This window comes from Nocardia sp. NPDC055050 (assembly GCF_053608345.1).
Genome location: NZ_JBSGVG010000003.1, coordinates 112,641 through 167,675, shown reverse-complemented (window position 1 = coordinate 167,675; position 55,035 = coordinate 112,641). Strand labels below are relative to the sequence as shown.

The following is a 55,035-nucleotide window of genomic DNA, read 5'->3' as shown; positions in this document are numbered from 1 at the left end:
TTTTCGGCCGCGACACCGACGGCGATCTGATCGTCATCTACACCGCCCCACCCGGCACCACTGTCGACGATCCCGCCGTCCGCGGACCGGTGACGGCCGCCCTGGCCGACCTGCGCAAACAGCACGGTGAGCGCATCCACAAGATCGACAGCTACTGGGACAGCCCCTTCTCTGCCAATGCCTCCGACCCGACCAAACAGCACGCGTTCGCCAGCATCGGGCTGGCCGGGGGCGGCGGAACCGCGACGGTCAACAACTACCTCGCGCTGAAACCCCATCTGCACGCCGATGTCCCCGGCGCCGGGCCCGGCGGGACGACAGTGCAGCTGGCAGGGCTGCAGCCGGTGGTCGAGGGCATCAATATCGGGATGCAGCACGACATCAAGCGCGCCGAGATCATCGCCTTGCCGATCGTGGCGATCCTGCTGTATTTCGTGTTCGGCGGGGTGATCGGCGCACTGCTGCCGGTGCTGATCGGTGGGCTCACCATCCTCGGCACCTCCGGGATCTTGCGGGTGCTCACCGCCCATATCGAGGTCAACGTGTTCGCCAGCGCGGTGATGACGTTGGTCGCGCTCGGATTGGCGATCGACTACGGACTGTTCACGGTGACCCGGTTCCGGGAGGAACTCTCGGCCGGGCGATCGGTCGAGGACGCGACCGCGCGGACCGTCGCCACGGCGGGGCGCACGGTGCTGTTCTCCGCGGCGATCATCGCTTTGAGCCTCGGTGCGCTGTTCATCTTCCCGAACGGGGTGCTGCGCTCGGTGCCCTACGGTGGCATCTCCGCGGTGATGCTGGCGGCGCTGCTGTCGGTCACCGCGCTGCCCGCCGCCTTGAGTATCGCCGGCCACCGGATCGACTGGCTGGGCTGGAAACGTTTCTCGCGCAGCAAGACCGAAGCCGAGATCGATGCCGGGTTCTTCTCCCGGCTGGCGCAGTGGGCGATGCGACGGCCGTGGGCGGTGGTGATCCCGATCGTGCTCGGACTGCTCGCGCTGAGTATTCCGTTGCGCCACATCGAGTTCGGTGGGATCAGCGAGAAATACCTGGCGGCCGACAACCCCGCGCGGGTGGCCCAGGAAGACTTCGATCACCTGTTTCCCGGTTTTCGCACCGAACCGCTGAAACTGATCGTGGTCGGTGCCTCACCCCAGCAGTTGAGCGATATCCGGTTCGAGGCCAATCAGGTTCCCGGACTGACCGGGCGGTTCGAACCTGCGGCGGCGACCAAGGACAACGTCAACGTGCTCTCCGCCGGGCTCGGCGACAAACGCGACGCCGACCGCGTGATCGACGCACTGCGTGCGCTGCCCGCCCCACCGGGCGTGCAGGTGATGGTCGCCGGCATCCCCGCGCTCGAACGCGACAGCATCAACGGGTTGATCGACGGGTTGCCACTGCTGTTGGCGATCCTGATCGCGGCGGCGCTGGCATTGATGATCGTGGCGTTCCGGTCGGTGATCCTGGCGGTGAAGGCCGTCGCGATGAGCGCGCTCAGCCTGGTCTCGACCCTGGGTGTGCTGACCTGGATCTTCGTGGAAGGGCATGGGTCCGGGGCATTCCAGTTCACGCCGGGACCGCTGATGTTCGCGGTAGTGGCCTTGATCGTGACGGTGATCTTCGGATTGTCCACCGACTACGAGGTATTCCTGCTGTCCCGGATCGCCGAGAAACGGGCCGCGGGCGCCGATGCCGCCGAATCCATCCGCTACGGCGTGGCCCACACCGGCGGGGTGATCACTTCGGCGGCCGCGATCCTGATCGTGGTGACCGGCGCGTTCGGCTTCTCGGATCTGGTGCTGATGAAATACATCGCCTACGGGATGATCGTGGCCCTGATCATCGACGCCACGATCATCCGAATGGTGCTCACCCCGGCCCTGCTGAAGATCATCTGGAAATAGCCCGCTCAGAACTGCTGATTGCCGTAATCGCGGAACCAGGCCACGATCTGGTCGTGGTCGGCGGTTGTGGCCAGTGCCAGCAGGAGCAGCAGGCGTGCCTTCTTGGGTGCGAGGTCGCCGCCGCTGACGACGCCCATACTCGGGTCCACGGTGATCGCGCCCGAGCCGTAGCCGTTGGTGGCGACCAGGGCGATGCCCTTGGTCGTCATCGCGGCGCTCGCCTGGCTCGGAGACGGAGTGCCCGCGAACACGATGCCCTTGGCGCCCGCGGCGACGGCGGCGGTGATGGGCTCGGCGGGGGCGTCGAGGTAGCTGTGGGCGATGTCGACACGGGGGAGGGTGTCGCGGGGGATCGTGGTGAGGTCGAACGGGGTCGTCCAGCGGGCGGGGTCGTCGCAGCGTTGGACGCGGGCGGGGGCGCGTTGCACGCGGATGCCCGCCTGGTCGATGGTGCCGAGGTCGCCGTATTCGTGGGTGGTGAAGGTGTGTACGCGGGTCGAGTCGGTTTTGGTGGCGTCGCGGGCGGGCAGGATCTGCTCGTTGAGGGCGATGACCGTGCCGAAGCAGGTGGTGCGGTTGCTCGCCGCGAGACGGATCGCGTTGTACAGGTTGATCGGTCCGTCGCTGCCGATCGCGGTCCACGGTCGCATCGCCCCGGTCACGACCACCGGTTTCGTGCTGCGCACGGTGAGGTCGAGGAAGTAGCTCAGTTCTTCCATGGTGGCCGAACCGGTGCTGACCACGACCGAATCATGGTCGCGGAGGCGACGTTCGACCAGTTGCGCCAGGTCGTAGAGGTCGGCGACGGTGTATTCGCCGGATCCCTTCTGCCCGAAGTCCTCGGTGGTCACGGCGGCGACGTCACCGATTTCGGGGCGCAGCGAGTCGACGAGTTCGGCGATCGGGCGGGTGCCCGACCGATAGGTTTCGAGGTCGGTGCGCCGGTCGGAGGTGCCTGCGATGGTGCCGCCGAGACCGATCACCGCGACTCGTTGCGCGGCACCGGCCGGTGCGGAGTCGGCTGAGCTGACACCGATTCCGGCACCGGCGACGGTTCCGGCGAGAGCGATCGTGGCGGCGATTTTCGAGACTGTGGGCATGTCACTCACGCTAGGAACGCCACGTGCCCGACCACATCACTCCCGCGCGGTACCTCGATCTGATACCGAGGTACCGCGCGGGCCAGATCAGATCGTCTTGATGATGCCGCCGTCGATCACCACGTCGGCGCCGAGGATGTTGGCGGACTTGGCCGAGGCGAGGAAGGCGATCAGCGCGGCGACCTCGGCGGCTTCGGAGATCCGGCGCGAGGCGATGTCGAACTGTTCGGGCAGCGCCTCGAGCAGTTGCTCGTGGGAGATGCCTTGGGCGGCAGCCAGTTTGGCGCCGATGCGGTGTTCGTCGCGCCAGATCCTGGTGCCGACGGGGCCGGGGGAGACGGTGTTGACCCGCACGCCCTGCGGGCCGAACTCCTCGCTGAGCCGTTTGCCGAGGGAGGTGAGGGCGGCTTTGGCTTCGCTGTAGCCAGTGGGGCCCACCGCGGGCAGGTGCGCGTTGATGGACGAGACGTTGATGATGGTGCCGCGGCGATCGAGCAGGCTCGGCAGCGCCGCGCGGGTGGCCCGGATCGCGCTGAACAGATTGATGTCGAGGAAGTGGTGCCACTGGTCGTCGGTGGTGTCGAGGAACCCGGCCAGCGTGAGCCGATCCGGGTCGCCGCCGCCGACATTGTTGATCAGGATGTCGATGCCGCCGAGTTCCTCCAGCGCGGTGTCGATGACTGTGGCGACGCCCTGCGCGGTCCCCAGATCGGCGGCGACCGTCGCGGCCGCGACCTTGTCGAGCTCGGGAGTGATCGTGCGTGCGGCGCCGACGACACGCACGCCCTCCGCGGCGAGTGTTTCGGCGACGGCCAGACCGATGCCGCGTGAGGCTCCGGTGACGACGGCGGTCTTGCCGGTGAGTTCGAGATCCATGCTCGTACCTTTCTTGAACTACAGGTCAATAATTAGGGCATGCGGAAAGTGCTGGTGGGAAGGGGGTTTCAGAGGGTGGTCAGTGCTACGTCGACGAGGCGGTAGAGCTGGGCGGCATCGTTGGTCTTCGCCATGAGACGCAGACCCGCGCTGGTGGTGAACAACAGGGCCGCAATCGAATTCGGGTCCACCTCACGGTCGACGTCGCCGTCGCGGCGGCCCTGGTCGATACGGGCTGCCAGGGTGGCGACGATGCGTTGTTCGATGCCGCGCAACACCGCGGTGGCTGCCGCGTCGTGACCGCCGAGTTCTGCCGCGGTGTTGACGGCGAGGCAGCCGCGCCGGGTCGGCGAGGCCATGTCGAGATCGACCGCGGCGCGCAGGTATTCGCGCAGACACTCGCGGGTGGTTCCGGGCCGGGACATGTAGTCCTCGGCCATGGCCACGCCGAGTCGGCCGTAGCGGTCGAGAACGATGTCGAACAGGGCGCGTTTGCTGCCGAAGGTGTTGTACAGGCTGCCTTTCCCGATGCCGGTGGCATCGGCGAGCTGTGCGGGGGAGGTGTTGGCGTAGCCGTGGGTCCAGAACTGGTCCATCGCACGGTCGAGGACCGTGTCGGTGTCGAAGTTCTGGGGCCTGGCCATGTTTCGACGGTAGACGTTCTATACCTGTAGGTCAATAACTCGGGCGAAAGATCGTGGCCGTGCGTGCCACGATCTCGTGCGCTACTTGCCGATGATGCCGAAAGCATTGCCGTCGGTGTCTTCCAGGACGCAGATACGGGCGCCGGGGCTGACTTCGCGCGGGGCGGTCCGTTCGGTCGCGCCCGCGGCGATCGCCGCTGCTCTGGCCTTGTCCACATCGTCGACTCCGGCGAAGGCGACCGGACCCGCCGTGACGTCACCGCTGGGGTCGAGGCCGATCTGGACGTCTCCGACTGCCCAGCCGACGTAGTACGGCTCGTCGGTGTGGGGTTCGCCGTAGAGGGTGGTGTAGACGGCTTTCGTCGCGGCCAGATCGGATACGGGGATGACGACGCTGGCGATGGTGGGGCTCATCGGATCTCCTCTTACGATAGGAGCGAGCCACGTTCGCGAGCGACGAGTGGACCGATCGTCGTGTGCGATGGTGACCGCGGTGGACGAATGACCTCGGCGCCCAGCCTACTCAGCCCCGCTCAGCCCTCCGTCGCTGCTGCGGCCCGCGTGTCGACCCTTCCTCGACACGGTCGCGTTCGATCAGGACGAACCCGTTGCGTCAGTGGTGACCGCGTTCGGGCAAGACGAGTTGGGCGCCGGTGGCCGGGTGGTCGAAGACGTCGACGGGGTGGTGGTAGACGGCGGTGAGCAGTTCGCGGGTGAGGATCTCGCGCGGGGGGCCATCGGCGGCGACGCGTCCCGCGTCCAAGACGGTGACCCGGTCGGCGTAGGCGGCGGCGACCCCCAGGTCGTGGACCACGACGACCACAGCGGCGCCCTCGGCGGCGCGGGTGGCGGCCAAGCGCAGGACGGCTTCCTGGTGACCGAGGTCGAGGGCCGCGGTCGGTTCGTCCAGCAGCAGGGTGGCGGTGTCCTGGGCCAGAACGCGGGCCAGGGCCACCCGGGCACGCTCGCCGCCCGACAACGACGGGAACACGCGCGTGGCGAGGTGGGTGACGTCGGTGGCGGCCAGTGCCGCGGTGATGAGGGCGTCGTCGTCGCCGGCGGCGGGCGTGTGCAGCCACGGGGCGCGGCCCATGGCGACGACCTCACGCGCGGTGAACGGGAAGCCCACGGCGTGCGATTGGGGCAGCACCGCGCGGCGGCGGGCCATATCGGCGGGGGTCCAGTGCGAGAGCGCGTGGCCTTCGAGTTTGACCGTGCCTGCGCTGGGCTCTAGTTCGCCGGCGAGGGCGGCGAGCAGGCTGGACTTGCCCGCGCCGTTCGGCCCGACGAGCGCGACGATCTCTCCGGCCGCGACCTGGAAGTCGACCTCGTCGAGGACGGTACGGGTGCCCCGCTCGACGGTGAGTCCGGCGGCGCGCAGGGTGACGGCGCCGAGCTCCGGGCGCGTGGGCACGTCGGGGGTTCGTGCGAACAGCGAACGCCAGGAGGCGCGGCGCTCGCGGGTGGTGTCGGTCATCCCCAACCTCCTGCGCGGGCACGGGTGCGGCGCAGCAGCCAGAAGAAGAACGGGCCGCCGATCAGGGAGGTGAGCATGCCCAGTGGCAGGTCCGCGTTGTGGACCAGCGTGCGGGCGACGACGTCGGCGCCGAGCAGCACCACCGCGCCCACGATCGCGCTGAGCGGGACGAGCACCCGGTGGCCGGGGCCGACCATCATGCGCACCAGGTGCGGCACGATCAGGCCGACGAACAAGATGATGCCGCTGAACGCCACGCCCGCGGCGGTGAGCACGGCGACCACCACGATCACCTGCCTGCGCAGCCGCTCCACGTCGACACCGAGGTGGCGGGCCGCGGAATCGCCGAGCGCGAGCAGATCCAGGCGTGGTGCGATGAGAATCGCGGCCAGGATGCCGACCGAGGCCAGCGCCGCCACCACCGCCACCGACTGCCAGGTGGCGCCGTTGAGGCTGCCGAGCTGCCAGAACACGATCTGATCCCGCGCGGCGGGGCTGGCGACGAACAGCAGCAGCGCGATCAACCCGCCGGCGAAGGCGTTGATCGCGACACCGGTGAGGATCAGGGTCACCACTTCGGTGCGACCGCCCGACCTCGACAGCACGTAGACCAGCGCGGTGGTGATCAGACCGGCGACGAAGGCGGCCGCTGCCACCGACCACGCGGCGACGAACGCGCCGCCGACCACGATCACGGTGCCCGCCCCGACCGCCGCGCCGGCCGACACCCCGATGACGCCGGGTTCGGCCAGCGGATTGGCGAACACGCCCTGCAGCAACGCACCCGCTGTCGCGAGCGAGGCGCCGACCAGGACGGCCAGGGCCACGCGAGGGAACCGCACCTCCCACAGCGTCACCTCACCGGCCGGATGGGCGGGCAGGGGCCCGATATCGAGGCCGATCCGGTGCGCCACACTGCCGAGCACCTCGGCGGCGGTCGTGGGAACCTGCCCGAGCACCGCCGACACCACGGCCAGCACGAGCAGGGCGAGCAGCGCGACCGCGAACACGACGGTCACGCGCGTGGCCCGGTGCGCGGTGGGCGGCAGCGGATCAGGAGTGGAGTCGGTGATCCGTGGGGCGTTCGCGGACTCGGTCAGGTCGGGCACCTCGCTCATGCGGTGTCCACCCGGCGCGGTTGCTGATCGCTCATGCCGATTTGCCGTAGACGGCGTCGGACAGCGCGGAGACGACGCGGCCGGTGTTGGGGCCGAAACTGAGGATCACCGCGTCGGACATGTCGACCACGCGCCGATTGCGGCCCGCCGGAGTCTGGGCGATGCCGGGCACCTTCTCCAGTCCCTCGACGCCACCCACCGATTTCAGCCCGTCCGACATCACGAGCAACACATCGGGGGCGGCGGCGATCATCGCCTCGCTGGTGATGGACACGAACGGTTCGTTCACCCCGGAGGCGGTGCCCGCGTCCACGCCACCGATCGCGGTGATCAGCGAATCGGCGCCCGAGCCGCGCCCGGCGATCATGGTGATCGCGGCACTGCGCAGGTACAGGAACGCGATCTTGGGCTGTGGATCCTGCTTCGGCACGCGGGCGGTCGCGGCGGCGATCTCGTCGTGGGTGCGCGCGCCGAGCTGCTTGCCCGCCTCGGGAACGCCCAGTGCGGTGGCCACGGCCTCGATCTGCGGGACGACGCCGTCCATGCTGCGCTCGGGGTCGAAGTAGACGACGGTCACCCCGGCTGCGCGTAGCTGCTCACGCACGGCGGGGGCCGCGCTGGTGGTGTCGGTGAGGAACACCGACGGGCGCAGGTTCAGGACCGCTTCGACGCTGAGGCTGCCGTTGCCACCGGCCACATTGGGCACGGACGCGACGGCGGGGAACGAGGCCGAGGTGCTGCGGCCGACGAGGTTCGCGCCGAGGCCGAGGGCCCAGACGGTTTGGGCGAGGGTGCCGTACCGGTCGACGGCGATGATCCGCGAGGTGTCGGTGATCGTCACGTCGGTGCCGTCATGGGACTGCACCGTCACCGGCAATCGCGGACTCGGCGCGGGTCCGATCGGTACGGGGTCGAGGTCGGCGAGCTGGGCTGTCACCGGCCCACCGGAATTGGCAGTCGATGCAGGATTGCTTGCGGTGCAAGCGACGGCGCCGGTCAGCACCGTCGCCGCGAGCATCGCCGTCAGCACACCACGCAGTTTCATGCAGGTAAGGCTAGCCATCATTCGGAACGGGCGCTCACATCGTCCAGTGCTGCCGCGATCGCTCGCGGCAACTCGAGTGTCTCGGCGGCCAGCACACCGGTGAGCTGACCGATATCGCGGGCACCGACGATCATGCTCGTGATGCCCGGCCGATCACGGATCCAGGCCAGCGCCACCGCCAGCGGCGACGTGCCGAGCCCGTCGGCGGCGGTGACCAGCGCGTCGACCACCCTGGTCGCGCGATCGTCGTCGAGCCTGCGCCGGATCTCGGCCGCGGTCGCCTCGTCGGCACCCCGCGAATCCGCGGGGACACCGTCGCGATACTTGCCGGTCAGGATCCCACCCGCCAGCGGCGCCGACGCGATGACGCCCACCCCATGGTGGCGGGCGGCGGGAATCACATCGTTCTCGGTGCCACGCGCGAGCAGCGAATACGGCGTCTGCGCGGCGCTGATCGGCGCGATCGCGGCCAGACTCGCCAACTGCCACGCCGCGAAACCACGCACCCCCGCGTACCGGGTGCGTCCGGTACGCACCGCGGTCTCGAGGGTTGCCGCGACCTCATCGAGCGGGGTGTACGGATCCCAGGCGGCGATGCTCCAGATGTCGAGATGGTCGGTGCCCAGTTCGAGCAGGGTCCGATCGAGTTGTTTGAGCAGCGTGCGCCGCGACGCGTCGACCACCGGGCCCACCGCCGCGGGCGCGGGCACCGAGTCGCCGACCCCGGCGCCGGGCGCGTGCATCACCACACCCGCGCTTCCGCTGAGCACCAATTCGTCACGCGACACCAGGTCGCCGAGCAGGTCCGCCAGGATCCGCTGCGCCACCCCCTCGCCGTAGACCGGCGAGAGGTCGACGAGCGTGCCACCGGCCTCGGTGAACGCCGCCAACTGCACCGATGCCTCATCGGCATCGGTATGTGTCCCCCAGGTATGAGTCGCCAACCCGATTCGCGACACCCGAAGTCCGCTGCGTCCCACCGTTCGCTGTTCCATCACCGCGCCCGCGCATTCGTCACGGCGACAGCCTAATGCGCGCACCACCACTGCCTCGCTCGGCGACCCGTGCCACGGCGCGGCAGAACTCGATCTCGGTGATGGGCGGGCGACGACCGACCGCAACGACGGGTAGGGTCGCTGCGAGATCGTGGCGGTCACAGCCGCAGGTGAAGGAAAAGCCCAGGAGGACGCCGTCTTTCGGGCGCGAGTCAGCAGGAGGACGTGTTGGGCGAGTCGATGACCTGGTTCCAGGCATTGGTACTCGGATTGGTGCAGGGACTCACCGAGTTCCTGCCGATCTCCTCCTCCGGACACCTTCGGATCGTCTCGGGCGTGTTCTTCGGCGACGACGCGGGTGCCTCGTTCACCGCTGTCACTCAACTCGGCACCGAACTCGCGGTCCTGGTGTACTTCGCCAAAGACATCTGGCGCATCCTCGTCGCCTGGTTCACCACCCTCGGCATGCGGTGGCGGGAACGCTCGCAGCGTGAGGTCGCGGTCGGCGATCGGGTGACCACGAAACTGCCGGTGATGGACCGCAGCGCCCGCGAAGCTCATGAACGTGACACCCAGCGCGAACTCGACTATCGCATCGGCTGGTACGTGATCATCGCCACGATCCCGATCGGTGTGCTGGGGTATCTGTTCAAGGACGAGATCCGCACCGGTGCCCGCAATCTGTGGCTGGTGTCGTTCATGCTGATCGCTTTCGCTCTCGTGATCGCCGCCGGTGAGTACTTCGGTAAGAAAGAACGCCCCATCGAACAGCTCACCACCCGCGACGGCATCGTCATGGGCTTGGCACAGTGCCTGGCGCTGATCCCGGGCGTCTCTCGCTCCGGCGCCACCTCCACCGCGGGCCTGTTCCTCGGCTTGAAGCGTGAGGCGGCTGTGCGGTTCTCCTTCCTGCTGGCGATCCCCGCAGTGACCGCGTCCGGGCTGTTCAGCCTGCCTGACGCGTTCGAACCGGCAGGTGAGGGGCTCAATGCCAGTGGGCCGCAGTTGCTGGTCGCTACCGTGCTGGCGTTCTTCGTCGGGTATGCCTCGGTGGCCTGGCTTTTGAAGTTCGTCGGCAAGCATTCGTTCTACTGGTTCGTCGGGTATCGGATCATCGTCGGCCTCGCTGTGATGGGCCTGCTGGCCGCCGGCGTCGTCTCCGCCACCTGATCCCGACCCCGACCCATGGTTAGGCTGGTCCCATGACGGTGATCCTGCTCCGGCACGGAGTGTCCACCTCCAACACCGCGCGCACCCTCGCGGGCCGCGCCCCCGGTGTCGAACTCACCGAGCGCGGTACCGAACAGGCCGCCGCGGTGGCCGACCGGCTCGCGATGCTGCCGATCGAACACATCGCCAGCTCGCCGCTGCTGCGCTGTCAGCGCACGGTGGCGCCGCTGGCCGAGAAACTCGGTCTCGAACCCGACCACGACGAACGCCTCATCGAGGTCGACTACGGCGACTGGACCGGGCGCCCGATCGCCGAGCTGGTCACCGAACCGCTGTGGCGGATCGTGCAGGGTCACGCCTCGGGCGCGGTGTTCCCCGGTGGGGAAGGGCTGGCCCAGGTCCAGCAGCGCGCGGTCGCCGCGATCCGCGACATCGAACGCACGCTGTCCGAGAAAGCGGGCCGGGATGTGCTGTGGGTGGCGTGCGCGCACGGCGACGTCATCAAATCGATCCTTGCCGACGCCCTCGGCCTGCACCTGGACAGTTTTCAGCGGATCGCGGTGGAACCGGCCTCGATCAGCGTCGTCCGCTACAGCCCGCACGGGCCGTCGGTGTGGAAGTTCAACGACACCGGCGCCGATCTTTCCGCGCTGGCCGCGTCCGCACCGACGACACCGACACCTGGTGGAGAGGTACCTGCGGCCGCGAACGCGGATAATGGGAATGCGGGGCACCGCGATTCTCCTTAGAGGAGTGTGTTCGTGAGTGTCGATCAGGGTCACGTATCAGGAGGTGCATGTGTCACGCGCAATCCATGTATTTCGCACCCCCGATCGTTTCGTCGCCGGGACCGTCGGTGAACCGGGCGATCGTTCGTTCTACCTGCAGGCTGTGCAGGAGCCGCTGGTGGTGAGTGTGCTGCTCGAGAAGCAGCAGGTGAAGGTGCTCGCCGACCGGATGGGTCTGCTGCTCGACGAGGTAGCGCGCCGCTTCGGCGCCGAGGTGCCACCCGAAGGTGAGGACGTGCGCGATGTCGCGCCGCTGGTCACCCCCATCGACACCGAATTCCGGGTCGGCACCATGGGTCTGGGCTGGGATTCCGACGCAGGCGCCGTAGTGGTCGAGTTGCTCGCGATCACCGAGACCGAGGTCGACGAATCGGTGGTGCTCGACGACACCGACGAAGGCCCCGACGCGGTGCGGGTTTTCCTGACCCCCATCCAGGCACGCGAGTTCGCGTTGCGGTCGGCGCGGGTGATCGCGGCGGGCCGCCCACCGTGCCCGCTGTGCGGGGAACCGCTGTCCTCGCGGGGGCACATGTGTGTGCGCACCAACGGGTACAAGCGCGGCGAGATCTTCGGCGCTGCCGAGCTCGAAGAGGAGTGATCTTCTGTGCCGGTACTCACCGAAGGTGACCTCGACATCGTCGGCCGGATCGGCGTCGCCAGCAACCTCACGCTGGTCTGTGAGATCGCCGCACCCGAACCCGACGGTGCCCCGCTGCGGGTGGTGTACAAGCCGGTGCGTGGTGAACGGCCGCTGTGGGACTTTCCCGACGGCACCCTCGCGGGCCGAGAGGTTGCGTCGTATCTGATCTCCGAACACCTCGGCTGGGGTGTGATCCCCGAAACGGTGCTGCGCGACGGGCCGCTGGGGCCGGGCATGGTGCAGCGCTGGGTCACCTCGGTCGACAACCGCACCGATGCCCGTCAGCGCCTCGACCTGGTCGATCTGTGCACGCCGGGAACCGTGCCCGCGGGATTCTGCGAAGTGCTGCGCGCGCTCGACGAGCAGGGCAACGAGGTCTCGCTCATCCACGCCGACGATCCGCGCCTGCAGCGGATGGCGGTGCTGGATCTGTTGCTCAACAACGCCGATCGCAAAGGCGGGCATGCGCTGGAAGGTGTCGACGGGCAGGTCTACGGCGTCGACCACGGCATCTGTCTGCACGCCGAACCGAAACTGCGCACCGTGCTGTGGGGCTGGGCGGGACGACCGGTGCACGAGTCGCTGATCCCCGACATCACCACCTTCGCCGCGAATCTGCCCGGCGCCGTGGCCGATTCGCTGGCCATCCACATCACCGACGCCGAGATCACCGCCCTGGCCGAACGGGCGAAGGCCTTGCTGGATCACCCGGTGATGCCTGTCCCCAACTCCTCGCGTCCGATCCCCTGGCCCGCATTCTGACAGCAGGTCCGGCGCCGATAAATCGGTCGTGCTCCGCCCGGCCCGGTTGCTACCGTTGCCGCCATGAAGGTCGAATCCCGATTCGCTGCCGCGACCGCACGAGCTCTCAGCTCGCCGGTCGCTGCCGCCTGACCTTCTCTCCCATGCCGGCGACCGGAAACGGTCCGCTGGCGTGCGTCGGTCTTGTCGCTGTTCGTCATGGTGGCCGCTTCCGGTCGATGTCACCTCGATGGAGCAACCACCATGATCACCACAGACCAGACCGTTCGGACCTTCCTCGACTATTTCCGCGAACGCGGGCACGAACTCACACCGGACGGATCACTCATTCCCTCGCCGGGGGATCCGGTGCTGTTCACCACCTCCGGGATGCACCCGTTGACCCCGTATCTGAGGGGTCGGCCCCACCCACTGGGCCGGCGGCTCACCGGCTCGCAGCGATGCTTGCGCACCACCGATCTCGACGAGGTCGGTGACGACACCCACCTCACCGTGTTCGAGATGCTCGGATCGTGGTCACTCGGCGACTACCGCGGCCCGCAGAGCCTGCGGTGGGGAGTGGAACTGCTGCGCGACGGCTTCGGTATCGACCCGAACCGGATGCACGTCACGGTGTTCGGCGGTGACGACCACGTCGAGCCCGACCACGAGTCGTGGCGCACCTGGGACGAGCTGGGTCTGCCGGTCGAACCGACCGTCGACGAGAACTGGTGGTCCAACGGCCCGACCGGACTGTGCGGGCCCGACTCCGAGATCTTCGTCTGGACCGGAGACGACACGCCGCAGGGCACACCGATGACCGATGACCGGTGGGTGGAGGTGTGGAATCACGTCATGATGCGCTACCTGCGCCATCCCGACGGCAGCCTCGAACCGATGCGCCGACCCTGCGTCGACACCGGGCTGGGGCTGGAACGGCTGGTGCGAATCCTGCGGAACTCACAGTCCGTCTTCGAGATCGACCTGTTCGAGCCCTGGCTGAGCACCCTGCCCCGAATCTGGGGCCCGCTCGATGATCGGTCGCTGCGAGTGCTGTCGGACCATCTGCGATCGAGCATCGTCGTCCTCGGCGACGGGGTCACCCCGTCCCCGTCGGGCCGTGGTCACATCCTGCGGCGTTTGCTCCGCCGCACCCTCACCACGTTGTGGCGCGACGATCCGACCCGCACTCTGTCGGACCTGCCGATCGAGCTGGTGGACCACACCCTCGGGCACTTCCGGCAATCCGTGCGCGGCCAGGACGTGCGCACCCTGCTGGTCGAGGAGGAACACAAATTCGATCTGCTGCTCCAGCGCGGGCGAAAGGTCTTGTCCCACCGTCGTTTCAGCGGACCCTTGACCGACGGCGACTACCACTACCTGCACGACACCCACGGTCTGCCCCGCGATCTCGTGGTGTATCTGACCACCGAATCCGGGGTCGGGTGAGCGGGTTCGGATTCTGGGCCCTTCGTGGCGGTAGCAGGTTTTCGGAAGCGCAAGGCCGGACCGGGTGTGAGGATCGCCGGACAACGATGCGAGGAGAAGAGATGCGACAACATGCTGGTCCGGCTCCGTCGGTTGCGCAGTGGCGCGTGGTCGGGGGAAGCCGATGAGAACCGTCGTGCTGAGTCTTGTCGCGGTGCTGTTCGCGGGGATGGGGTTGTACGCGCTGGTCGCTCCCGCCGCGCTGGCACGTCCGTTCGGGACGACGGTGGCGACGGCGGTGAGCCGGGCCGAGATTCGCGCGGTGTACGGCGGTTTCGGGCTGGCCGTCGCCGGGGTGCTGTTCTGGTCGGCGTTCGGTGCCGATGATCTGCGGTCCGGGGCAGCGCTGACCGTGGGTGTCGCGCTGGCCGGGATGGCGGGCGGTCGCATCATCTCGCGACTGGTCGACAGCGCGACGCGCTTCTATCCGAACTGGTTCTACTGCCTGATCGAGCTCGTGGGCGCCGCGCTCGTGCTCGGTGTCGCCTGACAGATCCGGTCGGACACCTTCCCGTAGTGTCCGAAACGGTGAGGTGAGGGCCGATGAGTTTCGAGCGCGAAGGAGGTCTACACGGTATGAGGAAACTGATCTACGGATTCGGCGTGTCAGTCGACGGTTACGTCAACGACCGCGACGGCAAAATCGACTGGACCGACCCCGACGACGAGCTGCACCAGTACCACAACGACAGATTCCGCGGGCTCGAGGTCGCGGTGAACGGTCGCAGGCTCTACGAGCTGATGGCCGAGTACTGGCCGCACGTGCCCGAGGACGCACCGCCCATCCAGCGCGAGTTCGGCGAACTCTGGACCCGCACACCCAAGGTCGTCTGCTCCCGCACGCTCACCGAGGTCCACTGGAACAGCACCCTGGTCAGCGAGAACGTCGTCGAGGAGGTCCGCAGGATCAAGGCCGAAGGCGACGGCGTCATGGAGGTCGGTGGTGCGAGCCTCGCGTCCGCGCTGATGCCACACGGGCTCATCGACGAGTACCAGCTGTTCGTCTCGCCGATAGTGCTCGGCGGTGGCACACCGATGTTCCCGGCACTGGATCAGCGGATCGGGCTGCGCTTGGTCGAGACGCGGCGCTTCGAAACGGTGATGCTGATGCGCTATCAGGTCGACTGAGGTCCGCTCACCGCGGCTGTAGCTGCGGTTTCTCACGGTGGCCAAGGCTCTGTTGCCTGGTCAGCGCCGGTGCTAGTGTGCTCCAAGCACTTTCGTTATCCCCGTGAGATCTGAGGAAACCTATGTCGACCCGTTCTATCGTCACCGCCTCCGCAGCCGCGTTGCTGCTCACCGGTGCTGCCGCTGCTGTTGCCGCGCCCGCGCAGGCGTTCCCTGCCGGGTGGTGGGCTGAGAAGACCTATGTGTGTTCCTCCACCAACCAGGCCGGCGCGCCGCTGCCCGACGTTACGGTGAAGGCCGGCAACGAGGTTGGTGCGGCGTATTACGCGACCCAGCAGCTCGGCCCGGACGCGGCGCAGATGCAGTGCCGCGAACTGTGATGTGATCATGTTCGGTGTCGCCGCACGTCGGGGAGCGGTGGCACCGAAGTCTCATCCCGCGTGCGAGAGCACGAATTCGCTTACCGCAGCAGACTGATTCAGTAGCGCGTGCCCGACTCCGGGCAGGAGCCGCACCTCGCCTCGGGTGAAGGCGCGGGCGCGTTCGGCGGTGCGTGCGGAGTCGAACAGAGCGTCGCGTTCGCCGACGATTATCAGGACCGGGATGTCCACTTCGCGTAGTTGTTCGTCGCGGAAGATGGGCAGTTTTCCGGGGCGGGGCGAGAAATGGGTGAACGTCAACGCGATGTCGTCGACGATCGGATCCGCTTGCGCCCCATCCAGGCCGAGGCCCAGGCGTGCCATCTCGCGCACGCTGTGCCTGCCGATCATCCGTAGCCCGATCGCCTTCACGAGCCAGCCGTAGCGGTGCTTGCCCAGTCCTCCCGGGCACAGCAGGACCAACGTCGTAACCCGGCCCGGCCTGCGCAGGACGTAATCGAGTGCGGTCCACCCACCCAGCGACATGCCGACCAGTGCCACGGTGTCGAGGCCGAGTCCGTCGATGACCTCGTCGAGCCAGCTCGCGGTCGCATCGCTGTCCAGTGCCAGCCGGGTGGGGACGCTGAAGCCGGGTTCGCCGGGCAGATCCACCGCATACACGCGGAAGCTTCTCGACCACTCCGCGATGTCGGCGCGCCAGGTGCTCGCGTTGGCTCCTGAGCCGTGCAGCACGACCAGCGGCGGTGCGTCCGCCGGTCCGGAGGCCACGACGAACGTTTCGCCGATGCCGGTGTCGATCCGCAGTTCCTCGCGTGGCACCGGCCAGGCGTCGAGGTGTTCGCGGTAGCGCTGCTCGACGAGCCGTCGGCCTTCGTCGGTTTTGTAGATCATGAGCGCAGGATTCCGTCCAGGTAGTCGAGCAGGCGGGAACTGTCGGCGAGGCTGCCGAGCAGGATCACTTTGAGACGGTGCCGGGCCGGGTCGTAGCTGGTCTCCACGCGCATCCGCTGACCGCCGCCGCCTCGGGTACCGGCGGTTGCGGTGAGCAGAGTGGTGATCCGGTCGACGGTGGCGCGGTCGATGTCGTCGATCTCGACGATGCAGGAGGACTCGGCGTGTCGACGCGGGGTCGTCTGCGGTGTGGTGATCGGCAGTCCGGTGAAGGTCTCGAGGTCTTCGTGGGTGATGCGGTACTGCTTGCCGATGCGCGCGGCGGGCAGTTTGCCGTCGCGCACATAACTGCGCACGGTGCGGACATGCAGTCCGAGCAGTTCGGCGACCTGCTCCACCGAATAGAGACGATCTGTCATGAAACAACCGTAAATGAAGGTACATATAGGGATCAATAGGGATGTTTTGTGAGTTGTGGACTGTGACAATGATCGCGATGGCAACCGTTCGCCCAGGTGGGACCGCACACTGGGCACGACACGCCCGATCCGCCTCGCTACCCCCGTGACCAGCGGATCTGCTCGAGCGCAAACCTTGACGCTCGCGCCGCGACACGTTTGTGTGCAGGTAGCGGGCCGTGCCGCGACGCCGCGAGCAACCCCATGTGCCGGGCCGCGGGCCGAGCACCTCGACAGGGGCTCTACCCTCGAAGACATGCAGTCCTGGTCCGATATCGCCCTGCCGACAGTCCCCGGAACAGGGCCGCCGTTGCGTTTGTACGACACCGCCGACCGTCAGATCCGCCCGGTCACCCCCGGCGAGACCGCGAAGATGTACGTCTGCGGCATCACGCCCTACGACGCCACCCACCTCGGTCACGCCGCCACCTACCTGACGTTCGACCTGGTCAACCGGGTCTGGCGCGACGCGGGCCACGACGTGCACTACGTGCAGAACGTCACCGACGTCGACGACCCGCTGTTCGAGCGCGCCGACCGCGACGGTATCGACTGGCGCGACCTCGGCAGCCGCGAGATCGACCTGTTCCGCGAAGACATGGCCGCACTCCAGGTGCTGCCCCCGCGCCACTACATCGGTGCCATCGAATCGGTGGAGGAGGTGGTGGAGCTGGTGCAGAAGTTGCTCGCGGCCGGCGCGGCCTACATCGTCGACGATGCCGAGTACCCCGACATCTACTTCCGCACCGACGCCACCGAGCAGTTCGGCTACGAATCCGGCTACGACCGCGCCACCATGGAGACGCTGTTCGCCGAACGCGGCGGCGACCCGGACCGGCCGGGCAAACGCGACACCATCGACGCGCTGCTCTGGCGGGCCGAACGCCCCGGTGAACCTTCGTGGGAGGCGCCTTTCGGCGCCGGCAGGCCCGGCTGGCACATCGAGTGTGCGGCGATCGCGCTCAACCGCATCGGCGCCGAGTTCGACATCCAGGGTGGCGGCTCGGACCTGATGTACCCCCACCACGAGTACTCCGCCGCGCACGCCGAGGCGATCACCGGCGCCCGCCGCTTCGCCCGCCACTACGTGCACGCCGGCCTGATCGGCCTGGACGGCGAGAAGATGTCGAAGTCCCGGGGCAACCTCGTCCTGGTGTCGAAGCTGCGCCGCGCCGGTGTCGATCCCGCCGCGATCCGCCTCGGCCTGCTCGCCGGTCACTACCGCGCCGACCGTATGTGGACCGACGAGGTCCTCACCGCCGCGCAGCACCGCCTCGACCGCTGGCGTGAGGCCGTGTCGCTGACCTCGGGCCCCTCGGCCACCGACACCGTCGCCCGGCTGCGCCGGCACCTGGCCGACGATCTCGACACGCCGAAGGCACTCGACGCGATCGACAACTGGGCCGAACAGGCCATCGCCTACGGCGGCGCCGACACCGAAGCCCCCGCCCTGATCCGCGCCGCCGTCGACGCGCTCCTGGGCGTCAGTCTCTGACACGATCGCAGGTCAGCGCGGCGACGGCCCTTCCTGATGCCGCGGTGACCTGCGCCGACCTGTGACACGCCGCCGGTAGAGTCGCCGGGAAGTGAAGCGCGGGGCGCTGTCGCGTCGTGTGCACGACCGGCGACAGGAGCGGCGATGCCCGACCCGCAGGATCAACCGGCCTCCGCCACCACCGTCCTGCACGTGGGTGGGCAACTGCGCGCCAGCTCCCACGGGAGACTGACCAACGGGCTGCGCCACCGGCCCGGCGTCCTCGCGGTCGACCCCAATCCGGTCGCCCAAACCGCCACTGTCACCTACGACCCCACCCGAACATCCGTCGCCGACCTGCGCACCTGGGTCCGCGACTGTGGCTATCACTGCGCGGGGCGCTCGGTCCCGACCCACGTCTGCGATCCGGCGAGCGAGCCGACCACGCATACACGGCCCGCCCCGCACGGTGCCGAATCCGCTACGGCACCCGAGCAGTCCGCCGATTCCGTGGTCGGCCATGCGCCGCCTGCGATGCCCTCGCACGGCGAGTCTCCGAGCCATCGCGTGCCGAGTCGGGATCAGCCCCACGCCGCGCACGGCCGTGGGCACGAGCACGGCGGGCACGCGTCGATGTCGATGGACGACATGGCTCGCGACATGCGCAACCGATTCCTCGTCGCGCTGGTCTTCTCCACCCTGGTGATGCTCTGGTCGCCGATGGCCACCCACATGCTCGGCCTGCACCTGCCCGTCCCGTTCGGGATGCGCGCCGACATCTGGATGCTCGTCCTGAGCGTGCCGGTGATCTTCTACTCCTCGACGATCTTCTTCACCGGGGCGTGGGCGGCGTTGAAGGCCCACACCCTCGACATGATGGTGCTGGTCTCGGTGGGGATCGGGACGGGATGGCTGTATTCGCTGTATGTGACGTTCACCGGCGGCGGTGAAGTGTTCTACGAGGCCGCCACGATGCTGGCGACATTCGTGCTGCTGGGCCACTGGTTCGAGATGCGGGCGCGCAGCGGCGCCGGCGACGCGGTGACGAGTCTGCTGGATCTGTCGCCGCCGAAAGCCGTTGTGCTGCGCGACGGTCAGGAAGTGCGGGTGCCGACCGCCGACGTGCGGGTGGGTGAGGTGCTGCTGGTGCGGCCCGGCGCGAAGATCGCCGTCGACGGCACCGTGCTGGACGGGTCGAGCGAGGTCGACGAGTCGATGGTGACCGGTGAGAGCATGCCGGTGCCCAAGCAACCGGGTTCGGCGGTGATCGGCGCGACCATCAACACCACCGGCAGCCTGCGGGTGCAGGCCACCAAGGTCGGGTCCGACACCGCTCTGGCTCAGATCGTCGAATTGGTGCAGCAGGCACAGAATTCGAAGGCCCCGGGTCAGCGGCTGGCCGATCGGGCCGCGTTCTGGCTCACCCTGGTCGCGCTGCTGGGCAGCCTGACCACCCTGGCGGTGTGGTTGCTCGTCGGTGCTTCGCTGAGCACAGCACTGTTGTTCGCGATCACCGTGGTGGTGGTGACCTGCCCGGACGCGCTCGGGCTGGCGACACCCACGGCGATCATGGTCGGCACCGGTCTCGGCGCCGAACGTGGTGTGCTGTTCAAGAACGCGACAGCGCTGGAGGACGCGGCGCGCATCGACGTGGTGGTGCTGGACAAGACCGGCACCCTCACCACGGGCGCACCCGAAGTCACCGACGTGATCACCGCGCCCGGCGTGGACACCGACCGGGTGCTGGCACTGGCCGCGGCGGTGGAACTCGAATCCGAGCATCCCCTCGCCGAGGCCATCGTCGACTACGCGAAAGCCCATGGTGTGGACACCCTTTCGGCCACCGGGTTCCAGAATGTGGCCGGCCGCGGCGCGACGGCCACGGTCGACGGGCAGCACGTGATCGTGGGCAACCGCGGACTGCTCGACGCCGACCACATCGAGCTGGGCGAGTTGGCGAAACACCGTGACGAACTGGCGGCCTCGGGCCACACCGCAGTCCTGGTCGCCGTCGACGGTCACGCGCACGCGGTGATCGCGCTGGCCGACGCCGCACGCCCGACCTCCGCCGACGCCGTGCGGGCACTGCACGACCTCGGTGTCGGCGTGGTCATGCTCACCGGTGACAACGCAGGCACCGCCGAACGCATCGCCCGCGACCTCGGCATCGACATCGACATCGACATCGACACCGTGATCGCCGATGTCCTACCGAAGGACAAGGCCGACCGGATCGCCGATCTGCAACGCACCGGTAAGAAGGTCGCGATGGTCGGCGACGGGGTGAACGACGCGCCCGCCCTGGCCCGCGCCGACCTCGGTATCGCCATCGGCGCAGGCACCGACGTGGCCATCCAAACCGCCGACGTGGTGCTCATGCGCTCGGACCCGTACGCGGTGTCGACGGCCCTGCGTATCGGTCGCGGCACGGTCCACAAGGAACGCCAGAACCTGGGTTGGGCAGTCGGTTACAACGGCATCGCCCTGCCCATCGCGGCCGGTGTCTTCGCCCCGTGGGGTCTGACCATGCGCCCGGAGATCGCCGCGATGGCGATGTCGGGGTCGAGCCTGATCGTCGCTCTCAACGCGTTGCACCTCAAACGTCTGTCGCTGCCCTCCGCGCCCCAGCACAAGTGAGGGCCGCCCACAGCCCAACGTGGGCCCGCGACCTCGCGGACGGGCACCACCGCGCCGGTTGCCCGCAGTGTGCTGCGCTTATACTGTGGGCCACAGCGCAGCTGACCTGCCGTCGATCGGAGAGCGTCACATGGGGTGCTATCAGCGCATCGTCGTGGGAACCAACGGCTCGGAGGCCGCGCAGACGGCGGTAGCGGTGGCGGGGGAGTTCGCGATGCGCCTCGGTGTCGCGGTCACCGCGGTGAGTGTGTGGAAGGACGCGGGGCGCAAGTCGGCCACCGACGCCGAATGGGCCGAAGCCAACACTCGGGCAGCCGCCGAAGCCCTGCTCGAAGCCGGCGTGACCGAGGTCGCCCGCACCGAACTCGACGGCACGGCAGGCGCGTTGCTGCTCGAGATCGCCGAACGTGAACCCGCCACGTTGCTCGTGATCGGTGGCGGCAGCCTGGGCAGTTCCAAGGCGCGACTGCTCGGCTCGACCGCCAATCACGTCTCCCACCACAGTCAGACCGACGTCGTGTTCACCAACAAGGTCCCCAAACGCTGGACCACCATCGGGCTCACCACCGACGGATCGGCGAGTTCGCTGACCGCGGTCCGTCGCGGCTACGAGCTCGCTCTGGCGCTGGGTGCGCGCCCGTTCCTGGTGGCTTCGGCCAAGACCGATGACGATGGTGCCGACATCCTGATCGACGTCGAAGGTCAGATCGCGGTCGAGGACCCGGAACTGTTCGGACGCGACATCCTCACCGGGGTCCCCCCGGCGGAGGCAATCTGCAACTCGGCCTGGAAATACGATCTGGTCGTGATCGGCAACCGTGGAATGAGCGGTCCCGCACGTCTTCTGGGCTCGGTGGCCAACAAGGTAACCCACGACATCGACACCAACTTGCTGCTGGTCAACACCACGCACTGAGTCATCGGCCCTCGCGTGCAGGAGGTGTCGGCCACCCACTGGTGACACCACGCGTGGTGATTGCCGTTCGAACGGGAGCGCCGAGTCCGGTCTGATCAGGTGTTTGCTCCGGTTTAGCGGGTAACCGCGGAACTTGCCCGGACCGGGGAGTTCGGTCGCCTATGATGACCGTACGCGCGATGTTCGCCACACAACGGAGTGGACGCCGGATGAATGCTGGGATCGAGGCGGCGGGTTTCTTCGGCCTGCTGGACTGGGAGAAGACGACCGGTCTGAGCAAGTTCTGGGTCGACATGATCACCATCCCGATTTTCAGTGCCATGGCCGGTCTGATCACCAACTGGACCGGGGTGATCATGCTGTTCGCGCCGGTGCGGTTCACCGGCTTCTACGTGCCGGGCCTGAAAACGATCTTCCCGCTGTTGCCGCGCAAGGTGCAGATCCTGCCGACCTTCGCCCCCGGTGGCATCCTCGGCTTCCAAGGCTTCATTCCGGCCCGCTCGGAGAAGATGGCGAGCCTGATGGTCGACAACGCGGTCGCCAAGATCGGCACCGCCAAGGACTTCTTCGACCAGATGGATCCGCGCAAGATCTCCGCGCAGGTCGCGCTGGTGGCGATGCCGAACGTGCGCTCGATGGTCGACTCGATCATGGTCGCCGAGCATCCGCGCCTGTGGGCCGACATGCCGCCGCGCGCACGCGAAGCCGTCTACACCCGGGTCGAGGCCGAGCTGCCCGCGATCACCGATCGCGCGTTCGACTTCATCGGCGAGAACATCGACCAGCTCCTCGACGTGAAGCTGATGGTCGTGGGCTACCTGCGGCGCAGGCCCGAACTGCTCAAGGACGTGATCTACGGGCTCGGCGCACCGGAATTGCGGTTCATGATCCGCAGTGGGGTGCTGGGATTCCCGTTCGGGGTGATCGTGGCGCTGTGGTTGTCGTTGCTGCACTACAGCACCCCCCACGGTGACACCCCCGCGGTGATCTCACTGCCCGGCTGGCTCTACGAGATCCTGCATTTCCTGCCCGCGTGGGCGTGGGTGCTCGCCGGTGGCGCGACGGTGGGTGTGCTGGTCAACATCATCGCGATCAAGGTGGTGTTCGAGCCCGCCGTGCCGCAGCCGCGCTACCGATATCCGTGGGGGGTGGCGAAATTCGCGAAACGGCAGTATCAGGCGGCGGCGGATCTGGGGCATGCGATCGGGTATCAGATCGTCACCCTCGATGTCGTCACCGAGCAATTGCTCGACGGGCCCAGTGGCGACAAAACGCGTGCGGTCATCGCGCACTTCCTCGAGGCTGAGATCGACCGGATTCTGGGCCCGCTGCGGTCGGTGACCCGGCTCGCGATCGGACCCCGCCATTTCGACGCCATCCAGGCCACCGCGGGCGCGAGCCTGGCGACCGAGATGAAGCCGTGGTTGGTCGAGGACGTGGAGTTCTCTCAGACCACCGCGGCCAGCGTCGACCGGCTCGCCACCGAGAAACTGCGTGAACTGCCGCCCGAGGAGTTCGTCGAAATGCTCTACACCGCCATCGAACAGGACGCGTGGCTGCTGTATCTGCACGGTGGCGTGCTCGGTGCCTTCATCGGCGCGCTGCACCTGCTGATCTTCGGAGTGTGAGCAATGGAGCCCAACCCTGATCGCGAACCCAGGATCCCGACCGATCTGCTCGGTTTGGCGCGGATCGCGGGATTGTCGTTGCGCCACATCGTCGGCACGGTGGCCAAGGGCGCTGTGCACACCGCCACCGATCTGGTCGACGACCTCCGTTCCGGCGAACCGATCTCGCAGATCGTCGACGAACGCGTGGAGCTGTTTCGGCGGGCGGCGTTGAGCGCGCTCGGTCTGACCAGCACCGCCACCGGCGTCTACGGCCCGGTCGAAACCAAGGTCGACGCCGAGGATCTCAAGGCGATGGGCGACGCGATGATCACCGAGGGCTGGGACTCCGCGCAGCAACCGCGTGAGCTGCACCCCTCGTTCGTGCCGATCCTGCACGACCTGACACCCGACGAAGCCCGGATCCTGCGCTTCCTGGCTGTCGCCGGGCCGCAGCCCGCGATCGACATCCGCACCAAGGCGCCGTTCGGGATCGGCTCGCAACGGCTGGCCGACGGCATCAACATGATCGCCGCCATGGCCGGGTGCGCGCTGCCCGACCGCGACCACCACTACCTGGGCAACCTCAGTCGCCTCGGACTGGTCCGGTTCTCCACCGAACCGGTCGCCGACTTTCGCCGCTACGCGTTCCTGGAAGCGCAACCACCGGCGCAGGCGGCCTACAAGTCGGTGAAGATGCGGGCCATCAGCTCCTACCGCAGCATCTACCTGACGGTGTTCGGAAAGCAGTTCTGCGACTCGTGTTTCGTGCTGGGCGACTATACCGGGGGCGGTTGGGCAGGCGATGACCGTGGCGACATCTACCTGGGCAAGGGCCCCCGGCTGCCCTGATCGGTTCAGTCCCGGTTGCGCAGCGCGTCGAGGACTTCGGCGAACATCACGGATTTGATCGCTGTCATCGTGGTCTGGTCTTTGCCGCCCAGCGGTGCCACCAAAGCCAGTGCGGTATCGAGGACTTCGCTTTCCGCGGCGGTGGCGTCGACCAGGTCCAGTGCCAGCGCGTCGGGGCCACCGAAGCGGCGGGCCGTGGTCATGCTGGCCACGGCGGTCTTGGGGGTCGTCTTGGCTTGGATGAGCGCGGCCATGCCGTTGGTGAACGGGATGCGGATGTCGGCCTCGGGGAAACAGAAGTAACCACGGTCGGCGCGCATCACCCGGTAGTCGTGCGCCATCGCCACCATCGCACCCGCACCGAAGGCGTGTCCGCCGATCGCGGCGACCGTCGCCATGGGCAGGGTGAGCACCCGGGCGAACAGGGTGTGCACCGCCGCGACGTATTCGGCGGCCCGGTCACCGTTGGCCGAGAGCCAGTCCAGGTCGAGACCGTTGGAGTAGATCTTGCCGGTCGCGGTGGTCACCAGCGCGGACGCGCCCTCGGCGACGACCGCGTCGAGGTGGGTGTTCATCTCGTCGAGGAAGTCGGGGGAGAATCGGTTCTCGCCGTCGCCGAGGTCGAGCACGGCGATCGAATCGTGGTGGCGCAGTGTGGGCATGGGGCTGTTTCCTTTTCAGTGGGGACCGAGGTCGAGGACGGCACGCACGGCAGCACGCAGCTGAGCGCGGGCCAGGGGGTCGATGAGCCGGTCGCGGCGCAGCAGCAGCGCGGTGGGCAGGTCTACCAGGCACGTGGTGACGGTGGCGACGCCGCGCCGGTCGGCGCGACCCCACAGGGCGCGCGCGAGCCGGTTGAGCGCGGCGACGAGCGCCTTCTCGGTGTCGGCGATCTCCTGTGCCAGTGCGGGCGCGATGTCGCCGGCGAGCAGTTCGGCGCGGTCGACGATCAGCAGCAGGCGCGCGGAGTCGGGATGGTTTTCGGCCAGTCGCGCCGGTGCCTCGGCGGCGTCGAGGACCGCGTCGATGCGGGTCTCGGTGTCGGGCGCGGTGACGGCGCGGTCGATATCGGCCGACTGGAGGGCGAGGAATCGGTGCGCGGCGCGTAACCATGTGCGCGCCAGGACAACCTGGCGGGACTGAAATGTGTGATAGAGCGCGCCATTGGATACTCCGGTAGCGGCGGCGACCGCGCGCACTGTGACAGCGGCCGGTCCGGCGCCTGCTGCCAGCTTTTCGGCGGCGTCCAGCACGGTCTCCGGGTCGTGAGTGCGCGGTCTCGGCATGAACAAAAGTTTACAGAGCGTGCGCTCTGCTATTCCATTCGGATGCGCTTTTGGGCCGTTGTGCACGTATTTCGTTCCGCCACTTGGTATTTCGTCGTCCCTAAGGCCCGCCGGGGCACAGCGTAGACAACGTTACGTACGCGCGAGGGCTCGATACGATGGGGTACTGTTCGGATTCTTCGGCCCTGCCCGCACGAACAGAACGGCATCGCGATGTCCCGAGTGGTCACCAAGGAGCAGTACTTCGACACCGCGGTGGCGGTGCTCGCAGAGTTCGGCTTCAAAGGTCTCAACATCGGGGTGCTGTGCCGTCGCCTCGGCGTCACCAGCGGCTCGTTCTATCACCACTTCGGCTCCTGGCAGGGCTTCGTCGACACCCTGCTCGAACACTGGGAGAACCGTCAGATGGTCGAGCTACGCGCGCTCGACGTCGGCCACGGTGACGCCGACGCCGACGTGCGGGCGATGTCGGTGCTCGCCAGCGGACTCGAACACGGCGCCGAAGCCGCGCTGCGCGCCTGGGCGGCCAACGACGAATCGGTACACGTCACCGTCAAGCGGGTCGACGAGTCGCGGCGGCGCACCGTGCACCGTGTCATCGACGGCGTCGTCGACGACACGGCCACCGCCACCGTCGTCACCGAATTCGGCATGGCGATGATCATCGGCTACCAACAGCTCGCTGCCGCGGGCGAATCCACCGAACTCGACCACCTGCTCGCCGAATACGCGCGACTGATCTACTCCCACCGCGGCTGACGACCACGTCGGCGCGACGACTGCGTCAGGGTCTCGTGCCGCGCTGATTCGCGACCCCTGGCCGGACGGACACTTCCGTGAGCTAGCCGAGCAATTGGTCCACGTAGCACCATCGCCAGGCTTCCCCGGGCTCCACACTGCGCATCACCGGATGCGCCGAGTCCCGGAAATGGGCGCTCGCGTGGTCACCGATCGAGGACTCACAGCAGCCGATGTTCCCGCAGGCGGTGCACATTCGCAGATGCACCCAGCGCAGGCCCTCGTCCAGACACGTCTGACACACCAGCTCACCAGCGGGCGGCTCTGCCAGTGCCGGCGCCTCCTCCAGATGGGCGCACCCCACCGCACCGGCGGCGGTGGACAGCGGTTCGGCGCGGCGCTCGTCGTCGCTCTCGTCGAAACGGTCGATCATCGATTCCTCGAGGTCGAGCCGGGCCAGCACATGTTGGAGGACTTCGTAATCCACCGCCCCCGCGTCGCGAACCGTCAGCACCGCATCGCGTTCGGCGGCCAGCATCGCCAGTCGTAACCGCCGGTACTCCGCGGTCGGTGTCACCAGCTCGGCCTCCGGGCGGCCCAACCGCTCCCAGGCGGCGTTGGAGCGCCAGATCAGTCGCTGTCGCAGCGATTCGATCACCGGTTCGGGGGTGTCCGGTCCGATCCTGCGGTCGAGTTCGGCCAGGCCGGCGGTCGAAGCCTGTTGCAGCAGATCGGCTTTGGCGAGTGCGTCTTCCTCGCGACTGGGTCCGCGCAACCGCAGCAACCGCACCAGCCACGGCAGCGAACTGCCCTGCACCAGCAGCGTGCCGCCGACCACCACCAGGGCGAGCAGTTCCAGCACCGGCAACTGCGGTGTCGAGTCGGGCAGCAACAACACCGCCGCCAAGGTCACCACCCCGCGCATGCCCGCCCACGACACCACCGCCGCATGACTCAACGGTTCGGTCGCGCGCCCGAACAACCTGGCCACCAGCACGGGCGTGAACACCCACACCGGGCGCGCCAGCATCACCGCGGCCAGCACACCCACCGCCGCGACGACGAGCGTGGCGTGATCCAACCCGCTGTGCCAGGCGGCCTCGACGATCCAGCGCACCTGCAACCCGATGATCAAGAACACCGCGCTCTCCAGAATGAACTGGATGGTGCGCCAATTGGTGGTCTCGGCGACCCGCGAGGCCGCGCCCTGCCACCGTTGCGCGCCGTGGCCCAGGATCATCCCGCACGTCACGACCGCGATCACGCCCGAGGCGTGGAAGTGCTCGGCGGGCAGATACGCCACGAACGGGGCCAGCAGCGACACCGAGGTATCGAGCACCGGGTCGGTGATCCGCCGGCGCAACATCACCAATGCCGCCGCCACCACGGCCCCGATGACACCGCCGCCGACGGCCGCGAGCAGGAAATCGCCGCCGATCTGCCATGCGGTCACCGCACCGGCCATCGCCGCGATCGCCGAACGCAACGCCACCAGTGCGGTGGCGTCGTTGAACAGCGACTCGTCCTCGAGTACCGTCACGATGCTGCGCGGCATCCCTGTGCGTCGGGCCACCGCGGTCGCTGCCACCGCGTCCGGGGGAGCGACCACCGCACCCAACGCGACCGCCGCCGCGAACGGCACCGGCAGCAACCACCACACCACCAGCGCCACGGCGAACGTGCTGAACAGCACCAACCCCACCGACAGCGACGCGATGGTGCGCAGGTTGTCCTTGAAATCGACCAGCGAGGTGCGCAGCGCGGCGGTGTAGAGCAGCGGCGGCAGCAACCCCAGCAGCACCACCTCCGGCTCGAGGTGTACCTGCGGCACCATCGGCAGATACGACGCGGCCACCCCGGCCAACGTCAGCACCAAGGGTTCCGACACCCCGAATCGCCGCGCCAGCGCCGCCAGCGCGGTCGCCGAGCCGATGAGGACAACCAGACCGATCGCGACATCCACTCGCGCATTCTCCCACCCACGGACCCATCAGTCCGTCGACGCCACCCAACGACAGCCGCGTCGGCACCGACCATCACGAAAACGGTTGCGGCCGACATCGGTCGGTCGCGCCGGCCCCTAGCCCGTGTCCGCGTCCATCGCGAGGTGGTCGACCGAGCCCCACACACGCAACGCCAGTCGTGGGCCCTCACGCCGCCACTGTGACACCGACGCGTTGGGCACCGGCTCGAGCGAATCCGGTACCGGCGCACCGAGTCCGTCGAGGATGTAGCGCAACGACACCACCACCGCATCGTGCGTCACCACCAGCACCTGCTCGCCCGCGGCCACCACGTCGAGCTCGTCGAGGAAACTGCGCACCCGCAATGCCACATCGGCCAGCGACTCCCCGCCCGGCGGGCGATAGACCCAGTTGCCGACCAGTTCACGACGCAGCCCCTCCTCGGGCGCGCGTCGCCGGATCGCCCGGTACGGATGCAGTTCGAACACCCCCATCTCCCGATCACGCAACCGTTCGTCGACCAGGGTGCGGATCGGGTGCAGGTGCCGGTTGCGGGAGGCGGCGGCCTCGGCCATCACCGCCCAGGTGACTCTGGTGCGCAGGTAGGGCGAGCAGACCACCAGTGTGGGTCGCTGCGTGCCCGCCAGCCCGGCCAGCCAGTCGCCCAGACAGCGCGCCTGCCACTGCCCGTGGGTGGTCAGTTCCACCGCGGAATCGGTGCCCCGCATCGGCCGCTGCTCGGTCGCCGGGTCGGAGAACCACACATTGGCCTCACTCTGTGCGTGGCGCACCGCCCACAATCCCCCCAGCGCGCGTGGCACCACCAATCCTTCGGGCACCTGCACCCACCCCCTCCGCTGCTCGAACTCCATCGATACCCCTCGTGCTCGTCCCGTCGTGCCCGGACGCGCCAGGGAATAGCGGCCTCGTTGCCGGCGTTACATTCCCCGAATTCGAACGCCTGTCCAGAACTGTCCGGCGGACCACCGCCGCACCCCTCGATGCGCCGCAGGAGGCCCGCTTGTCCACCAGAGTAGAGATCTGGACCGACATCAATTGCCCGTTCTGCTACCTGGGCAAAGCCCGCTTCGAAGAAGCGCTGGCCGGCTTCGCGCACCGGGACGACGTCGAGGTGGTGCACCGGTCCTTCGAGCTCGATCCGACCTTGCCCGCCGGTTCCACCCGTCCGGTCATCCCGGCGATCGCCGAGAAATACGGCATCACCGTCGACCAGGCCGCCGCCAACGAACGCGGCATCGGCGCCCAGGCCGCGGCGATGGGTCTGCCCTACCGAACCGCGGGCCGCGACTCGGGCAACAGCTTCGACATGCACCGGCTCCTGCACTACGCCCTCGACCAGGACAAGCAGGAAGCCCTGCTCGACGCCCTCTACGCAGGCAATTTCGCCGAGCCGGAGCCCGTCTTCGGCGATACCGAACGCCTCGTGGCCTTGGCTGTGCGCGCGGGTCTGGACGAGAACTCGGTGCGCGCGGTGCTGGCCGACCCCGATGCCTACGCCGACGCGGTCCGCCGCGACGAAGCCGAGGCCGCCGCGCTCGGTGCCACCGGTGTCCCGTTCTTCGTCTTCGACGGCAAGTACGCGGTCTCCGGCGCCCAACCTCCCGAAACGTTCACCCGGGCACTGAACACCGCCTGGAACGATCGACCTGCTCCCCAGCTCATCGCCGACGGCGACAGCTGCGGGCCCGACGGCTGCGCGGTCCCCACGACCGAGGTCGCGGCGGCCGACTGACCGCCTCGACCTCGCTTCGGCGAGTCAGGACAGGTCGATGACGACCTTGATATCGGACCCGCCCGGGTCGAACGCCTCGAGCGCCTTCTCCAGCGGCAGCCGCCGGGTGATGAGGCGTTCGAGCCACGACTCGTCCGCTTTTGCCAGCGCTTCGGCGCCCTGTTCGTAGTGGTGACGGTTCGCGTTCACCGAACCGAACACCACCGCGTTGTCGAGCACGATGTTGCGGTTCAATCCGCCGACATCGACATCGGTGTCGACACCGGGTGTCGACACCCCGGTCAGGCAGACGATCACGCCGGGGTTGTCGATCTCCATCGCCTGCAACGCCACCGCGGGCGCACCGGTCGCCTCGATCACGATGTCGGGGCTGATCTCTTTCGCGGCGGCCGCCGCCGTCCCCGTGTGGAACGTGCCGCCCAGCGCCTGGACCAGCTCTTCTTTCGTCCCGCCGCTGGTCCGGTCGAGGACGTGCACGTCCAAGCCGCGTTGCTGCCCGAGCAGCGCCGCCAGCAGACCGATCGGCCCGGCGCCGGTGACCAGGACGGTGCGCGGATCGAACCAGGCGCGGTTGTTGATCCTCTCGATCTGATCCCAGGCCTTGGCGACCACGGTCGTCGGTTCCAGCAGGACCCCGACCTTCTCCAGTGCCGGATCGAGTCGCACCGCGAAGTCCTCGCGCACCACCCAGGACGTCGACCCGTACCCGTCGATCTCCTTGATCCCGCGCTCGACGTACATCCCGTTGCGGCACATGTCCCATTGGCCGCGCGCGCACGCCCCGCACGGCACCGGATCCGGCCTGCGCACGATCCCGACGACGAGGTCGCCAGGGGCGAATGCGCTGCCCGCGGGCGCGGTCTTCACCCGCCCCAGAGATTCGTGCCCGAGCACCATCTGCGACTTGCCCGGTGGCAGCCAGCCGTAGTTGCCCTGCGCGATATCGCGGTCGGTGCCGCAGATACCCAGCGAGATCCCGTCGACGAGCAGTTCGCCGGGACCGACGACCGGGTCGGGCACATCCTCCACCCGCAACGATTGCTTCTGCATGGGAACCACTGTCAACGCACGCATTTCGGCATCCCTTCCGCCCGGACGGGCCAACGGTCGACGTCTGCACGAACCACATCCACGACACCCGGGGGAGCAACCCCATCGCGAACACGCCGCGAACACGGACTACCTGCGCCAACGGTACGCGAACAACTCACCGACCGGTCGATACGAGACCATTCGCGAACAATCGGCATCACCGATGGCCGAACGTCACACTCCGCCATCATCGCGGCACCGGGAACCCTGAGTCGCCGATCCTGTCCGCCGTCTCGGCTACGGTGGACAGCGCTCGCACCGATCGACCCGTGGCCAGCTGGAGGCGTCTTGCGCATCATCGTCCGGATCATGCTCGTGCTCGCCGCGCTCGTGTGCGCGCTGGCACCGGCCTCGGCCGCACCGTCGGTCGATGACGTTTCCGCGCGCAAGATCGACGAACTCCTCACCGTGCGCGCCGAATCGGGCGGTCTGGGCCGTGGCGAACTCCTCGAACGGCTCTCCGCTCGGCTGCTCGGCACCCCGTACGGTGCGAACATGCTGATCGGTTCGGCCACCGAGCCCGAACAGCTCGTCGCGGATCTGCGCCGGGTCGACTGCTTCACCTACCTCGACTACATCGATGCCGCCTCCCGCTCCAGCACCCGCGACGAGTTCCTCACCAACCTGGTCAGTACTCGCTACATCGATGGTCGCGTCGAATTCGCCCAGCGCAAGCACTTCTTCACCGACTGGGCCACCCGCGAACGGCTCGCCGCCACCGACATCACCGCGAGCTTGAGCCCCACCGCGGTGACCATCACCAAGCATCTCAACGCGAAAGCTGACGGCAGCACCTATCTGCCGGGCGTTGCCGTGGTCGACCGTGCCGTCACCCATATTCCCGCGGCCGCCGTCGACGGGGCAGTCCAGGCCGCCCTTCGCACCGGCGACTTCCTCGGCGCTTACACCCCCGACGCCGGGCTCGACGTGACCCACGTCGGCATCATCGTCGCGACCCCCACCGGCCCGGTCTTCCGCAACGCCTCCTCGCTCGCGGCGAACAACCAGGTCGTCGATACCCCCTTGACCGAGTATCTCCAGACTGTCCCGGGCGTCGTCGTCCTTCGCCCGCTCTGACCGCCAGAGGAATCGCCATGACCACGCTGCCCGACCGCCCGAACACCGCGCTGCTCGTCGTCGACGTGCAGAACGGCGTCGTCGACGAAGCACCCCGCCGCGACGAGGTCGTCGCGAACATCAACGCCCTTGTCGACCGTGCCCGCACCGCCGATGTCCCGATCATCTGGATCCAGCACTCCTCCGAGGATTTGGTCGAACACAGCGATCCCTGGCACTACGTCCCCGAACTCACCCGCACCGACACCGAACCGCTGGTTCACAAGCACTACGGGGACTCCTTCGAAGACACCGAGCTCGAGGGACTGCTCGCGGCGGTGGGCGCCGGCCACCTGGTGGTCACGGGCGCGGAATCCGACGCCTGCGTCCGTTCGACCATCCACAGCGCGTTCGTGCGCGGATACGATGTCACCCTGGTCGCCGATGCCCACACCACCGGCGACAAGACCCGGTGGGGCGCACCGAAACCCGAAGACGTCATCGCCCACACGAACCTGTACTGGCAATTCCAGCAAGCACCCGGTCGCACCGCGGCCGTGCGCCCGACCGACGAGCTTGACTTCAGGTCGACCTGAACAACCACGGTGGTCTCATGACCACTTTCGGATACGCACAGAGCCTCGGCTACGACCGGCGCGCCACCCGGCTCCTCACCGGCCTGTACCGGCGGATCGCCACCGACATCGACGCCAACACCACCGATTCGGCCACGGTCCTCGACCTCGGCACCGGCCCGGGAAAGCTGTTGTCCCACGTGGCGACTCGTCGCCCCGACCTGCGCCTGCACGGCATCGATCTGTCCCCGCACATGATCGAGATCGCCCGGCGCACCCTCGCTGGGCAGCCGATCGACCTGGCCGTCGCCGACGTCGCCGAGCTGCCCCACTCGCACGCGAGCATCGACTTCGCCGTGTCGAGCCTGAGCATGCACGAATGGCCGGACCTGCCCGCCGCCGTCACCGAACTGCGTCGAGTGCTCCGCCCCGGCGGCGGCGCCGCGATCTTCGACTTCCGCTTCACCCGAACCCGCGAGATCCGGCGCGCACTCAGCACCGTCTTCGGCTCGGTCGACTCCGAAACAGTCCGTCTGCCTTGGCATCCCGTCGCCGTGATCACCTGCTACCGCGTCACCGCATAGGCTCGGCGGATGGCCGGGGAACACACCACGATCGGTGCGGTGGCAGCCCAGTTCGGGCTCGCGACCCACGTGCTGCGCCACTGGGAAGACCGCGGACTGCTCACTCCAGCCCGTGATTCGGCCGGACGCCGCCACTACCGCGGTACCGACATCGACACGATCGCGATGATCGTGCTGGGCAAGAAGGCAGGCTTGTCGCTCGACGATCTCGCCATCCTGTTCATCCGTTCCCCCGATCGGCGCACCCGCCGAGAAGTACTCGAAGCCCATCGCGACCGCCTCGCCGACCAGATCGCCCGCACGCGCGCCGCCCTCGACGCCGTCACCCACGTCCTGGACTGCGACGCCGAGGACTTCCGCACCTGCCCTCACTTCCGTGCCGAACTCGCCGGGGTCCTCGACACCCACACCGACCCGCCGGTGTCGGCAACACTGTCCGACGTGGGACGATCGGCCATGTGACCGGCCCACCCGCGAAACCACAGCACTTGCGCGACCTCGCGCTGCTGCGTCGTGTGCGCGACCGCATCGACCGTGAGTACGCCCAGCCGCTCGACGTCGAAGCGCTCGCCCGCGGCGTCCACATGTCGGCCGGGCACCTGAGCCGGCAATTCCGCCTCGCTTACGGGGAATCGCCGTACTCCTACCTGATGACCCGCCGCATCGAACGGGCGATGGCACTGCTGCGCCGCGGCGACCTGAGCGTCACCGAGGTGTGTTTCGCGGTCGGCTCGTCCTCGCTGGGTACCTTCAGTACCCGCTTCACCGAACTCGTCGGGGTGCCGCCCAGCACCTACAAACAGCGTCAGGACGAACAGACCGCGGGCATGCCGTCGTGCGTGGTCAAGAAGGTGACCAGACCGATCAGGAATCGAGAAGCTTCCGCTCCGGCCGACAATTAGCGTGGTCGGCATGAACCTCACCATCCACTCGAGCTACCTGCCGCAGGACGACCCCGACGCCGCGCTCGCCTTCTACCGCGACACACTCGGCTTCGAGGTGCGCAACGATGTGGGCTACAACGGGCTGCGCTGGATCACCGTGGGCCCCACCGGCCAGCCCGACACCTCCATCGTGCTGCACCCACCGGCCGCCGACCCGGGCCTCACCGACGACGAACGCCGCGTCATCAGCGAAATGATGGCCAAAGGCACCTACGCCGGCGTCAACCTCGCCACCGACGACCTCGACGGCCTGTTCGAGAAGCTGCAGGCCGGAGACATCGAGATCGTCCAGGAACCCACCGATCAGCCTTACGGCGTGCGCGACTGCGCCTTCCGCGATCCCGCCGGAAATATGGTCCGCATCCAGCAGACCAAGTAAGCCATCGCGCCGGTAGATTCGATGTCCGGCGATGTCGACTGATCAAGGGAGACCCATGAGCACGGCCAAGAAGACCGGCACCACCATAGAGCCGGCCGACAGCCACGATGTGATCCGCGTGCACGGCGCGCGGGTCAACAATCTGCGCGATGTGAGCATCGAGATCCCCAAGCGCAGGCTGACGGTCTTCACGGGCGTGTCCGGATCCGGTAAGAGCTCCCTGGTCTTCGGCACCATCGCCGCCGAATCACAGCGTCTGATCAACGAGACCTACAGTGCGTTCGTGCAGGGCTTCATGCCCAGCCAGGCCCGCCCCGACGTCGACGTCCTGGAGGGTCTGACCACCGCCATCCTGGTCGACCAGTCCCGGCTGGGCGCCGACCCGCGTTCCACTGTCGGCACCGTCACCGACGCCAACGCGATGCTGCGGATCCTGTTCAGCCGCCTCGGCGACCCGCACATCGGGTCGTCGCAGGCGTTCTCGTTCAATGTCGCCTCGATCAGCGGCGCCGGTGCCGTCGAGGTCGAGAAGAACGGTGTCACCGTCAAGGAACGCCGCAGCTTCGCCATCACCGGCGGTATGTGTCCCACCTGTGAGGGCAAAGGCCAGATCAACGACATCGACCTCACCGAGCTCTACGACGAGAACCTCTCCCTCGACGAGGGCCCGTTCAAGATCCCCGGCTACAGCATGGACGGCTGGATGGGCCGCATCTTCAAGGGTTCGGGCTTCTTCGACCCGGCGAAGCCGATCAAGAAGTACACCAAGAAACAGCTCGCCGACCTGCTGTACAAGGAACCGACCAAGATCAAGGTCGAGGGCATCAACCTCACTTACGAAGGACTCATCCCCAAACTGCGCAAGTCGATGCTGTCCAAGGACATCGATTCGCTGCAACCGCATGTGCGCGCCTTCGTCGAACGTGCCGTCACCTTCGGCACCTGCCCCGACTGTGCGGGCACCCGGCTCTCCGCCGCGGCCCGCTCGTCCAAGATCGACGGGATCAGCATCGCCGACGCCTGCGCCATGCAGATCACCGATCTCGCCGAATGGGTCAAGCAGGTCGACGACCCGTCGGTGGCGCCGCTGCTGGAGTCGCTGCGCCAGACCCTGGACTCGTTCGTCGAGATCGGCCTGGGCTACCTGTCGCTGTCGCGTCCCTCGGGCACCCTGTCGGGCGGTGAAGCCCAGCGGGTCAAGATGATTCGCCACCTCGGCTCCTCGCTCACCGACGTCACCTATGTCTTCGACGAGCCCACCGCGGGCCTGCACCCGCACGACATCCAGCGGATGAACGACCTGCTGCTGCGCCTGCGCGACAAGGGAAACACGGTGCTCGTCGTCGAGCACAAGCCCGAAACGATCGTCATCGCCGACCACATCGTCGACCTCGGCCCCGCCGCCGGGTCCAAGGGTGGCACCATCTGCTTCGAGGGCACCGTCGACGGGCTGCGCGCCAGCGACACCGTCACCGGCCGCCACTTCGACGACCGTGCCGCGGTCAAGGACTCGGTGCGAAAGTCGACCGGCGCCTTGCAGATTCGTGGCGCCACCGCCAACAACCTCGACAAAGTCGACGTCGACATCCCCCTCGGCATTCTGGTGGCGATCACCGGCGTCGCGGGCTCGGGCAAGAGCTCGCTCGTGCACGGCTCGATCCCGATCGACGAAGGCGTGATCTCCGTCGACCAAGCCCCGATCAAGGGCTCACGCCGCAGCAACCCCGCCACCTACACCGGTCTGCTCGACCACATTCGCAAAGCGTTCGCCAAGGCCACCGGCGCCAAACCCGCCATGTTCAGCGCCAATTCCGAGGGCGCCTGCCCGAACTGCAATGGTGCGGGCGTGGTTTACACCGACCTGGCGATGATGGCCGGCGTGTCGACGATGTGTGAGGTGTGTGAGGGCAAGCGCTTCATGGCCGAAGTCCTCGAATACACCTTCGCGGGTAAGAACATCAGCGAAGTGCTCTCGATGCCCGTCGACGAAGCCCGCGCGTTCTTCGGCGACGGCGAGGCACGCACCCCCGCCGCCCACAAGATCCTCACCCACCTCACCGAAGTGGGCCTGGGCTACCTCACCATCGGCCAGCCACTGACCACCCTGTCCGGCGGCGAACGCCAGCGCCTCAAGCTCGCCACCCACATGTCCGACAAGGGCGGGGTCTACATCCTCGACGAACCGACCACCGGCCTGCACCTGGCCGACGTCGAACAACTCCTGGGCCTGCTCGACCGCCTCGTCGAATCCGGCAAGTCCGTCATCGTCGTCGAACACCACCAGGCAGTGATGGCCCACGCCGACTGGATCATCGACCTCGGCCCCGGCGCGGGCCACGACGGCGGCCACATCGTCTTCGAAGGCACCCCCGCCGACCTCGTCGAAGCCCGCTCCACCCTCACCGGCGAACACCTGGCCACCTACGTCGGCGCCTGACTTCGTGCGGCCGGGCTCACTCCGAGCCCGGCCGCACCTATTCTGGACCGATGCTCGAGATCTCCACCGATCCCGCCGCCGTCGATCTCGACTGGCTCCACCACCGCCTGTCGACCGATGCCTACTGGGCCCTCGGCCGCAGCCGCGAACGCGTCCGCCGCGTCGTCGAGAATTCATTGCCCTACAGCGTGTTCCACGACGGTTCCCAGATCGCCTTCGCCCGCCTGGTCACCGACCGCACCACTTTCGCCTGGCTTTCCGACGTCTATGTAGACCGTCGGCAGCGTGGAAAAGGCGTCGGCAAACTCCTCCTTGACCGGATCATGGCCGACGCCGACGACTGGGGGCTACGCCGTATGGCCCTGGCTACCGGCGATGCCCACGACATGTACCGCCCCTACGGCTTCACTGCTCACCCCGAACCGGACCAGTGGATGGAAAAGACCTGGCCGGCCGATCCCGCTTGAATCACGACCGGCCCTCGTTTTCGCCGTGCACGGAAACCGCAACCGTGTTAGTTTCAGTTTCGAAGGTCAACGGCACCGGGAGGATGCATGAGCGTCAGCAGCAGAAGCGCGGTCGCCATTCACGCATTGACGAAATTGGCGCAAGGCGGGGAGAGTTCGTTGACGTCTGTGGAGATCGCGGAGAGCTTGGCGAGCAATCCGGTGCTGGTTCGACGCATCCTCGGCAACCTGCGTGACGCCGACCTGGTGCGGTCCACGGAGGGTCGCGGCGGGGGCTGGACGCTCGCCCGCCCTGCTCGCGAGATCACTCTCTTCGACGCCTATCGCGCCGTCGAAGGTTCGCCGGTGCTGTCTCGACATGCCCACCCGCCCAGCGCCGAGTGCGAGGTCGGTCGTCATATGCAGGCGATTGTCGACGAGCAGTTCCGCAACGCCGAGCAGGCCATGGAGGAGCAGTTGGGTCGGACGACCATCGCGCACCTGCTCCAGAAGGTATTCGACATCGATCGAGCGGCGCGTATGCGCTGATCGCAGGACGGCGGGAGACCGCCGTTCTTTTTTTACCCGAACTGTAACCATAATGGTTGCGGTAAAGCTGGGAGAGGGAACCCATGACATCCACGAGACTCGAAACCGACCACGCTGGTTCAGGCCTGGCGTTACTGGCGGTGCTCATGCCCGCGATGCTGGCGACGGTCATCGCCAGCGACATGGTCAATCTGCTGCTACCGGCGATAGGCACCGAGTTCGACGCCTCGGAAGCCGAATTGGCATGGGTCGTCACCGGATTCCTGCTGATGTTCTCCGTCGGCATCCCCTTCTACGGACGCCTGTCGGACCGAGTGAGCCTGCGGACCCTGTTCGTGGTCTGCCTGACAACCTATGCCGCGGGCAGCCTGGTCAGCGCGCTCGCCCCGAGTCTGCTCGCGCTGGTGGCGGGGCGCATCGTGATGGGCATCGGCGCAGCCGGGATCCCGGTGCTCACGATCCTGGGCGTGACCCGGTTGCTGCCGGCGGAAAAACGCGGGATGGGCATCGGGGTGATCTCCGCCGCGGCAGGAATCGGCACCGCGGCCGGACCTGCCCTCGGTGGGGGCATCGGACAGCTGCTCGGCTGGCACGCACCGTTCTGGCTGATGGTCGCCATCGCGCTCGTACTGCTGCCGTTGATCTGGCGAGTCCTGCCCGCCGACTCACCGACCACCGCCGAGCGGTTCGACCTCACCGGCGGCATCCTGCTCGGTGCAGGCGCCGGACTGCTGCTGTTCGGAATCACCCAGGCTCAGGTCGCCGGATTCACGGCGCCCTCGGCGTGGGGATGCCTCGTCGTCGGCATGGCCACACTCGTGGTGTTCGTCGGTCGCAATCGGCGCATCGACCGGCCGTTCGTCCCACCCGCACTGTTCGACAACCAGGTCTTCCGGATCGCTGTGATCGTCGTGGCGCTGGCAATGAGCATCAACCTCGGCGCCCTGGTGTTCGTGCCGATCGTGCTCGTCGACGTCGACGGCCTCGATCCGGGCACCGGCGCGCTGGTCATGATCCCGGCCGGCCTCGCCGTCGCGATGCTCTCACCGCTGAGTGGACGCCTGGCCGATCGCATCGGTGCCCGCACCCCTACGCTGACCGGTCTGGCTGTGATGGGACTGTCCGCGGTATTCCTGTCCACTGTGGCCGGAGGCGGTTCGCTGGTCCTCACCGCGATCGGGATCACCGCACTGTGCGCCGGCTTCATCTTCGTGACGACGCCGATCATCAGCGCCGCGGCAGGCGCTCTGGCTCCCGCACAGGCCGGCATCGGGCTCGGGATCCTCCAGGGCGCCCAATTCCTCGGCGCCAGCGCGGGTCCCGCGCTCTTCGGCGCCTTGGTCAGCGCACGACGACAAGCCGGTACCGACGCCCTCAACCCCCTGAACGACACGGGATCCGGGGCCGCATTCTCGGACGCCTTCCTCGCGATGGCCTTCGTCGCCGTCACCGCACTGATCATCGCCCTGTGGATGCGCCCCACTCCCGCATCGAACGAACTGCCATGAAGACCCTGCTTGGAAGTCCTTACTGGCAAGCCGCTGGACCCCACCTCGAGGCCCTGGCCGAATCGAGAGACGGCCGATCGCGACATCACCACAGAATCTCGGTCAGACGGTCGGTCGCTCCGATCAACCAACCGGGATCGCCGTGCCTACGCCCCCAGAGTGCGGCCTTGATCGCCCGGACCTGCGCCCACCGGCGGGCACGATCACGGTCGATACCCGCTGCTTCGCAAAACAAGTCCAATCCGCGACGAATACCGGCGGCCGGATCGGGGGCGAACAGCAGCGGCGCGAACCGGTAGCTGCGAAGGACGGTGATCGTGTCGTAGGCGGGGTCGCCGACATACCCCTTCGGATCGATCGCGAGCCAAGGCTCCCGTTCTCCCACCAGCACATTCGCATCATGCAGGTCGCCGTGGACGAGGGTCTCGGGCTGACCCGGACCGAGATCACGCAAGGTCTCGGCCGCGGCATCCAGAACGCGGCGGGGGAGTGGATCGCCCAGTTCGGCGGCCGTCGTGCGGAGCTCGTCCGTCCAGTCGGCGACCAAGTCGCTCAGACGCGGCAGCCCGGCGGGGGCGTCGACCGCCAAGCGGTGGGACAGTTGCCCGAGTATGCCGACTGCCTCGTCGAAGTTGGTGATGTGGGCCAGAGTTCCGTGTCCTGTGCGCTCGAGCAGCATCGCGAACCGTTCGTCATCACGGTCGAACAATTGCACCGCACCCCGTCCGTTCCAGGTGGCGAACGCGTCCGGCTCGAACACGTTGCCCGGGTGCGGAAAGGAGATCTTGACAACCGCGGGCGGCAGATCCGGACACAGCACCGGAATGACGATCCCGACGTGGCCGTGCATGACCGGCCCGTCAGGAGTGCACGACCACCGTTGCAGTAATTCATCCGCCAGCCGGGGCAGTGTCGCGATCCATACCCGCCCGGGTTCACCTTCCCGACTGATCGTTTCGCGGGTGAAGACCTCTGGAATCTCGATCATGAGACGACCCTAGGCGTCTATCTCGAGCCGCGGACACCACCGATGTGACGTATCTCGCCGCCCTCGAGTCTGGTCTCCGCGATGACGACCGGCATAGCCTGAGGCACCGCGCAGGAGCGAAATCGACTGTACTAGAAGGATATTCGGTGCAAACCGGACATTCTCGGTTCGGTAGTCGGCCAGCTGGTTTCGACACGCGCACACTGCCGTCCCGGGACGTCTACATCCGGGCCGACGGCAGAATCATGGCAAGGAGCTACACCGGTGCCGGTTCGTCACAATGACCTCAGCCCCGTCATCACCCGCCGCGGCGCACTCGCCGCACTGGCACTGCTCGCTGCTGCCGGCTGCGGCGGTTCGGTCGCGGCCACCACCGGCAAGCCGCACTGGGACTACGACGCCGAGGGCCCCGAGCACTGGGCCGACCTCGACCGCGGCTACTCGGCCTGCCGAGTCGGCCACGCCCAATCGCCGATCGACCTGGACAGCCCCACCGAACTACACCCGTCCGACCACATCGAAATCGACTACCGCCCCATCCCGTCGGTGAACCTGCTGAACAACGGGCACACCGTGCAGGTGAGCGCCCCAGCGGACTCCGGCAACCGCATCGTCGTCGACGCAACGCCGTTCACCCTGACCCAATTCCACTTCCATCTCCCCAGCGAGCACACCGTCGACGGTGCCGAGACCGCCATGGAACTGCATTTCGTCCACACCGCCCGATCGGGCCGGTTGGCCGTTCTCGCCGTCCTCCTGAACGCGCACACCGACCCCACCCCGCTGAGTCGGATCCTCACCGCCGCCCCGAACCGCTCAGGGCTCACCCGCGCGGTCCCCACTGTCGACCCGCGCGAATTCCTCCCGGCCGACCTCGCCCAGTTCCGCTACCAGGGCTCCCTGACCACGCCCCCGTGCACCGAAGGTGTCGAGTGGATCGTGCTGCGCCACCCCGCGCCGGTCGCAGCCCCTGATGTCGACAACTACCGCGCCCTGTTCCCGCACAGCAACCGACCCACTCAACCGCGCAACGGCCGCCCGGTAGTCCTCGCCGGACCCAACTGAGCCCGCTCGGCACAGGCACCTAATCCTGTGGACGGAGGGTGAGAATCTGTTCGGCAACCCCGACCGGGCCGCGAATGTCGTGCAGGACGGTACTGGTGAGTCCTTGCCCGGTGTGGCCGAAGGTGACGGTCGTGTCGAGACCGGTCCATTCGCCTTCGGGTTGCCGATAGAGATGGACCGTCAGGTCCAGGTTGGGAAACATCCACTTGGTGGGCTCCTGTCGCACCGCGATGCCGTTCGCGGTGTCGACGAGCGCGAGGTAGGAAGCCAGGGGATCGGCTGGTTCCGCGGACACCAAGTCCATCGGCGAGTGCACCCACGCGGTGGTCCGCCCGGGTTGGGGAATGCCGACCGGGCGGGTATCGAGCGAAGCGATGTAGCCGCCGGGCCACACCGAGGTCAGCGGCCAGGACGCCAATGATTCGGGGGTGGGAAGCCGCTCGGGCTCCCCACCCGCGACGCCCGCACTGTCCTGCGCGCTCAGAAACCACGCGCGGGCCGAGACGACGCTGCGCCCGGCGATGGTGACGGTCGCCTCGACCAGTTCGATGGTGCGACCCGGGCGGATGGTCCGAACGTCGATGTCGAACTCCCCGAACGCGATCCTGCCCAGGATGTCGAAACTGATCCGGCTCATGGCCAACGCTGGGCGCTGTTCGTGGGCGCGTGTTCGCTGGATCTCGTGCACGATCAGCCCGCCGAGGGGGCTGAAGTGCTGCTCGGCGGTGTCCCACGCTCCACCCGCGTGGGCAGTCGGCGCGAAGCGGTGAGCACCGACCCGGTGGAAGTAGGACGTGGGTGCGATCGTATCTCTCACATTTATCAACCTACGGGTCGAATTTTCATCCTGCAAGTCGTCTGATCGTCCTGATGGTCGGCTGTTGGTGGCAGATAGAATCATGCGATGACCGCGACCACGGACGAGAGCGTCGCGCCCGCAGGGCGTGCGGAGAGACGACGCGATCGACGCAAGGCGGAGATGATCGACGCCGCATTGCAGATCCTGTCCAGCGTCGGCTATCAGGGAATGCGATTCGAGGACGTCGCCGAACGCTCCGACATCGCGAAAGCGACTCTCTACTACTACTTTCCGAGCAAAGACGCCTTGGTCTCGGCAGCATTGGAAAAGCTGACCGCTGACGTGCTGACCCATCTCGGCGAGGCACTGGAGACTGCGGCCGAGCTCTCCTCGGCCGAACAACTGCGCTCGCTCATCGCCGAGCAGTTGCGCGTTCTGACGGTGCTCTACCCGGAAGTCGGCAAACTCTTCTCCTTTCCCGCGCCGTGGCCCGACGAGCACGGTGAATCCATCAAGACCATGCGTCGACGCCACGACCGGATCTTCCGTGCGGTCATCGATCGCGGTGTCGCGTCAGGCGAGTTCGATTGTTCGGACCCCTCCGTGGCGCTGCACTGCCTGCACGGGATCCTGAATCATGCTTCGATCTGGCTCCGGCCCACCGCGGACCCGGAGGGGCGAACGCGTGAGGCCGTTGTCGACGAATCCATGCGGCTGTTCCTGCGCGCCTGAAGCCTTGTCGGCCATCGCCTTCCAGACGTCAGGATGCGGTTCGCGGCATCGTCAGTCGGCAGCGCGGGGGAGCAGGCCCAGGGTGAGGTGGCGGACCAGGTCGTCGAGTAGCTGCTCGGAGTCGTAGTCGGCGGTGTAGCCGGAGCCGACGAAGGTGGCCAAGCCCTGGAGGGCGGCCAGGGCGGTGACGCCGAGCCGTTTCGGGTCACCTGCCACGATCTCGCCGGCGGCCTGACCATCGGCGATGAGGGTGATCGGCACCGCGAACGCCCGGTCGGCGGCCTGCTGGATATCGGCGGAGGTGGAGTTGTTTCGGCGCGCGAACATCAGCGGCAAGAGCTCGAGGTTGTCGACGGCGAATCGCAGGTAGGCGTAGGCGACGGTTTGCAGGCGTGCCGTGATGGGTCCTTCGATCACGGCTTGTTCGAAGCAGGCACCGAGGCGTTCGAGCCCGGTGACGGCCAGTGCGTCGAGCAGTGCCTGCTTGTCGCGGAAATGACGACTCGGGGCCGCATGGCTGACGCCGGTGTCGCGGGCCAGTTGACGCAGCGACAGCCCGTCCACGCCGGCCTCGCGCAGTGTCGCCTCCGCGCGCGTCAGCAGCGCGGCGCGGAGGTCTCCGTGGTGGTACGGGGTGTGCAGGGACATGGTACGAGCAGGATATCTGACGGCCACCCAATGTTTGCGTTGACTACTTTGTTGTCGCTGACTACATTGACGATTGCCATGACTGACAACACCGCGCCCACCCGCACACAGCGCAGCATGCCGATCCGCGAATGGCTGGCCCCGATCACCCTGGTCACCATCCTGGCGGCGCTCCTGGGCACCATGTACCTCGGCTATACCGCCGACCCCGAAAAGCACCTGCACGACTTCCCGATCGCCCTGGTCAACCAGGACGTCGGCGACACCGTCGGTGGCAAACCCGCCAACATCGGCGCACAGATCACCTCCGCGCTGAGCGAGAACATCCCCGCCGACAAGATCGACCTGCGCCCACTCGGCATCAACGAAGCCCAGCAACAGCTGCAGAACGGCGAGGTCTACGGCGCCATCGTCATCCCCGGCGACTTCACCAAACGCGTCGCCATCCTCGGCGCCGCCTCGATCGTCCCGGGCCAGGTCGAGCAGCCCATCATCTCCGTGCTCACCAACCCCCGGGCGGGCACCCTCGCCGCACAGATCATGAACACCGTCGCCGACCAGGCCATGACACAGGTCAACAGCACCGTCGGCACCCAACTCGCCGAACAGGTCCACACCGCGGCCGGGGCCACACCACTCAGCGGCGCCGCACAGCTACAGCTCGCCGAGCCGATCGACGTCGTCGTCACCGCCTACCACCCGCTCCCCGAAGGCACCGGCCAGGGCTTGGCGGCCTTCTTCTACACCCTGGTCCTGCTGATCGTCGGATTCAGCGGCGCGATGATGATCAATTCACTCGTCGACGCCTCACTCGGCTATGTCCCCGCCGAATACGGCCCATGGCACAAGGCCACCACCCCGGCCCCGATCAGCCGCTGGCGCACGCTGCTCATCAAATGGGGGATCGCCGCGATCAGCGCCCCACTGGCCTCCGGCGTGTTCCTCGGCGTCGGCACCCTGCTGAACATGGCGATCGAGCGCCCACTGATGCTGTTCCTCTATGGCACACTGGCCATCGCCGCCATCGCGGTCACCGCCCTGTCGGTGATGGCCGCCTTCGGTACGGCAGGCCTGATGATCAACCTCATCGTGTTCGTGGTGCTCGGAATCCCGTCATCGTCGGGCACCATCCCGCTCGAGGCGACACCGCGCTGGATCGCCGACATGGCCACGTTCGAACCCATGCACCAGATCTACCTGGCCGTACGCGCCATCCTGTTCTTCGACGGACACCTCGAAGCAGGCATGGCACAGGGTCTCTGGATGACCTGCGCGGGACTGGCGATCGGCCTGATCGTCGGCGCGGTCGCCACCAACACCTACGACCTGCGCGGCATGCTGCGACTCGGCATCGAGCACGCGCCCGCGCAGTAACTGATCAATCCATGTGGAAGGGCCCTGTGATGCATGAGTTCGAAGCCCCGGCTTCCTACACGATTCCCGAGCACGCGAACAATTCCGACAGTGTGTTCCTGCACGCCGAGCACTCGCCCCACACGGTGTTGTTCAACGTCTCCAACGGCAGCGGCGGACTCACCGATGTCACCGCGGCCGAGTTCGCCCGAACGGTCACCGACGTGGCGAAGGGTCTCATCTCCTCGGGCATCGAACCCGGTGACCGGGTAGCGATCATGGCCCCCACCCGCTACGAGTGGGTCGTGCTCGACCACGCGATCTGGGCCACCGGCGGCTGCACCGTCGCCATCTACGACAGCTCCGCCGCCGAGCAGGCCAAGTGGATCCTGCAGGACTCCGCGACGAAACTGCTCATCGTCGACAGCGACCAACACCGCCGCATCATCGAGGAGATCGACGACCGCGCCCTGCCCGACCTGCGAGAAATCCTGCAGATCGACAAAGGTGCCATCGCGGAATTGACCACGCGCGGCGCCGACCTCGACGACGCGGCCGTACACACCCGCCGAGCCGAGGTCGGCGCGAGCTCCCCGGCCACCCTGATCTACACCTCGGGCACCACCGGACGCCCCAAAGGCGTGATCCTCACCCACGGAAACCTCTACGCCGAGTCGAAATCCGACCGAATCGCGCTGGGGGAGTTCGTCACCGAGGGCAACAAGACACTGATGTTCCTGCCGCTCGCCCACGTCTTCGCGCGCGCGGTGACGCTGGCCGCGCTCGACGCCAAGGTGGTCGTCGCGTTCAGCTCCGACTGGTCCACACTCGTCGACCAGTTCGGCAGCTTCCGGCCGCATTTCATCCTGGCGGTGCCGCGAGTGTTCGAAAAGGTCTTCAACGGCGCCAAGCAGAAGGCGCACGCCGGCGGCAAGGGAAAGATCTTCGACCTGGCCACCGAGACCGCCATCGCCTGGAGCGAATCCCAGGACACCGGCGGCCCCGGAATCGTCCTCGGACTGCGCCACGCCCTGTTCGACAAACTCGTCTACCGCAAGCTGCGCCTGGCGCTCGGCGGACGATGCGAGGCGGCGGTATCCGGTGGTGGACCGCTCGGCGCGCGGCTCGGTCACTTCTTCCGCGGCGTCGGGATCCCCGTGTACGAGGGCTACGGACTCACCGAGACCACCGCGGCGATCACCGTGAACACCCCGGCCGATACCCGGGTCGGCACCGTCGGACGCCCGACCGAAGGCCACGCCGTCAAGATCGCCGACGACGGCGAACTGCTGCTACGCGGCCCTGTCGTGTTCCACGAATACTGGGGAAACCCACAGGCCACCGACGACGCCTTCGCCGACGGCTGGTTCCAGACCGGCGATCTCGGCAGCATCGACCGCGACGGCTACCTCACCATCACCGGCCGCAAGAAGGAAATCATTGTCACCGCGGGCGGAAAGAACGTCTCCCCGGGCCTGATGGAAGACTCGCTGCGCGCCCACCCGCTGATCAGCCAGGCGATGGTGGTCGGTGACGGCCGTCCGTTCGTCGGTGCCCTGATCACCCTCGACCCCGAAGCACTCCCGGCCTGGAAGCAAAGCCACAACCTGCCCGCCGACACCACGAACGAGGCTCTGATCGACAACCCGGATCTCGTCGCGGAGATCGATACGGCCCTCGCCGACACCAACAAGAAGGTGTCCCATGCCGAGGCGATCAAGAAGGTCCGCATCCTGCCCGTCGACTGGACCGAGGCCACCGGCGAACTGACACCGAAGATGTCGCTCAAGCGAGCAGAGGTCATGAAGAAGTACGCCACCGAGGTGGACAAGATCTACGAACCCGCCGCCAGTAGTCACTGACACCCATTCCGGCACTTCCGGCTGTTACGTCTAACTAAATACCGCGCACAGTACCGAACCAACCCCGTCGAGTTCGTACTCTCACCTGGACCGCGCCCGGCGCGCGGCACCGGAACAGGGGTTGAACACAGCAGATGGCTATATCTGACGTCGAGGCGTACACGCATCTCTCGCCGACCGACATCGAAGAGTTCGGGCAACGCCTGGACGCGTTGCGCAGACAGATCGAATCCAGCCTGGGTGAACGCGACGCGAAATACATCAAGACCGTCATCCGCGTTCAGCGAGCATGCGAGATAGCCGCCCGGCTCGTGCTGATCGACTCGGGTCGGAAAAGCAGTTGGTGGTGGGGGACAGGCCTGCTCACCTTGTCGAAGGTGCTCGAGAACATGGAGATCGGGCACAACGTCATGCACGGCCAGTGGGACTGGATGAACGACCCGGAAATCCACTCCACCACCTGGGAATGGGACCATTCCATGCCCGCCGCCCATTGGAAGGAAGCGCACAACTACCGCCACCACGTCTTCACCAATGTGCTCGGGCTGGACCCCGACGAAGGGTACGGGCTGCTCCGCATCACCCGTGACCGGCGCTGGCGTCCGTACCACCTGGGCAACTTCGTCTACCTCGTCCCGGTGTCACTGCTGTACGAGCTGGGTATGTGCGTGTACCACCTGGAGATCCCGCGCGTGCTGGCGGGCAAGAAGGACAAGAAGAAGTTCCGGCAGGCGCGCGACGAAATCGCCCAGAAGGCAGGCAAGCAGCTGCTCAAGGACTATGTGATCTTCCCGGCGATGACCGGTAGGAACTGGAAATCGACGATCCGCGCGAACGTCACCGCCAACCTCACCAAGAATGTGTGGGAGCAGATCATCACCTTCTGCGGACATTTCCCCGACGGCGCGGAGAAATTCACCAAGCGCGATATCGAGGGTGAGACCCGCGGCGAATGGTATCTGCGCCAATACCTGGGCAGCGCGAATATCGACGTCGGTCCCCTGATGCGCATCCTTTCCGGCACGCTCAGTCACCAAATCGAACACCACCTGTTCCCGGACCTGCCGAGCAACCGGCTGCCCGAAATTCAGCGTGAAGTGCGCAAGCTCGCGGCCGAATATCGCCTGCCGTACACCACCGGCAGCCTGGTCCGTCAGTACGCGCTGACCCTGCGCACCATCGCCAAACTGTCGTTGCCCGATAAGTACCTCACCGCCGACGCCGACAACGCACCGGAAACCAGCTCCGAAAAGGCCACCGAATCGCGCCGACTCACCCCCGTTCTGGTCTGATTCTCCTTGGCGCACCGCATCACGGCGAAAGGCGATGCGGCGCGCCATCCAGGCACCTTCAATGGTTTCGTCACTGTGACGAAATAGAGGGCGGGGAAGTGGGAGGGGGAGTGCCGGGCTTTGGGCAGCCGACTCGGTTTGCCGAGGATGCGGGCCCAGAGTCGCCGATGAGCACATTCAGGGCGAACAGTCATGAATCGGCCGAACCGAGAATTGTCCGGATTCGTCAGCTTTCCTTCGATGTCCCAAAATGTGGCTGATCGAGCTCGCAAGTACCGAAGCGTCGGCGCACGCGCGGCAATGCAGAGAAGCGACAGTGAGCGCCTGTCAGCATGTGATGCAACTAGGCGTGCACCGCAAAGCAACTGCAAAAACCCCTTCCGACAGGCCGCCTTCAAACGCCGATAATGCACATTATGTCAAGTAGTCACTACCCTGGCGGCCAGCACAGCTGCGAGACCTTCCCGCAGGTCCTTGACGAAGTACTCGGGAACCTCCAGCGACGGGAAATGTCCCCCGCTGTCGGGCGATCCCCATCGGACGATCTGCCGGTACCGCTCTTGCGCCCAGACCCGCGGGCACTTGTCGACGTCACGTGGATACATGGTGATTGCCGATGGAACGTCGACACGAAGTTCGGGGTCGAGCGAGTTGTGGCTTTCGTAGTAGATACGAGCGGCCGATGCGCCGGTCCGCGTGAGCCAGTACAGCGTGACGTTGTCGAGAACCCGGTCAATGGAAATCGTCTCGAACGGGCTGTCTTCGGTGTCTGTCCACTCGGCGAACTTGTCGAGGATCCAGGCCAGGAGTCCGACCGGTGAGTCGACGAGCGAGTAGCCGATGGTCTGCGGTCGCGTCGCCTGCTGCTTCGCGTATGCCGCGCGGTGCCGCCAGAAATCGCGAGTCTCCTCGGTCCAGGTGCGCTCGGCGGCTGTCAGCCCGTCCGTCGTCAACCCGGGCGGTGCCTCGGCGAACGTCGAGTGGATGCCGAGAACGTGCGCCGGGAATCTGCCACCGAGAACCGTGGTGATATTGCCTCCCCAGTCGCCGCCGTGAGCCAGGAACCTGTTGTAGCCGAGCCTTGTCATCAGCTCCACCCAGGCGGCCGCGATCTTCTCGGTCCCCCAGCCTGTGGTGGCCGGTTTGTCGCTGTAACCGAACCCGGGCAGCGAGGGAACGACAACGTGGAACGCCGGCGCGTCCGCGTCCTGCGGATCCGCCAACTCGTCTACTACATCGGTGAACTCGGCGATGCTGCCCGGCCAGCCGTGCGTCATGATCAGCGCGGTGGCATCGGCGCGCGTGGATCGGCGGTGCAGGAAGTGGATTTCCAGACCGTCGATGGTTGTGCGGAACTGGCCGATCCGGGTGAGGCGCTCTTCGAACGAACGCCAGTTGTATTCGGTGCGCCAGTAGTGCACGACCTCGACGAGGTCGGCGAGCGGAACCCCCTGCTCCCATCGGCGCGGGTCGGGCGCGGCGCGATAGACAGTCTCGGGCTCCGGTAGTCGTGCCGCGGCCAGTCGTGCGCGCAGATCGTCGAGGTCGGTGTCGGGTGCGTGGGCTTCGAATGCTTGGACGTCGCTGATCGGATTGGGCACGAGACCTCCTGCGATTGGTGAACCGTCTTAGACGGTTCTAACATGACGATATGTGAGCGCGCAACCAGCTAAGGTGGTTCCATGCATGCTGAGTTCCCCGACTTCCGCCTCGGCACTGTGCTGGCGACCAGCTTCACGGCGACGCTGACGGAGCGCTCCGGCGACGCTGTAGAGCGCATCCCGACGCCGCAGCGGCTCGTCGACTGGCTGACGGTGAGCGGCCTGGCCGTGAATTCCTGCACCACCGCCCAGCTCGCACTCGCACGGGAATTGAGGGAGGCCATTCACCTCGCCGCGACCGCGACCGCGATGCACGACACTCCCCCGGCCTCTGCAGTCCGAGTCATCAACGACCGCAGCATTCAGGGCCGCGCGTCAGCGGTCCTGACGCCCGAGGGCGATCGGCACTGGCGACTCAACTCGGATTCCCGCGTCGACGACGCGCTGGGTGTCATCGCCGCCGACGCGATCAGCATCCTCGCCGGCGAGCGCGACGGAAAATTGGCGTTGTGCGCATCGCCGACCTGTCGAGCCGCCTTCTTCGACACCAGCCAGAGCCGCACCCGCAAATGGTGCGACATGAACACGTGCGGGAATCGTCAGAAGAAGGCGCGCTTCAATGATCGGAAAGCAGGATTACCCGTAGCGAACAGGTAATCAGCAGGCGGTCTCCCGGTGGATGGACACTCCCCCGTCCGACGTGCGCGAGAACTCCTTAGCGTGCGCAGCACAGCGGATGGGAGTTGTCATGAGCACACACACTTCGGTAGCGCCCGTCGATGCGGGCGATGTCGGGCAGGTCGACTACGAAACCGATGTTCTGATCATTGGTTACGGGTGCGCGGGTGCGGCAGCGGCGCTCGAGTCGTTTGCCGCGGGCGCCGATGTCATCGTGCTGGAGAAGCTGAGTGGTGGCGGCGGGTCGTCCGCGCTGTCCGGTGGCGAGATGTATCTGGGCGGCGGCACCGAGATCCAGCGGGCCTGCGGGTTCGACGACACCGCGCAGGATATGGAAGCCTTCCTGCTGGCCGCGCTGGGACCGGACGCCGACCGGGAGAAGGTCGGCCTCTACAGCCGGGAGAGCGCACGGCACTTCCAGTGGCTCGTCGACCACGGCGTCCCGTTCAAACCCTCGTTGTGGGACTCCCCCACCTGGGTGCCGCCCACCGATGACGGCCTCATGTGGATGGGCGAAAAGGCTTGGCCCTTCGCTGATCTCGCGAAGCCGTCGCCGCGTGGGCACCGGGTCACCTCCGACGGTTTCGGTGGCAAGGTGCTGATGCAGAAGCTGTTCGAGGCCGTCGCCGCGACCGCGGTGGCAGTGCACACCGACACCAACGCGATCCGGCTCGTCACCGAAGCCGGACGTGTGGTCGGTGTCGTGGCGAAGCAGTACGGCCGGTACTACACCTACCGTGCTCGACGTGGCGTCGTCTTGACCACGGGCGGGTTCGCCGACAATGCCGCGATGGTGGCTCAGCACGCACCGCAACTGGTCGGGCTCGGTGTCAACAGTGACGGCGGTGACGACGGGCGCGGCATCGTGATGGCACAGGCTGTGGGCGCCGCGGTGCGGCACATGTCCGCCGCACAGGTGGGGATCTCGCTGATTCCGGGGATGATGGTGCGCGGCATGATCGTCGACGACATCGGCAGGCGCTTCATCAACGAGGATGTCTATCCCGGGCTGGTCGGCCAGGCCGCCTTGTTCAAGCACGGCCTGAAGGTGTGGGTGATCCTGGACGAGCAGGCATACGAGGAAGTGCCGGAGAACGAACGGTGGGGCGTGCAACCGCATTTCGTGGCCGAGACTCTCGACGACCTCGAACAGCAGATCGGCATGCCGCCCGGCGCGCTGGCGACGACGGTCGCCGAATACAACCGGCACGCCGCCGATGGGCAGGACCCCTACTTCCACAAGGCGGCGCACTGGCTGCGGCCGCTGCGGGCACCGTTCGCCGCGATCGACGTCCAGCGCGGCATCGCCCCGCCCGAGTACGGCGAAGCGGGCCGTGGCGGAGCTGAGGTGTTCACCATCGGTGGACTGCACACCACGGTCGACGGCCGAGTACTCGACTTGGACGGCGCACCGATCCCGGGTCTGTTCGCCGCGGGCAGGGCAACGTCGGGCCTGCATTCGTGGGGCTACATCAGCGGCACGTCGCTCGGTGACGGCACCTTCTTCGGTCGCCGCGCCGGTGTCGCCGCGGCCACGCCGCCGGCTGCGTCCTGAACCGAGTCGGCGGCTACCGAAACAGGGAGTCTCACCATGGCGATCGTCGAGCCGGGCAGTACCTGGGCGCCGTTCGGGCAGCGCTTGGCCACCACCACGAACGAGCGGCACCGCACGGTGCTCGGAATGGCACGCCGCAGCAACGTGCTCGAATCCGAGTTGGATCGGCTGGTTGTCGATGATCATTGTGTGGTGAACGAGGGTTTCCTGAAACTGATCTACGCGGGGTCGGAGTGACGGGCGCGCGCCGGGCGGACATCGCGACCATGCTGCTCGACCGGCTCGGCGACCAGCGGCTCGGCCTGCGCACCCGCGACGCCGAGTGGAGCTGGGATGCGGTGGTCCGGGAGTCGGCTGCCCGTGCGGAGCTTGCCCGCACGCTGCGCCGCGACGGCCCGTTCCATATCGGGGTGCTGTTGGACAATGTGCCCGATTTCGTCTTCTGGCTGGGCGCGGCGGCTTTGGCGGGTGCGACGGTGGCGGGTCTCAATCCGACCCGGGGCGACGCCCAATTGGCTGCCGATATCGGGTATGTCGACTGTCAGTTGATCGTCACCGATGCCGCGGGGATGGCGCGGCTGCGGCAGCTGGATCTCGATCTGGCCGAGGATCGGTTCCTGCTGGTCGATGATCCAGGCTATGGCGCCCGGATCGATGCCTGCCGGGTGCCGCCTGCGGCGGTGGGTGGGCCGGACTCGTTGCTGCTGTTGCTGTTCACGTCCGGCACCACCGGTGCGTCGAAGGCGGTGCGGTGCACTCAGCGCCGTCTGTCGGTGGTTGCCTACGCGGCGACGGCGAAGTTCGGGCATGTGCGCGAGGACGTGGACTACTGCTGTATGCCGCTGTTTCACGGCAATGCGATCATGGCGTTGTGGGCGCCTGCGTTGTCGGTCGGTGCGACGGTCTGCCTGACGCCGAAATTCTCTGCGTCGCAGTTCCTTCCGGATGTTCGGTACTTCGGGGCGACCTTTTTCACCTATGTCGGCAAGGCGCTGGGGTATCTGCTGGCCACGCCCGAAACCGTAACGGATTCCGACAATTCGCTGGTGCGCGGATTCGGTACCGAGGCGTCGGTGGCCGATCAGGACGAGTTCCGGCGCCGTTTCGACGCGCAGCTGTTCGAGGGGTACGGCTCCAGCGAGGGCCCGAGCCTGGCGGCCCTGGATCCGGCCGCGCCGCCCGCTGCGCTCGGCAGGCCGGCGCATCCCGGTGTGGCGGTGGTGAATCCTGATTCGTTGCGGGAGTGCGCACGGGCCGAGCTCGACGAGTACGGCCGGGTACTCAACCCTGATGAGGCCATCGGGGAGATGATCGACAAGGCCGGTGCGCTCGCGTTCGAGGGCTACTACAAGAACGAGGTCGCCGACGCCGACCGTCTGCGCAACGGCTGGTATTGGACCGGGGATCTGGGCTATATCGACACCGGCGGATTCCTGTACTTCGCCGGTCGCAAGGGCGACTGGATCCGGGTGGACGGCGAGAACACCTCGGCACTGATGGTCGAGCAGGTTCTGCGCCGCCATCCCGCTGTCATCGCCGCCGCCGTGTTCGGGGTGCCCGATCCGCGTTCGGGCGATCAGGTGATGGCCGCCGTCGAGGTCGCCGATCCGGGTGGTTTCGATGTCGACGCGTTCACCGAATTCCTCTGTGCGCAATCCGATCTCGGCGGCAAAGGTCTCCCCCGGCTGCTGCGCGTCTCGGCGAATCTTCCGGTGACGGGGTCGAACAAGGTGCTCAAACGCGAACTGCAAGAGCAGGCGTGGCGCACCGATGAACCGGTGTACCGGTGGGTGGGGCGTGGCCGACCGGTCTACGGGCGCATGACCGAGGCGGACCGGCGGTCGGTGGAGTCGGAGTTCGCCGCGTACGGCAGGCAGCGCATGCTGTGACCAGCTCGTGCCTGCGAGACCTCAGGTGAGTAGCCGGATCAGGCCGCCTGCCAGGTAGGTCACCTGGTCGTCGAAGAAGTGGACCAGGTCGTCGGCGCTGGGGATCGCGTCGCGGCGGTGGTTCCATTCCTCGGCTCGGCTCAGTGCCTGGAGGAAGACCATGAGCGCGGTGGCCCAGCGCTGTTCGAGCCGGATGGGGTCGGTGTCGGGAAAGGTGCGCCGGACCTGGTGCAGCAGGACCGCGCGCAGGTCTTGTTCGGCGGCGTCGAGCGCGGGGTGGTTCTGTGCCGACATCTGGGCGACGATAGCGATCCAGCGCAGGCCGCGCGTGCGGTGGCGCGAGAGCAGTTCCCGGTACGGGTCGGTGACGGCGCCGACGAGTTCGTCGACGGTCGGCGCGTGCTCGCGGTCGGCGAGCGCGTCGACGTTGGCGCGGATGCGGTCGCGCACACCGGCTCCCAGGTCCAGCAGCACCGCGGCCAGCAGGTCGTCTTTCGTGCCGAAGTGGTAGTTGACCGAGGCGGGGCCCAGCCCGGCGGCGGCGTTGACTGCGCGGACCGAGACCGCGTCGACGCCGTGTGTGGCGAAGAGTCGCTCTGCGGTCTTCACCAAACGCGTGCGCGTCGCGTTTCCCTGGCGATTGGCGACCGGAGTGGTCGGATTCGTGTCGACTGTGCCGCTCATAGGGTCTGCCAGCGGCAGTGCGCGCGGACGCTCAGGCCGGACTCGTCGAACCAGCCCTGGGCCAGGGCGTAGTCGAGCATGGCGGTGAATCGTTCCCGCCAGGTCAGGTCGGTGCCGAAGTGGTCGCCGAGTTCGTCTTCGAGGCGCTGCGTGCTCAGCCACACGTGGGTGCCGTCGAATTCGCCCCAGCCGAGGAGTACATCGTGGAGGCGCACTGTTTCGGGTGTCGCGTGGACGAGTACCGAC

The 55,035-nt window shown here is 67.3% G+C and carries 56 protein-coding genes (2 of these 56 running past the window's edge); 35 read left to right on the top strand and 21 right to left on the bottom strand.

Features of this window, described 5'->3' with window-relative positions; all coding sequences use genetic code 11:
* A protein-coding gene (locus tag ACWGCN_RS05305) for an MMPL family transporter (RefSeq protein ID WP_378991843.1) crosses the window boundary here: on the top strand, positions 1–1,907 show its 3' portion. It extends 172 nt beyond the left edge of the window; the window shows 1,907 of its 2,079 coding nt (coding positions 173–2,079); its start codon lies beyond the left edge, outside the window; it ends in the stop codon at positions 1,905–1,907.
* Positions 1,908–1,912: 5 nt separating this feature from the next.
* On the opposite strand, the gene ACWGCN_RS05300 is transcribed toward ACWGCN_RS05305, so the two are convergent.
* The 8 genes from ACWGCN_RS05300 to ACWGCN_RS05265 form a co-directional block, all read right to left on the bottom strand.
* Positions 1,913–3,007, bottom strand: a complete 1,095-nt coding sequence (locus ACWGCN_RS05300) for an asparaginase (protein ID WP_452460462.1) — start codon at positions 3,005–3,007, stop codon at positions 1,913–1,915.
* An 87-nt stretch (positions 3,008–3,094) separates the two neighbouring features.
* The gene (locus tag ACWGCN_RS05295) at positions 3,095–3,883 is read right to left on the bottom strand and encodes an SDR family oxidoreductase (RefSeq protein WP_452459282.1); all 789 of its coding nucleotides are present in this window, start codon (positions 3,881–3,883) and stop codon (positions 3,095–3,097) included.
* 68 nt (positions 3,884–3,951) lie between these two features.
* A complete protein-coding gene (locus ACWGCN_RS05290) occupies positions 3,952–4,527 on the bottom strand; it encodes a TetR/AcrR family transcriptional regulator (protein ID WP_378991838.1) in 576 nt (191 codons plus the stop codon).
* Positions 4,528–4,608: 81 nt separating this feature from the next.
* Positions 4,609–4,941 carry a VOC family protein gene (locus tag ACWGCN_RS05285; RefSeq protein WP_378991837.1) on the bottom strand — a complete coding sequence of 111 codons (333 nt, stop codon included), beginning with the start codon at positions 4,939–4,941 and terminating at the stop codon, positions 4,609–4,611.
* A 199-nt stretch (positions 4,942–5,140) separates the two neighbouring features.
* On the bottom strand, positions 5,141–6,004 hold the full coding sequence (locus tag ACWGCN_RS05280; protein ID WP_452459283.1) for a heme ABC transporter ATP-binding protein: 864 nt from the start codon (positions 6,002–6,004) through the stop codon (positions 5,141–5,143).
* The gene (locus tag ACWGCN_RS05275; RefSeq protein WP_378991835.1) at positions 6,001–7,122 is read right to left on the bottom strand and encodes a FecCD family ABC transporter permease; all 1,122 of its coding nucleotides are present in this window, start codon (positions 7,120–7,122) and stop codon (positions 6,001–6,003) included. Before ACWGCN_RS05275 ends, ACWGCN_RS05280 begins: the two co-directional genes overlap by 4 nt.
* A gap of 31 nt (positions 7,123–7,153) precedes the next feature.
* The gene (locus tag ACWGCN_RS05270; protein ID WP_387444959.1) at positions 7,154–8,167 is read right to left on the bottom strand and encodes a heme/hemin ABC transporter substrate-binding protein; all 1,014 of its coding nucleotides are present in this window, start codon (positions 8,165–8,167) and stop codon (positions 7,154–7,156) included.
* Between the two features lie 17 nt (positions 8,168–8,184).
* Positions 8,185–9,162, bottom strand: a complete 978-nt coding sequence (locus tag ACWGCN_RS05265; protein WP_378991833.1) for an aldo/keto reductase — start codon at positions 9,160–9,162, stop codon at positions 8,185–8,187.
* Between the two features lie 240 nt (positions 9,163–9,402).
* Here ACWGCN_RS05265 and ACWGCN_RS05260 point away from each other — a divergent pair, with 240 nt between their 5' ends.
* The 8 genes from ACWGCN_RS05260 to ACWGCN_RS05225 all read left to right on the top strand — a co-directional run bounded on the left by ACWGCN_RS05260 (position 9,403) and on the right by ACWGCN_RS05225 (position 15,497).
* On the top strand, positions 9,403–10,332 hold the full coding sequence (locus ACWGCN_RS05260; RefSeq protein ID WP_387445373.1) for an undecaprenyl-diphosphate phosphatase: 930 nt from the start codon (positions 9,403–9,405) through the stop codon (positions 10,330–10,332).
* 32 nt (positions 10,333–10,364) lie between these two features.
* Positions 10,365–11,081, top strand: a complete 717-nt coding sequence (locus tag ACWGCN_RS05255) for a histidine phosphatase family protein (protein WP_452459284.1) — start codon at positions 10,365–10,367, stop codon at positions 11,079–11,081.
* Between the two features lie 49 nt (positions 11,082–11,130).
* Positions 11,131–11,718 carry a DUF3090 domain-containing protein gene (locus tag ACWGCN_RS05250; protein ID WP_266288581.1) on the top strand — a complete coding sequence of 196 codons (588 nt, stop codon included), beginning with the start codon at positions 11,131–11,133 and terminating at the stop codon, positions 11,716–11,718.
* A 6-nt stretch (positions 11,719–11,724) separates the two neighbouring features.
* Positions 11,725–12,522 carry an SCO1664 family protein gene (locus ACWGCN_RS05245; RefSeq protein WP_387444961.1) on the top strand — a complete coding sequence of 266 codons (798 nt, stop codon included), beginning with the start codon at positions 11,725–11,727 and terminating at the stop codon, positions 12,520–12,522.
* Positions 12,523–12,765: 243 nt separating this feature from the next.
* Complete coding sequence (locus ACWGCN_RS05240) at positions 12,766–13,950, top strand: alanine--tRNA ligase-related protein (RefSeq protein WP_449962274.1); 1,185 nt, start codon at positions 12,766–12,768, stop codon at positions 13,948–13,950.
* Between the two features lie 163 nt (positions 13,951–14,113).
* Positions 14,114–14,479, top strand: coding sequence for a DUF4345 domain-containing protein (locus ACWGCN_RS05235; RefSeq protein WP_449962277.1), 366 nt, complete (start codon positions 14,114–14,116; stop codon positions 14,477–14,479).
* 86 nt (positions 14,480–14,565) lie between these two features.
* Positions 14,566–15,117: a dihydrofolate reductase family protein gene (locus ACWGCN_RS05230; RefSeq protein WP_452451143.1), complete on the top strand. Its 552-nt coding sequence runs from the start codon at positions 14,566–14,568 to the stop codon at positions 15,115–15,117.
* A gap of 122 nt (positions 15,118–15,239) precedes the next feature.
* Positions 15,240–15,497, top strand: coding sequence for a hypothetical protein (locus ACWGCN_RS05225; protein ID WP_194828263.1), 258 nt, complete (start codon positions 15,240–15,242; stop codon positions 15,495–15,497).
* Positions 15,498–15,548: 51 nt separating this feature from the next.
* On the opposite strand, the gene ACWGCN_RS05220 is transcribed toward ACWGCN_RS05225, so the two are convergent.
* Positions 15,549–16,388 (bottom strand): alpha/beta fold hydrolase, encoded by an 840-nt coding sequence (locus tag ACWGCN_RS05220; protein WP_449962280.1) that lies wholly within the window; start codon positions 16,386–16,388, stop codon positions 15,549–15,551.
* Entirely contained in the window at positions 16,385–16,807 is a 423-nt protein-coding gene (locus tag ACWGCN_RS05215; RefSeq protein ID WP_378629083.1) for a helix-turn-helix domain-containing protein, read from the bottom strand. Before ACWGCN_RS05215 ends, ACWGCN_RS05220 begins: the two co-directional genes overlap by 4 nt.
* A gap of 295 nt (positions 16,808–17,102) precedes the next feature.
* On the opposite strand from ACWGCN_RS05215, the gene mshC reads away from it, so the two are divergent.
* From mshC to ACWGCN_RS05190, 5 genes are all read left to right on the top strand, one after another.
* Positions 17,103–18,341, top strand: coding sequence for a cysteine--1-D-myo-inosityl 2-amino-2-deoxy-alpha-D-glucopyranoside ligase (mshC, locus tag ACWGCN_RS05210; protein ID WP_378991824.1), 1,239 nt, complete (start codon positions 17,103–17,105; stop codon positions 18,339–18,341).
* Between the two features lie 144 nt (positions 18,342–18,485).
* Entirely contained in the window at positions 18,486–20,957 is a 2,472-nt protein-coding gene (locus ACWGCN_RS05205) for a heavy metal translocating P-type ATPase (RefSeq protein ID WP_452459285.1), read from the top strand.
* Positions 20,958–21,087: 130 nt separating this feature from the next.
* Positions 21,088–21,873 (top strand): universal stress protein, encoded by a 786-nt coding sequence (locus ACWGCN_RS05200; RefSeq protein ID WP_378991820.1) that lies wholly within the window; start codon positions 21,088–21,090, stop codon positions 21,871–21,873.
* A gap of 209 nt (positions 21,874–22,082) precedes the next feature.
* Positions 22,083–23,501, top strand: a complete 1,419-nt coding sequence (locus ACWGCN_RS05195; RefSeq protein WP_378991818.1) for a hypothetical protein — start codon at positions 22,083–22,085, stop codon at positions 23,499–23,501.
* A 3-nt stretch (positions 23,502–23,504) separates the two neighbouring features.
* Entirely contained in the window at positions 23,505–24,332 is an 828-nt protein-coding gene (locus tag ACWGCN_RS05190; RefSeq protein ID WP_378991816.1) for an Abi-alpha family protein, read from the top strand.
* A 5-nt stretch (positions 24,333–24,337) separates the two neighbouring features.
* Here ACWGCN_RS05190 and ACWGCN_RS05185 read toward each other — a convergent pair whose 3' ends face one another.
* Positions 24,338–24,994 (bottom strand): enoyl-CoA hydratase-related protein, encoded by a 657-nt coding sequence (locus tag ACWGCN_RS05185; protein WP_378991814.1) that lies wholly within the window; start codon positions 24,992–24,994, stop codon positions 24,338–24,340.
* A gap of 15 nt (positions 24,995–25,009) precedes the next feature.
* Positions 25,010–25,618 (bottom strand): TetR family transcriptional regulator, encoded by a 609-nt coding sequence (locus tag ACWGCN_RS05180; RefSeq protein ID WP_378991812.1) that lies wholly within the window; start codon positions 25,616–25,618, stop codon positions 25,010–25,012.
* Between the two features lie 213 nt (positions 25,619–25,831).
* On the opposite strand from ACWGCN_RS05180, the gene ACWGCN_RS05175 reads away from it, so the two are divergent.
* Positions 25,832–26,377: a TetR/AcrR family transcriptional regulator gene (locus ACWGCN_RS05175; RefSeq protein WP_378629092.1), complete on the top strand. Its 546-nt coding sequence runs from the start codon at positions 25,832–25,834 to the stop codon at positions 26,375–26,377.
* A gap of 82 nt (positions 26,378–26,459) precedes the next feature.
* On the opposite strand, the gene ACWGCN_RS05170 is transcribed toward ACWGCN_RS05175, so the two are convergent.
* Both ACWGCN_RS05170 and ACWGCN_RS05165 read right to left on the bottom strand, forming a co-directional pair.
* Positions 26,460–28,319: a Na+/H+ antiporter gene (locus tag ACWGCN_RS05170; RefSeq protein ID WP_387444973.1), complete on the bottom strand. Its 1,860-nt coding sequence runs from the start codon at positions 28,317–28,319 to the stop codon at positions 26,460–26,462.
* A 117-nt stretch (positions 28,320–28,436) separates the two neighbouring features.
* Positions 28,437–29,192 carry a histidine phosphatase family protein gene (locus tag ACWGCN_RS05165; protein WP_378991809.1) on the bottom strand — a complete coding sequence of 252 codons (756 nt, stop codon included), beginning with the start codon at positions 29,190–29,192 and terminating at the stop codon, positions 28,437–28,439.
* 149 nt (positions 29,193–29,341) lie between these two features.
* Between ACWGCN_RS05165 and ACWGCN_RS05160 the strand changes: the two genes are divergently transcribed.
* Positions 29,342–30,073 (top strand): DsbA family oxidoreductase, encoded by a 732-nt coding sequence (locus ACWGCN_RS05160; protein ID WP_379316113.1) that lies wholly within the window; start codon positions 29,342–29,344, stop codon positions 30,071–30,073.
* A gap of 24 nt (positions 30,074–30,097) precedes the next feature.
* On the opposite strand, the gene ACWGCN_RS05155 is transcribed toward ACWGCN_RS05160, so the two are convergent.
* Positions 30,098–31,123 (bottom strand): glucose 1-dehydrogenase, encoded by a 1,026-nt coding sequence (locus ACWGCN_RS05155; protein ID WP_452459286.1) that lies wholly within the window; start codon positions 31,121–31,123, stop codon positions 30,098–30,100.
* A gap of 351 nt (positions 31,124–31,474) precedes the next feature.
* Here ACWGCN_RS05155 and ACWGCN_RS05150 point away from each other — a divergent pair, with 351 nt between their 5' ends.
* The 10 genes from ACWGCN_RS05150 to ACWGCN_RS05105 all read left to right on the top strand — a co-directional run bounded on the left by ACWGCN_RS05150 (position 31,475) and on the right by ACWGCN_RS05105 (position 39,643).
* Positions 31,475–32,242, top strand: coding sequence for a DUF1460 domain-containing protein (locus tag ACWGCN_RS05150; RefSeq protein ID WP_452459290.1), 768 nt, complete (start codon positions 31,475–31,477; stop codon positions 32,240–32,242).
* A gap of 17 nt (positions 32,243–32,259) precedes the next feature.
* Positions 32,260–32,817, top strand: coding sequence for an isochorismatase family protein (locus ACWGCN_RS05145; protein WP_378991803.1), 558 nt, complete (start codon positions 32,260–32,262; stop codon positions 32,815–32,817).
* A gap of 17 nt (positions 32,818–32,834) precedes the next feature.
* Positions 32,835–33,380, top strand: coding sequence for a class I SAM-dependent methyltransferase (locus ACWGCN_RS05140; RefSeq protein WP_452459287.1), 546 nt, complete (start codon positions 32,835–32,837; stop codon positions 33,378–33,380).
* Between the two features lie 9 nt (positions 33,381–33,389).
* Positions 33,390–33,842 (top strand): MerR family transcriptional regulator, encoded by a 453-nt coding sequence (locus tag ACWGCN_RS05135; RefSeq protein ID WP_452459288.1) that lies wholly within the window; start codon positions 33,390–33,392, stop codon positions 33,840–33,842.
* Positions 33,839–34,282, top strand: a complete 444-nt coding sequence (locus tag ACWGCN_RS05130) for a helix-turn-helix transcriptional regulator (RefSeq protein WP_378991799.1) — start codon at positions 33,839–33,841, stop codon at positions 34,280–34,282. Before ACWGCN_RS05135 ends, ACWGCN_RS05130 begins: the two co-directional genes overlap by 4 nt.
* 10 nt (positions 34,283–34,292) lie before the next feature.
* Complete coding sequence (locus tag ACWGCN_RS05125; RefSeq protein ID WP_378629104.1) at positions 34,293–34,703, top strand: VOC family protein; 411 nt, start codon at positions 34,293–34,295, stop codon at positions 34,701–34,703.
* A 55-nt stretch (positions 34,704–34,758) separates the two neighbouring features.
* Positions 34,759–37,140 carry an ATP-binding cassette domain-containing protein gene (locus tag ACWGCN_RS05120; protein WP_452459289.1) on the top strand — a complete coding sequence of 794 codons (2,382 nt, stop codon included), beginning with the start codon at positions 34,759–34,761 and terminating at the stop codon, positions 37,138–37,140.
* Positions 37,141–37,190: 50 nt separating this feature from the next.
* Entirely contained in the window at positions 37,191–37,607 is a 417-nt protein-coding gene (locus ACWGCN_RS05115) for a GNAT family N-acetyltransferase (RefSeq protein ID WP_387444984.1), read from the top strand.
* A gap of 87 nt (positions 37,608–37,694) precedes the next feature.
* The gene (locus ACWGCN_RS05110) at positions 37,695–38,135 is read left to right on the top strand and encodes an Rrf2 family transcriptional regulator (protein ID WP_452457468.1); all 441 of its coding nucleotides are present in this window, start codon (positions 37,695–37,697) and stop codon (positions 38,133–38,135) included.
* An 83-nt stretch (positions 38,136–38,218) separates the two neighbouring features.
* Entirely contained in the window at positions 38,219–39,643 is a 1,425-nt protein-coding gene (locus tag ACWGCN_RS05105; protein WP_452457469.1) for an MFS transporter, read from the top strand.
* A gap of 85 nt (positions 39,644–39,728) precedes the next feature.
* On the opposite strand, the gene ACWGCN_RS05100 is transcribed toward ACWGCN_RS05105, so the two are convergent.
* Positions 39,729–40,631, bottom strand: a complete 903-nt coding sequence (locus ACWGCN_RS05100) for an aminoglycoside phosphotransferase family protein (protein WP_452457470.1) — start codon at positions 40,629–40,631, stop codon at positions 39,729–39,731.
* Between the two features lie 264 nt (positions 40,632–40,895).
* On the opposite strand from ACWGCN_RS05100, the gene ACWGCN_RS05095 reads away from it, so the two are divergent.
* Positions 40,896–41,696 carry a carbonic anhydrase gene (locus ACWGCN_RS05095; protein ID WP_452457471.1) on the top strand — a complete coding sequence of 267 codons (801 nt, stop codon included), beginning with the start codon at positions 40,896–40,898 and terminating at the stop codon, positions 41,694–41,696.
* 19 nt (positions 41,697–41,715) lie between these two features.
* On the opposite strand, the gene ACWGCN_RS05090 is transcribed toward ACWGCN_RS05095, so the two are convergent.
* Positions 41,716–42,513, bottom strand: a complete 798-nt coding sequence (locus ACWGCN_RS05090) for a thioesterase family protein (RefSeq protein WP_378991788.1) — start codon at positions 42,511–42,513, stop codon at positions 41,716–41,718.
* An 87-nt stretch (positions 42,514–42,600) separates the two neighbouring features.
* On the opposite strand from ACWGCN_RS05090, the gene ACWGCN_RS05085 reads away from it, so the two are divergent.
* Positions 42,601–43,227 carry a TetR/AcrR family transcriptional regulator gene (locus ACWGCN_RS05085; RefSeq protein ID WP_387444989.1) on the top strand — a complete coding sequence of 209 codons (627 nt, stop codon included), beginning with the start codon at positions 42,601–42,603 and terminating at the stop codon, positions 43,225–43,227.
* A gap of 51 nt (positions 43,228–43,278) precedes the next feature.
* Here the strand turns inward: ACWGCN_RS05085 and ACWGCN_RS05080 are convergent, their stop codons facing one another.
* Positions 43,279–43,875 (bottom strand): TetR/AcrR family transcriptional regulator, encoded by a 597-nt coding sequence (locus ACWGCN_RS05080; RefSeq protein WP_378991785.1) that lies wholly within the window; start codon positions 43,873–43,875, stop codon positions 43,279–43,281.
* 78 nt (positions 43,876–43,953) lie between these two features.
* On the opposite strand from ACWGCN_RS05080, the gene ACWGCN_RS05075 reads away from it, so the two are divergent.
* From ACWGCN_RS05075 to ACWGCN_RS05065, 3 genes are all read left to right on the top strand, one after another.
* On the top strand, positions 43,954–45,249 hold the full coding sequence (locus tag ACWGCN_RS05075; RefSeq protein WP_452457472.1) for a DUF3533 domain-containing protein: 1,296 nt from the start codon (positions 43,954–43,956) through the stop codon (positions 45,247–45,249).
* Between the two features lie 29 nt (positions 45,250–45,278).
* Positions 45,279–47,090 carry an AMP-dependent synthetase/ligase gene (locus tag ACWGCN_RS05070; protein WP_452457473.1) on the top strand — a complete coding sequence of 604 codons (1,812 nt, stop codon included), beginning with the start codon at positions 45,279–45,281 and terminating at the stop codon, positions 47,088–47,090.
* Between the two features lie 134 nt (positions 47,091–47,224).
* A complete protein-coding gene (locus ACWGCN_RS05065) occupies positions 47,225–48,382 on the top strand; it encodes a fatty acid desaturase family protein (RefSeq protein WP_452457474.1) in 1,158 nt (385 codons plus the stop codon).
* Between the two features lie 419 nt (positions 48,383–48,801).
* On the opposite strand, the gene ACWGCN_RS05060 is transcribed toward ACWGCN_RS05065, so the two are convergent.
* Positions 48,802–49,983, bottom strand: coding sequence for an epoxide hydrolase family protein (locus ACWGCN_RS05060; RefSeq protein ID WP_452457475.1), 1,182 nt, complete (start codon positions 49,981–49,983; stop codon positions 48,802–48,804).
* A gap of 81 nt (positions 49,984–50,064) precedes the next feature.
* Here ACWGCN_RS05060 and ACWGCN_RS05055 point away from each other — a divergent pair, with 81 nt between their 5' ends.
* The 4 genes from ACWGCN_RS05055 (at position 50,065) to ACWGCN_RS05040 (ending at position 54,105) form a co-directional block, all read left to right on the top strand.
* Complete coding sequence (locus tag ACWGCN_RS05055) at positions 50,065–50,640, top strand: CGNR zinc finger domain-containing protein (protein ID WP_452457476.1); 576 nt, start codon at positions 50,065–50,067, stop codon at positions 50,638–50,640.
* Between the two features lie 91 nt (positions 50,641–50,731).
* Positions 50,732–52,216 (top strand): FAD-dependent oxidoreductase, encoded by a 1,485-nt coding sequence (locus ACWGCN_RS05050; RefSeq protein ID WP_452457477.1) that lies wholly within the window; start codon positions 50,732–50,734, stop codon positions 52,214–52,216.
* Between the two features lie 36 nt (positions 52,217–52,252).
* The gene (locus ACWGCN_RS05045; protein ID WP_452457478.1) at positions 52,253–52,453 is read left to right on the top strand and encodes a hypothetical protein; all 201 of its coding nucleotides are present in this window, start codon (positions 52,253–52,255) and stop codon (positions 52,451–52,453) included.
* Positions 52,454–52,482: 29 nt separating this feature from the next.
* Complete coding sequence (locus ACWGCN_RS05040) at positions 52,483–54,105, top strand: AMP-binding protein (RefSeq protein ID WP_452457535.1); 1,623 nt, start codon at positions 52,483–52,485, stop codon at positions 54,103–54,105.
* Positions 54,106–54,126: 21 nt separating this feature from the next.
* Here ACWGCN_RS05040 and ACWGCN_RS05035 read toward each other — a convergent pair whose 3' ends face one another.
* Together ACWGCN_RS05035 and ACWGCN_RS05030 are read right to left on the bottom strand one after the other, a co-directional pair.
* Positions 54,127–54,789: a TetR/AcrR family transcriptional regulator gene (locus tag ACWGCN_RS05035; RefSeq protein WP_452457479.1), complete on the bottom strand. Its 663-nt coding sequence runs from the start codon at positions 54,787–54,789 to the stop codon at positions 54,127–54,129.
* Positions 54,786–55,035 carry the 3' portion of a hypothetical protein gene (locus tag ACWGCN_RS05030; protein WP_452451104.1) on the bottom strand. Its footprint extends 71 nt past the window's final position, so the window shows 250 of its 321 coding nt (coding positions 72–321); the start codon falls outside the window, past its right edge — the gene reads right to left on this strand; its stop codon occupies positions 54,786–54,788. The genes ACWGCN_RS05035 and ACWGCN_RS05030 overlap by 4 nt, the downstream gene beginning before the upstream one ends.

Excerpts from the sequence above, each read along its gene's own strand:
- ACWGCN_RS05300 (WP_452460462.1), bottom strand. The coding sequence starts at position 3,007 with ATGCCCACAGTCTCGAAAATCGCCGCCACGATCGCTCTCGCCGGAACC.
- ACWGCN_RS05295 (WP_452459282.1), bottom strand. The coding sequence starts at position 3,883 with ATGGATCTCGAACTCACCGGCAAGACCGCCGTCGTCACCGGAGCCTCA.
- ACWGCN_RS05290 (WP_378991838.1), bottom strand. The coding sequence starts at position 4,527 with ATGGCCAGGCCCCAGAACTTCGACACCGACACGGTCCTCGACCGTGCG.
- ACWGCN_RS05285 (WP_378991837.1), bottom strand. The coding sequence starts at position 4,941 with ATGAGCCCCACCATCGCCAGCGTCGTCATCCCCGTATCCGATCTGGCC.
- ACWGCN_RS05280 (WP_452459283.1), bottom strand. The coding sequence starts at position 6,004 with ATGACCGACACCACCCGCGAGCGCCGCGCCTCCTGGCGTTCGCTGTTC.
- ACWGCN_RS05275 (WP_378991835.1), bottom strand. The coding sequence starts at position 7,122 with ATGAGCGAGGTGCCCGACCTGACCGAGTCCGCGAACGCCCCACGGATC.
- ACWGCN_RS05270 (WP_387444959.1), bottom strand. The coding sequence starts at position 8,167 with ATGAAACTGCGTGGTGTGCTGACGGCGATGCTCGCGGCGACGGTGCTG.
- ACWGCN_RS05265 (WP_378991833.1), bottom strand. The coding sequence starts at position 9,162 with ATGGAACAGCGAACGGTGGGACGCAGCGGACTTCGGGTGTCGCGAATC.
- ACWGCN_RS05260 (WP_387445373.1), top strand. The coding sequence starts at position 9,403 with ATGACCTGGTTCCAGGCATTGGTACTCGGATTGGTGCAGGGACTCACC.
- ACWGCN_RS05255 (WP_452459284.1), top strand. The coding sequence starts at position 10,365 with ATGACGGTGATCCTGCTCCGGCACGGAGTGTCCACCTCCAACACCGCG.
- ACWGCN_RS05240 (WP_449962274.1), top strand. The coding sequence starts at position 12,766 with ATGATCACCACAGACCAGACCGTTCGGACCTTCCTCGACTATTTCCGC.
- ACWGCN_RS05235 (WP_449962277.1), top strand. The coding sequence starts at position 14,114 with ATGAGAACCGTCGTGCTGAGTCTTGTCGCGGTGCTGTTCGCGGGGATG.
- ACWGCN_RS05230 (WP_452451143.1), top strand. The coding sequence starts at position 14,566 with ATGAGGAAACTGATCTACGGATTCGGCGTGTCAGTCGACGGTTACGTC.
- ACWGCN_RS05225 (WP_194828263.1), top strand. The coding sequence starts at position 15,240 with ATGTCGACCCGTTCTATCGTCACCGCCTCCGCAGCCGCGTTGCTGCTC.
- ACWGCN_RS05220 (WP_449962280.1), bottom strand. The coding sequence starts at position 16,388 with ATGATCTACAAAACCGACGAAGGCCGACGGCTCGTCGAGCAGCGCTAC.
- ACWGCN_RS05215 (WP_378629083.1), bottom strand. The coding sequence starts at position 16,807 with ATGACAGATCGTCTCTATTCGGTGGAGCAGGTCGCCGAACTGCTCGGA.
- mshC (WP_378991824.1), top strand. The coding sequence starts at position 17,103 with ATGCAGTCCTGGTCCGATATCGCCCTGCCGACAGTCCCCGGAACAGGG.
- ACWGCN_RS05205 (WP_452459285.1), top strand. The coding sequence starts at position 18,486 with ATGCCCGACCCGCAGGATCAACCGGCCTCCGCCACCACCGTCCTGCAC.
- ACWGCN_RS05200 (WP_378991820.1), top strand. The coding sequence starts at position 21,088 with ATGGGGTGCTATCAGCGCATCGTCGTGGGAACCAACGGCTCGGAGGCC.
- ACWGCN_RS05195 (WP_378991818.1), top strand. The coding sequence starts at position 22,083 with ATGAATGCTGGGATCGAGGCGGCGGGTTTCTTCGGCCTGCTGGACTGG.
- ACWGCN_RS05190 (WP_378991816.1), top strand. The coding sequence starts at position 23,505 with ATGGAGCCCAACCCTGATCGCGAACCCAGGATCCCGACCGATCTGCTC.
- ACWGCN_RS05185 (WP_378991814.1), bottom strand. The coding sequence starts at position 24,994 with ATGCCCACACTGCGCCACCACGATTCGATCGCCGTGCTCGACCTCGGC.
- ACWGCN_RS05180 (WP_378991812.1), bottom strand. The coding sequence starts at position 25,618 with ATGCCGAGACCGCGCACTCACGACCCGGAGACCGTGCTGGACGCCGCC.
- ACWGCN_RS05175 (WP_378629092.1), top strand. The coding sequence starts at position 25,832 with ATGTCCCGAGTGGTCACCAAGGAGCAGTACTTCGACACCGCGGTGGCG.
- ACWGCN_RS05165 (WP_378991809.1), bottom strand. The coding sequence starts at position 29,192 with ATGGAGTTCGAGCAGCGGAGGGGGTGGGTGCAGGTGCCCGAAGGATTG.
- ACWGCN_RS05155 (WP_452459286.1), bottom strand. The coding sequence starts at position 31,123 with ATGCAGAAGCAATCGTTGCGGGTGGAGGATGTGCCCGACCCGGTCGTC.
- ACWGCN_RS05150 (WP_452459290.1), top strand. The coding sequence starts at position 31,475 with ATGCTCGTGCTCGCCGCGCTCGTGTGCGCGCTGGCACCGGCCTCGGCC.
- ACWGCN_RS05145 (WP_378991803.1), top strand. The coding sequence starts at position 32,260 with ATGACCACGCTGCCCGACCGCCCGAACACCGCGCTGCTCGTCGTCGAC.
- ACWGCN_RS05140 (WP_452459287.1), top strand. The coding sequence starts at position 32,835 with ATGACCACTTTCGGATACGCACAGAGCCTCGGCTACGACCGGCGCGCC.
- ACWGCN_RS05135 (WP_452459288.1), top strand. The coding sequence starts at position 33,390 with ATGGCCGGGGAACACACCACGATCGGTGCGGTGGCAGCCCAGTTCGGG.
- ACWGCN_RS05125 (WP_378629104.1), top strand. The coding sequence starts at position 34,293 with ATGAACCTCACCATCCACTCGAGCTACCTGCCGCAGGACGACCCCGAC.
- ACWGCN_RS05120 (WP_452459289.1), top strand. The coding sequence starts at position 34,759 with ATGAGCACGGCCAAGAAGACCGGCACCACCATAGAGCCGGCCGACAGC.
- ACWGCN_RS05115 (WP_387444984.1), top strand. The coding sequence starts at position 37,191 with ATGCTCGAGATCTCCACCGATCCCGCCGCCGTCGATCTCGACTGGCTC.
- ACWGCN_RS05110 (WP_452457468.1), top strand. The coding sequence starts at position 37,695 with ATGAGCGTCAGCAGCAGAAGCGCGGTCGCCATTCACGCATTGACGAAA.
- ACWGCN_RS05105 (WP_452457469.1), top strand. The coding sequence starts at position 38,219 with ATGACATCCACGAGACTCGAAACCGACCACGCTGGTTCAGGCCTGGCG.
- ACWGCN_RS05100 (WP_452457470.1), bottom strand. The coding sequence starts at position 40,631 with ATGATCGAGATTCCAGAGGTCTTCACCCGCGAAACGATCAGTCGGGAA.
- ACWGCN_RS05085 (WP_387444989.1), top strand. The coding sequence starts at position 42,601 with ATGACCGCGACCACGGACGAGAGCGTCGCGCCCGCAGGGCGTGCGGAG.
- ACWGCN_RS05080 (WP_378991785.1), bottom strand. The coding sequence starts at position 43,875 with ATGTCCCTGCACACCCCGTACCACCACGGAGACCTCCGCGCCGCGCTG.
- ACWGCN_RS05075 (WP_452457472.1), top strand. The coding sequence starts at position 43,954 with ATGACTGACAACACCGCGCCCACCCGCACACAGCGCAGCATGCCGATC.
- ACWGCN_RS05070 (WP_452457473.1), top strand. The coding sequence starts at position 45,279 with ATGCATGAGTTCGAAGCCCCGGCTTCCTACACGATTCCCGAGCACGCG.
- ACWGCN_RS05065 (WP_452457474.1), top strand. The coding sequence starts at position 47,225 with ATGGCTATATCTGACGTCGAGGCGTACACGCATCTCTCGCCGACCGAC.
- ACWGCN_RS05055 (WP_452457476.1), top strand. The coding sequence starts at position 50,065 with ATGCATGCTGAGTTCCCCGACTTCCGCCTCGGCACTGTGCTGGCGACC.
- ACWGCN_RS05050 (WP_452457477.1), top strand. The coding sequence starts at position 50,732 with ATGAGCACACACACTTCGGTAGCGCCCGTCGATGCGGGCGATGTCGGG.
- ACWGCN_RS05045 (WP_452457478.1), top strand. The coding sequence starts at position 52,253 with ATGGCGATCGTCGAGCCGGGCAGTACCTGGGCGCCGTTCGGGCAGCGC.
- ACWGCN_RS05040 (WP_452457535.1), top strand. The coding sequence starts at position 52,483 with ATGCTGCTCGACCGGCTCGGCGACCAGCGGCTCGGCCTGCGCACCCGC.
- ACWGCN_RS05035 (WP_452457479.1), bottom strand. The coding sequence starts at position 54,789 with ATGAGCGGCACAGTCGACACGAATCCGACCACTCCGGTCGCCAATCGC.